The organism is Alteromonas stellipolaris (assembly GCF_001562115.1).
GTDB lineage: Bacteria > Pseudomonadota > Gammaproteobacteria > Enterobacterales > Alteromonadaceae > Alteromonas > Alteromonas stellipolaris.
The window spans coordinates 115,343-173,013 of record NZ_CP013927.1 but is presented as its reverse complement, the minus strand read 5'-3'; the positions used below and the strand labels follow the sequence as shown (position 1 = coordinate 173,013).

Below are 57,671 nucleotides of genomic sequence, written 5' to 3'. Positions count from 1 at the left end.
TCAGTGCTGGCCGTTTGCAACAATACCTGCTTAGCTTTTTCTCTAATTTGCCATTCATGTTGGATAAACTGATGGTGCTTGATAAAGCCTTTTTTCTTGAAGGCCCGATTCATTCTTGAGCCTACTTTGTGGTAATTACGAATGGGGGGCAGAGCAGGCAACCGGTAGTCGTTGAGGCGTTCGGTTAACTCATCCGCCGCTTTAACATTAAAAGTTGATGCTAAAATCTTTTGGGGGGCAACACCTTGCTTAATCAGATAGGCAATTCTCGCACTGGTCACTTGGGTTTTGCCGGAGCCTGGAGGCGCGATTAAACATATATGAGTATCTAGGGGGTATTGAATAAAATCTAATTGGTGTCGATTAAATTGCATATTTATCTGACATGAAACGTTTTGGGTATGAAACATCAATCATGGGATTACCGCATTAGATTTCTGGATATCGTGGTATTTAGTTGTCGGTGAATTTTGCCCCCCAACTTTATCCTTTAGTTATGAAACTAACTTAAGGAATTCTATTGGTTACGGTGAATGTTTATCACTTACGATATGATGAGCTCTATCGCTTGCATCTGTTGGTGTCGACGCCCGCTGAAAGAATAGGGTGTGAGAAAGAAAGTACGCTAATCGATGCGATTCAAAACGATACTAAATTGCATCAACACGCAAATCGTATACACGAGTATTTCCATTTGCTTATGGACGCGTCCTTATTACAGCAACCCCAGACATACAAAGAAGGCTGGCAGAACATTACCTCAGCGAGCCGACATCTGTTCGAGTCGGGCTGGTATGAAAAAGTAGCGACAAAACATAAAGCGACGCTGATTGATGCTTGGCATTCGACTATGAATATCAATGGTCACTGGTTTCTGAAAAACGATGTAACAGTCACTGGAAGTTGGCCTTTTAGACAAACCATGAATGGAGATGTCTTTGAAGTGAATAAACGCCAATGGATGCTGACCGCTAATGGCTTTATCGATATAAACTCAGCCGTGTTTTTAGGTGATGCGTGAACATAGAAACAGTAAAATCTTTCCAACAAAAAGGTGCAGTATCTCAAGTGACCGGCATTGGACTGCCTAACGGTGACTTGGTGTTAGTGATGATGGTAAATGGAATGGAAGTGACGCTGACTCATATGAATGAATTCGAAAAAGTCTTTCGTTCACCTAAGTATATTTTGTCGTACCTCAAGGAACACGGATTTAAGGAATGCGAGTTTAACTTAACGAACTGGGGCATAGATAAAATTTTCGATCCCCATAAGCAAGCGGTACTGTTAAAGAAAAAGGCGCTTAACCGCAAGGACAATCATGTTTAGGAAAATAGGAGCAATCCTAACCAAAAATCAATTTTATGAAGTGGTCAACGATGATGATAATTCAGGCCTGAAAGATGATGAAGTGATGGGGGAGATGTCCTTTTTTACTTTAATAAGTATCGTAGTGGCCTCTGTATTTGTGCTGGTGGTATTGGGTAAGCTGCTATTTGTAGATAGTTAGCGATGTAGAAGTGGGATACTGAGTAATAAACAAATTAGTGTAAGCCTAAATTTAAACTGTTGAACTACCGCAAAGTACGTATTGCGGTCGCTGAGTTATTGCAATCTAACAGCGACATGCAGACGATTCCTCTTCCTAAAGTGCTGACAAAAAACACGTTATCATTAGGTGAGAAATAACTATTGACAAAAAAATTTAAATCATTAGTGCGCTATTTTCATGGCAAAAAAATTAATTAAAAGCTTGATTAACACCGCTTTATCATTAATGTACTGTAAACGCATGTCTTAAGCGTAAAATCTATAACCTATTGAAATGATTGAAATAAGTGATTGCTTTTATTTTTTTTCTCATTAACTTTTAAAAGGGTCAGGCGACTGACGGAATTTTTTAAATTAAAGAGAAAAGGAAAATCTTATGATCAACACTCACGCTATTTTCACAAACAACCACGTTTTTGAGGCAATGTCTGATGACGTGGTGCATGCCCTCACTAACAGTAGCAGTTTTGCCGATAATTATGGTCGAGTAATTTTGGCAATTCAGTCATTAATAAACAAAACTGAATTTAAAGGTGTCACCTTCGGTGAATGGAGTATGAAAGCCTTATTCTTTATGGCTGACTCTGGGTTACGTCATGATAATTTTCGAAACAAGCTGGCAATTGAAGAGGCTATTGAGTTGGCAACCTGCGTCTATGACTGTACGATTGCTGCGCCAAAACCTTGGACACCTCTATCATCAACACAGGCCCACACTTAATGGGTCTTCACTGACTAGCCGTTTGGTGCGTTCAATAAACCAATTAGAATGAGATGTATTAGTCGCCACTTAACCTGACACTTTCAGAGGTAGAGCTAAATCAAATCTGAAAGTCTCATGCGTACGTAAAGCGGTCATTTCATACTTTTTCCCATAAGAATACTGGATGTGGTTTTTCATTGGGAACAAGTGTTACCATGAAACCTCAGTAATAAGCTGTTATGCAGAAAGGGATATCAAGTGATGGCATCAAATATCATTGTAAAAAGTTGCAGTTTTATTAGTGATGTATCCTGTTACGAAGTAGCCAAAGACTTTGCTGGACCTTCATTGGCATCTTTGTCAGTAATTGTTTCAATCATAATTGCCTTTAAACAATTATCAAAACAACATAGCAATACTATTAAAGCCCAAAGAGAAGAAACAAAAAGAAATACAAGAATTGAATTATTCAAGGAAGTTAGCCTTCTAATAGAACAGAGTTCGGCAGTCGTCAGAGAAGTTAATTCATACTGTAATATTAAAAAATTCAATCCTAATGATGTTGCTTTTTTGGACCTAGAGGAATACTTAGAATTATCCCAACAGGTCAATCAAGCATTGCTTCTGCTTGTAAGTAAAATAGAATCAAACGAAATTGTTCATTCCAAACTATTTAGAACATTTAGGTATTCTCTTCAATCTATCGTGCATGACGTAATGAAGCTACGAGATGATACAACCAGCACTACTTGCCTCGATAAAATGATGGACTACACATATGATGCATCGTGCTATTTAGGGGACTTTCAAGTATGCCTACAAAATTTAGCATACGGTGACATATTCAAAAGTAAAGTCGAAGCGAGAGAACCTATCGATAAAAGCTTAAAGGTTATTGAAGATGATCCGTTAAAATTAGATGCTTTGCTTAATTACTTCAAAAACGAAAGTAATTGGGGTGTAAGTAATGCAAAATACGAAAAAGAGGCATTGGAGCGTTTTTCTTCCTAAGCGCTCGAGTCGTTCCCCTCGGCCACTGGGCCGTTAAAACATGGGCAGCTCCTTACGTATTGCAGCCGTTGGCTTATTGCAATTGAAATGGCGGCTATAGCGAGTATCAGACATACTGGAAAATGTCTGATAGGCTGGATTGAGGTCGCTCCGCGAGCCAAGCGGATGTTTCATCAGCTCTGACGCCAGAAGGCGTTAATAAGGTTTTGTGATAAATGTTAGTTAGGAAGTTAATTAGTGAGAGATTTAGGTGACTTAGGTGAATTACATTTCAATGCTTGGTGTTCTGAAGTTGGTTTAATTGCTAACAAATCAACAAAGGATAAAATGGGCTGGGACTTTATAGTCGAATTCCCTTTTAGCAATGAAATAACTGGTCTTCAAGTTCACCAATCTGCCCCTAAGTGTAAAGTGCAAGTTAAGGCGACTGATGGGCAGGAGCGTAAGCTGTCTATTAGCCTATCAAATTTGCGTAAACTAGCCGTAGATCCACTTCCATGCTTTTATATATTCATTGAATATGACGATGCTAATTTGCCAGTTAGAGCTTTTCTTCGGCATGTGGACCCTGAGCTTATTGAAAAAGTACTTGAGTTAGTCACTACAACAGATCAAAAGAGCTATACAGTTCATTACGATGAAAGTCTTCTATTGGCCGAGTTGACGGGCGAATCACTTTCTAAAAAATTGAAATCATACATCGGAAACCTTAGCGACTACTTAAATTGCAAGAGGAACTGTCTAGAAAGCGCAGGTTATGATGAAGAACACCTGAAAATTAAGTTCGACCTTATTGGCAAAGAAAATTTGGAAGAGCTTATTGATGTACACCTTGGTCTCAGAGAAAAGGCTCGTATTTCAAATTTATCCGCTGTCGAAAAACGATTTGGAAAATTAAGTGAAAGGTCTGACTTGAGTTCAGATTCAGCTGTACTGTCATTGACTCGACTTGAGCCTACAGCTAAAGCGAGAATGATCTTTCGTAAAGGCAGTATTAGTAATGACTACAGGTTTGATGTTGAAGTCTACTTCCCTCAATTTCTGGAGGACTTTAATCACCCTCTGTTCAAATCAAGATACAAAGCTAGCTTTTTCAACATAACACTTAAACATGATAGTAAAAATATAAGCTTTAAGTTTGACTTCGGTTTAAAGCCATTCAAATTGCGTGATTTGAGGGAGAACCTAAAGTTTATCAGTGATGTCTCAAGTGGTGATACTTACAAAATATTACTCAAAGGTGACGGTGGACAAGAAGTACTTGGAAGCATCAATTTCGATGGTAAAAGTGTTGATTATTCCAGTGAGGTTGAAACATTAAATACATTGATGAGAATAACTCAGTTATTTGATGTTGGCGAAGAAGTATTCGTTAGCTACAAAGAAATGGAATACTTGAAATCATCAGCTTCAGATATGCTAGATTTTTATCAGGGGAATGCAGTACGTTTCCGCATAACATTTAATATTGTAGATGGTAAGATTGATTCTAATGACGAAATCGTACTTCTAGGAGCAATTGCCTATCGTATCGGTGATATCGTTCTTTATGTCTTATATTCTGCCGAGGGTACTATAGTTACTAGTAAGGACAGTGCTCGTGACTATGTAGTATGCGAACCAAATATAACTATTTTGGATAAGATAGTGTCTAACATGTCTTCGCCAATACTCGTTGAGGAATTATATGAAGAACTCTCTACTCTTGAAAAGAACTATGGCGACAGATCTGTCATAATTTTGCGTGATTAATCGAACTTTACAAAATATATATGGACGCTCCAGGTATGTATTCGCATTACCTATCTCTTCGTGGTGAATTTTCAACACAAATATCATTTTAAATTTTTTCTCTTACCGTTAGTCTCTTATGGTGAAAGCAATCTTAAAAATCGCTCATTTCTGACATATATTCATGCTCTTTATTAGCGTAGGTTTAGTCAAAGCTGACCTCTGCTGAACTCCGAATCTTATCACCTTTAAAACAACTACTCGGATTATTATCCGTGCCCCTGTCCAGCGCGGATTTGAGCAAAAACGGGTTAACATAAACTGTTCATATTAAACACTGAACCTGTTGGGTCGGAGCCATAGATTTCATTTTTTTAATTGATTTACAAAGATTCGAAGGACCGCTTTCTCAGTACCGCATCAAACATATAGTTTATCGCCAAAAATTCGCCCTTTTCATTTTTTTTATGCAATAATTCACCAATAAGAGGTTTTAGTCTTAAAAAATTCGCCATTGTGGGGGTGATATGGGCCAACTATATTTTATTTCTAGTGACGCTGAATCGAAAGCTTATTCAAAGAAGGTGGGAACGGGCAAATTAAAGCGTATAAGAGCTGGGATTTATACGGATGCGGCATATGCTGAGATAGACCAGTTGGTGTTATCCAATTGGGCAAAGGTCGTCCATTTTTTATATCCAGAAGCCGTAGCAACGCATATCACAGCAGAGAAGTTAATGCCGGTGAATGGGGTAGTGTATGTGACCGTAAGTTTAAAGGTACGTAAGACAATAAAAGTAGCTGACAGCTTAGTTATCCATCTCTTACCAGGTGATGTTGATGTCTTAACAGAACAGTTCCTACCTGAGTTATCACGCAGTGAAATGACGCGTTTATTGTTAGAAAATCTTCAAATCGCGCACAAGGACAAAGAGTTGGTGAAATCGCTCGGCAAAGTCTGGGTAGAAGAAAAGCTCTGCAGTATTTTAGACAGGCATGGCGAGGCTGAACTCAATTCAATTCGAGATAAGGCATCTGCACACGCAGAGGTCTTGGGTATGGAGCGGGAAGCTAAAATCCTAGATGGCTTGGTGGGCAGTATTTTAGCCACGAGGCCTGTTAGAAATCTCGAAAGTGTCCGTGCAATTGCACAAGTAAATAAAACACCATTTGATCCCCACCGCATTACCCTATTAGAGGGGTTAGCCGCATATTTAAAACAGTGTAACTTTGATAACCGCCCTTATGCGTATAACGCAGCTGGGTGGCGCAACTTGTCATTTTATGAAAGTTACTTTTCAAACTACATCGAAGGCACTGAGTTTGAAATAGATGAGGCGGAACGGATTGTATTTGAGAAGGCGCCAATTGATAACCGGCATCAAGATAGTCACGATGTATTGTCAGTGTTTAATGTTGTGAGCGACTACACTGACATGTCGACCGTGCCGGAAAATCCTGATGAGTTATTCAATCTACTCATCAACCGTCACGCCATTATCATGCATGAGAGGCCAGAAAAGGGCCCTGGTGTGATAAAGAAAGTGGCTAACAAAGCGGGAGATAGTGTATTTGTCCAACCCGAGCATGTTGAAGGTACCTTATCGCAAGCATTTCCTTTATATCAATCATTACCTCAAGGCCTTGCTAGAGCAATCTTTATTCAATTTTTGGTGGCTGAAGTACATCCTTTTGATGATGGCAATGGGCGCCTATCCCGTATCATGATGAATGCGGAGCTGGTGGTATGTGAATCACACAAATTGATTGTTCCAACCGTACATAGAGAAAGCTACCTAAATGGTTTAAGGCAAGCCACGAGAATGGGTAAATTTAGAACCTTGACAAAAGTTTTCGCAGATTTACACGCGTACACTGCCAGCATTGAGTGGAATGATTACGGGGAAGCTAAAGCAACCTTAAAAGCCCATATGGCCGATCAGTTACCGGACCAAGGTGTCGCAAGGTTCAATCGTGAGATTGTAAAACACAAAAATATATTGCCTGCCGGTTGATACGGTTTAGCGCTATCCACCCTCTGGTAGAGATGAAGTGCTTGATTTTTGTGCAGTTGAATATTATAAAAATAGCAGAACAATAACCTAGTTAACCTAACAGCGCTTTTGGGTATGTCAAAGAATCCAGTAAGGCGCATTTAAGTAACGCAGTGTGTGCACTGACGGTTGATGTAATCGGCTTAGGCCAATAGTAGCTAATTTTAAGCTTCCCTATGGATGTCATTTAGTTTTGATTTATGTAACTTCAGGTTGAATCAGCTTCTTCCTTTTGAACATGCAAACTAGTGCAGGGCGAAATTAATAAAGGAATATTTATGCGAGCTAGCTTGCTACTTTTTTCATGTATATGCCTATTGATTCAAGGCTGTGGCTCTACTCAACCAACTATCGCTGAAGTAGTCAGAAATTCCCCTCTATTAAATACGCATGAGCCCTCTGATTTTCTCAAACATTTTTCAGAACAACTTTCAGTCGAAGTCAAGGAGACCGAAAGCTTTTCATATATTCAGAGGAGGAGGATGAACCCTTATGGAGTTTATCGTAACGCCGCTGAGTATTGTAAAACGGTTTATGGTGGGGAATTTGTTCGCAATGGTGCTCTGCGAATTATGCCTCCAGAAGCCAAACCTCTTGAGTTGGTGGCGCTTACCACAAAGTACGGCATCACTGATTTTGAAACTTACGAGCTCTTCAGATTGGGGGCGGCATCTAAATCTAATTCTAGAAACCTATTGCCTCACGGTCGCGTTTTTTATGAAGAATTGTCCGAGGTTATAGGCTATCCATATGACAAGAGCGCACATGCAGGTGTTGTGACTGGTCGGGCACATGTAAGACCTTATTATTGGCGAGAGCACTGGGAACACGGAAGTCCTAGTGGTTCTTTTAATCATTCCTGCATGGTTATGAAGGAGCAAAAGTTTGTAATTACTGTGGCGGAAGAGATTTCGGAAAGGGGGAGGCATGAACAGTATTATTTGGCTGTTTCGAAACCGCAATTGATAGAGGATTTTTATTCAAGAGAAATAAAATACGCTGTCAGTTTAGGTAAGGTAAGGATGGAGGAAAGAATGAATGTCAAAATGAATGAATTTGAATACTTCGAGTATGAAGCTGATCTTAGTACAGCAGTGATTGGCAGGATCAAGTTTTGGGGGTATGAAAAGGATGAAAACCCAAATTATTTAGCCTACGAATTGAAAAATAACAGCTCTACGCCAACTCACCTTAATCCACTGGATTTAGCTGGTGGTCTGATGAAGGTAGACGGTAATCTTTATACTGGAGTCCTCAAAAAGGTCGATGGGCAACTACCATTCCGTACCACTGAGCCTTGCCTTTTATTAGATGGTCAGAAGACAATCTTACTTAATCCAGGTGCTGAGTGTAAATTTTTTGTCTCGAATATAGAGGTTCCAAGTGTGGATTTCCTTTCTGCATCATCTATCGCAATAGTGATATCAGACGAAACGTATCCCCTTAAAAAAATACTCTATAAAGATACCCTAAATATGGAATTAAGAGAGCGAAACCTTATCAGGGCGAAGGAATCGTATGAAAGAAATAAAGCGATAGTCACTTCTCCATCGTGGAAATCGTGAAAGGAAATCAAGCAAGGTGCCACCGATAGCAAGATAGCCTTATAGCTTCACTAACCTTACATAGACTGTCGAATGGTTAGGCGCGGCTTCATCTTCCTTTTCAATTTCCATATGCTCAATAAACCACCCTTGCTCTATCCAATTCACAAATTGTTCATCCAGCTTATTGGATTGGCTTTCTTGCGTGAAGTCCATATCAATCTTGTAATCTTGGTGGGTACTATACATGCGGTCTAACTCTCTAGCCAACGCTGTACGTTGTATAGAAAAATAGACAGAAGGGTAGTTGTTGTTTTCTTGAGATTGGCCCAATTCTAGTCGTTCTTCACTGTCAGCTTTTAGCTGAGATAATTTCTTGGTTTCTTGCTCAATGGAGGCTAACCGAGAAGCAATTATCTTGTTCACCGTATTTATCTTTTGCTCAAGAGTTTGAGCATAGATTACATTGGTTGTGCTGAGAATTATAGAAATAGAAACGCAGAGTTTTTTAAGCATAATAGTGCCCCAATCACATCAATGTGAGCATTCTACTGTAGCCTGTAACTGATTTGGCGGACAGAATGTGTCGATATCCGGAAACTAAGTGAAAAAGAAGTTCATGTTTCGCACAATACTTTTAATGAAGTTAAACGTGAGAAATATGATGAAGAAATTACTTATAACACTTGCTGTAGTATCAACCTTAAGCGCCTGCGCTACACAAAACCCAAATACAGTGATGATTGATGGCAAAGAGTTTCAAAAAGATCCAAATGGGGTCATTCACCTGTCCAAAAGCGAACTTAATGCTATTACCTCAGAAGGTGGAAGCACGTTTGTAGAAGGCGATGTACCTGATATTAAGTTAACCCAAACAGAATACGAGTTGGTTAAAACCAATCAAGATGCATTCTTCTCTTTAGTAGGGCAAGCCAACCCTGATGAGTCGGTGTCTATGTTAGTGAAACCTGGCTCTTTGAAAGCAAATTTAGAACGTTTGGTATCGGAAAACAATTGGAATGCTTTGTATTATGAAGGGCCAGATTTGTTCATCAGTACTCCGAGCATTTTAGAAGCCGGAAATGTACCTATGGCCACCATGTCGCTTATCGAAACGGATATTGCATATCCGTGCATTGATGAAGATGAGAAAGTTATTACTGTTATCAAAGCTGAATAAGGCCTAGCTACTGTAGAAGGACATTAGAATGCGAGTTATCAAACACCATACGATCGACCAGTCTCCAACCGAAGTGAGAACGTTATCTGAGGGGGAATCTCGCACTCTATTTGAAAAATCTAAATCACAACAAGAGTTATTGGCTTCATTGTACGGTCTGTGGATTGAATGTGACTGTCGCAGCCCCGTGACGATTAAGCGTTTGCAAGCCAGTGGTCATTATTACATTGCAAGGGTCGCTGGCCGCACAGAACATCATAATCACTGCCGTTTTTATTCTCTGCTAAATGATAAACCCGACAATGGCGAGCTAAGGGTAAAAGGAAGTTTGAATTCCTTTTCCTTTAGTATGCAGGTTCCCACACCTACCGACAAAGATGTAACCCAGTCATTGGAAAGGTCAAACAAAGTAGCGCGCTCAGATAAGTTGTACTGCCTAGTGGCCAGTTTAATTGAGTCGGCTCATGTCAATCAGATATCTCTTGCAAAGGCACCTAGCTATAAACGTGAAGTAATCCAAATCAGTGATGCGGCGAAGCTTTATACACTTGGTAATAGAGTACTTAAAGAATATTTGTTTTTTGGTTTTGGTAAATACAAGCAAGCGGTCGAGACATTAAAAAGTCGCGCCGATTCTTGGATAGGTAAACACAAAGCACAAGCGATTATTCTTGGCCATATTGATGGTGTATCACGAGAAAACGATAGATGGGTTTTACATGTTAAAGAAGGATGGGACAAAAAGTTAGGAAAAAAAACTATGCTCACCCGTCTTAACGGGATGTTTTCGCTGACCAAAGGGCCACTATTGTGCGCAGCCGTTATCACTGAACTAGGAAAAGATAAAGAAACGGGCAAACCATTTTATGGAATAACACGTTGTTTCATCTCTCCGGTAGTATCTCAAAATGGCTTCATGCTGGTGGATAGTGACCTAGAACGTGTGGCGGCTAAAGTCGCCATAGGGTGCATTCTGAAAAAGCAAAACAGCGAGACAACACTCATTAAGCCACTGACACCGAATTTTATCGAAGGTGTAGCGGTATTGCCCGACTTCCTAGTAAAGAATAATGGGGCAACTAATGTGATTGAAGTGATGGGTAAATGGGATGATGAGCTTTACCAAGAACGTAAAGCCAGAACGGTACCGCTCATGGAAAGTTTATATGGAAAAGTACAAACAGTTGGTAAATCTACGAGCAAAAATAAAGATGCGTTTTACAAAGAATGCCTGCAATTATTTAACCATTTCATTGAGTAAAATATGGGTTTTAATCTGAAGAACAAGGCGTTGCCATGGGTTATGGTAGCGGCCGGAATCATAGGCGTGAGCTATGGGGTATCTCAATTCAGTATCTATGCTGAGAAGTATACGGCAGATCAAATAACCGGTGCGTTTGATGCGCTTACCGCCAAATACAGTTTCTTAGATAATCACTTTGGCAACGTTCCGCATTTCTATAAAGCGTTAAACCAAGCGTTGATAAAAGAAAACTACTCGGTATTAGAGTTACTAGTATTAGATGAAAAAGTGGTTGTAGATGACTCTGTAGCTGACTACGCGGGGTTATCTTATCCACCTTTACCTTCTTATATACATGAGCATCACGCGCAGTATGGGGCGCACGTCGCTATCACAGTGGGTGGGTATCCGGTAGTCGCATATGCACAGAACGATGACGGGTATATGGTCATGACACTTGCCCAAGTCAGTAAGAATACGGTTGAAGCCTTAGAGCAAATCATCGATGGTATGACACTGCTCGATAATGAGGACAACAAAGGCCGCTTACACTACCGCCTTACCGCCGTTGGATTCGAAGTTTCACTTCTGTCAGATACTCCGCACCCGTTATAGCGTGTGTCATTGTAAGCGAAATTTCACCTGCAGCGCTTCGTTGGTTTAAGAAGCGCTTAGTTTCTCTTTCACTTCCCTCTTCACAGTAAATCTTGCCATATCCGGAAATCATTGGTTATCCGTTTATTGATTAGCTACTTTCTGGCTATCTCCAAGACGTATGAGTATCAGAGTATGAATAAAAAAGGGTTGTCTATCTTTCTAGGCACTACGTTGCTAGTAGGTGGTGTAGCGGGCTTTGTTTATCAAAATGAGGTAAGTGATTTCTTTGATTTGTTGTATACACCGAACGATCCCGCTGCTGTAGCCAATGACTTTTGGAAAGTCGCACTTTCTGAGAATAAGGCAAGAGCGAAGGGGTATGTATCAAACCCACAAGAGTACGAAGACTTTGTCGAAGGGTACAGTAAGTATGACAGGGCCAGTATTGAGCGTGTTGATGAACAGGCACAAACGTACTACGTCAAAACCCAGTTAAAAGTATATCGAGACGAAGTGTATTCGATCCCCCTGTTTACCGTGGTGACATCTATCAATGGGAAATACAAAGTAGACGTTGAGGCCACCAAGTTAAGTGTGGCTGACGCTGCTTTTGATAATGTTATTTCGTATTACGAAAATGCGATATCGGGGGGCGAAAAAGTCTTACATTTCACTCGTGATGATCAAGTTAACCCGCAATTTATAGCAGTTGCTAAGCAGCAACTTCGCCATTCCCTATGTAACTTAGCGGTCAATTCAACAGAGTTATTGTCAGGAACTAAAGACGCATTGTTTACCGAGTGTGAACCTAGTGCAGATACAAAATAATTGAATCCCGCCGCCGAGCTGATACAAAAAAGAGAAGGTATGCTTGTAACCATTAAAAATTTTTATGACACCTGTGAATGCACATCATTTAAAATGCTTAAGTCGACATTGGAAGAGAAATACTGTGGAAAGTCGATTTCTCTTCATTTTCGAGCGCCGTCCGGCTTACGAGCCGTGGAGTTTATTGACGTATTAGATGATGGGAACGTTATCGACTCCCACACTGGCCTCCCTATTGATCTGGCAACTCTGCCATCCACCCATATCCAAAACAAATTATGATAAACGGTATCGTTAACATACAATTTCATTTAGCAGGTTTGGTAATAGAGGCCTTAAGAAGGTATGAGCGCCATGCTCCGAACGAAGTCATGGCATGTATCAGAAGAGTTCGCGTTGTTTGATAAAGCTGAAAGTCTTATTTGCAGCTATATTCCATATTTCTCGCTCCTTTCTGAAAATCCCACTCAGCAATTACCGAGTCATGGAAATTAGCGCGGTCCACACTAGGTAATAAGTGAATATCAGCTTTATCTTCTAATGTGGCTAAGGTTTCTACCGTTGATAGGACATAGCCTTTAGCTTCAGCCCACTTTGCCCCGTGTTTTTGGTTATTATTAGGCAACACAAATACGATACTGGAAAAGGTACCGTCAGTATTTTCACGCATGACCACTTTATAATAATCGCTTGGCACAGAAACATTGGTTTTACCGTTATTACTGACCATTTTTGTGGTTTCTTCATCTATATCTCGTATGCCATCGTCGTCGGCATCAAATATTGCACCTGAGATAATGTAGATACTTTGATAAGTGTATGCCCATTGACGTATTAGCCCTTCCAATGAAAGCCAAACCCCGCGATTGAGGGCACAATGCTGTGGAGACATGTTAGAAAGCACGTAACTGTTAATTTGCTCTAAGAACTCATCTTTTAATGACGCGTCTGGGGTAAGGTGGCCTTGGTCATAGATGGGTTCTTTATAATCAGATAAGCGGGTGGCGTTCTTTTCGATGCGAGGATCTGACCGAAAACAATTCACCCTGTCTTTTCCTGAAGCGCCAGCTCGGTCGGTGGCGGTAAGATGGTAGGCTGACCATAGCGAGGTACGCAAATCATGATCATACATCATCACATAGCCACCATTAACGAGTAATTCTTCGGTTGGTGAAGGGACGAGTGAAGAAGGCACACCGAATGGCAAGTGTTCATTGATAATTTGCTCACGCAACGCTGTATCGCTTTCTATGGCCAATAAATATTGATTACCTTCAAGCTTTTCGGTTTTTGTGCAATTACGAGAGCCCGCGAATGACGCAGAGGAAAATAATACAAGAGTGAGTGCTAGCCCAACGGCCAAAGGTTTTGAAGTCATCATACTGCCTTATAATGGTAGACTTGGTTTCGAATTTGAGGTGTGTATAGCGTCTGTTACATTAATTCCTTTAACGATAATTGCAAAAATAGGCCGCACGTTATTTGACGCTGAAAAAGCGTAATTTGTAGGGTATTGCCATGCTCGCAAGCTACGAAATTCTTCTCAGAGTAAGGATGCCTAATTCAGGTTACCAGTATGCAAACACAACTGACCGTCGAGATGAAGTAACGTAACCCCCTTAGCAGATACTAAGCTTTAATGGTTAAGTTTAACCTCGGTACCACTAACTCATTCAGCTTAGCTTTGCTTACTGCCGGTTTACGGGTGTAGTTACCTAGCAATGTCACTTTAGGCAAAAGAGAAGTTCCACAAAGTAAGAAAGGAAGGCCGGCACTGTCGGTTTGCATCTTGTCATCCATGCGTCGCCACGTACATTCAGGTCTTAACTTTATCGGGCGTCGACTCACCAGTTTTTCCGCCGAACAGCGCTGAACATCATTCACTTCTTTATCGATTAAAGCATTCCATGTGTGCTTGTCGGTGAATGCCGGTACAGTATGGCGAGCTGCATTGATATCATTTAACCAGTCTTGCTTACTTTGTGTTTTTGTCCGTGAGCGGCGCGACCAGTTAAAGTAAAAAGCCTTATAGTCACCCTCAAAGAGATATACCTTTCGATAAGCCATCGACGTGATAAAGCCCACATTATCGTTACGGTGTAATTCCCTAAACTTCTCTTCTTCATCCCCAATCTTTTGAACTTCCGCTTTAAACGCTGCCTTTGCATGATTGAGCGCTTCGACTTTGGGTAATACCGTATCGAGGGAGCAGTGAAGGGGAATGAGTCCAGGGTACTTCTGAACAAAACGTCGACTGATATTGTTGTCCAATACATACATGTCTTCAATAGCTTGGAGCGCATAATTAACCGCATCTCGGCCATACAAGGGGGTGACTAAGATTTCATCGTAGTCTTCTTGAATGAGTGCTTCTTCCTGTTTTTTATCGATGCGAGGCAACACGAACATGATGGATTGGTCAATGATGGCATGTTCACGAATTACAGCCTGTAGCGGGGCAATGGCCTTTTTGATTTCTTCCAAATAATAGCGGTGCAATTTCATCGATAAAGCTCGACTGTATAAAAGTACAGTTATTATACAATAAGGTGGGCACAGCTACAAAAAAAATGATGGTCATAAATTCGCCTAATGTAATGATTATTAAAGGATTCGTAAATGCTGCACTGGTCGGATGGCTGTTCTTTATACTCTTGAAAAAAGAACGTTAGCTTCTTAATAAAAACAAGCTGAGCCATTAAACAGGTTCATTGCAAATTTTGGGTTTCGTAGGGGGTAAGTGATGGAACCAACACATTGTGGGGAAATGCTTCGAGAGATGCGGCTTGCATACGGGTTATCTCAAGAGGAAATGTCAAACTATATCGGGGTATCGATTGAAACTTATGGGAGAATTGAGCGGGGTAAATCCACGTTGACCATTGAAAAGTTTCAGCGCTATTCAGCTGTTTTTCGTCGCGAATTGCTTAAGCAAGGACTCATCCTGGAAGAAAAATTCACTATTGAAGACATTGTTGGCGCCATGACTTCCATGATCACCAAAATCTTTCAAAAAGCCAGTTAATCTATGGTGTGGTTGAGAGATACGTTTCTTTTTTCTTTTCTATTTACCTTCTATTACCTCGTCTCACTGTCGGCTAATGGTCCGTTCCCGACGGATGTGGCCACGTTATCGTCATTAATCAACGCCGCTACGTATGTGTTCGCAGGTGTGGCTTGCAAAGGCAGAGCGAACCGATATTTCATCATCAGTATTGGGTTCATCTCTATTCTTGTACATGGCAGCGCATTCTTACTGGACATGGTATTACCTGAATCGGGTTATATCAGGGTTACAGTAAATGTTTGGATGGGTTATGCCTTATATAAGCTCTTCAGCTATCGACATCTTTGCGCCATGAAGGTAAATGCGATATTTGGTACCACGTTGCCAGTGCGAGAAACGAACATGACACTCATGTACCACTATTACCTGAAATTGTGGGCTATTATAAAATTATTAATCGGCCTTTGTATCATTATCCCTTTCGCATTAAATGGCGTGCCTATTAATGAGATGTTTTCCCCCTATATTCAATCAGGGGAGTATATTGATTACGGGCGAGTTGCGGATAACATTGCATTAGTCACAGATGGTTTATTAATGGTTGGGCTTATCGTTCACACGTTAATTGACCGGTATGCACCCGATGTAGTGGGATTGGGGCCTACGCAGAAAAGTTACCCGCCGATGAAATAGCAGAAATTCTTTCACTGCTTTATTCTTTCTTACTGGGTGTGCGTTGCGCACCCTTTTTATATCCGCCTTTCTAGCATTAAATTCTAAGCATGACAGGGCGAATAACACCACCGATACTGCGTATCTCTTTTTTCACCGCAGGCTGCGTAGTCTGTTTAGGCTGGGAATGGGATGCAAACGGTACTACTAACGTGGTTACAGTGATTGAGATTAATAAGACAGTACTTTTACGCTTCATATTTCGGGTACCAATATGTGTCAAAATTTTATATGAGCAACTCATATGCCAGAAGAATTTATTGACGCTAAACTTACTATTGCACAAAAACCACACAAAACCTAATAGATATTTAGCGCTAAACCCACCTATATTACGGCACCATCCCCCTAGTCTTTCCTGCCAAACCTTTCCGAAGCTCCGCTTCGGGCGCGCGCGGCCACCCAAGAAGATTGTGGCGAGTTGAGTGGGGTGGACTTCTCAGGCGCATAGCGTAGTGTTTCACGGACATTTATACTTTGCTTTAGGTCAATAAAAGGCGATGTTTAGAAAGGTGGGTTTTGTTCGGATGGTAGAGAGGGGAGTCACTGAGCTTTCCTCCTGTCCGTAGTTGGATACACCCATGCCTTGTTGGGTTTTAGATTAAGGGTATGGTGCCGTAAAATAATACCCCTTATCCCTTTTAATTTCTTTATATCCGGAAAGTCATTGCTCGGGGTGTCAGATTTTCTTAAGTTTGTTTCCCTCGCGCGCCCGCGAGGGATTATTGGGAGGGTAAGGTTAGCCGGCGTTCTTTATTTGACGCCTACCACCACTTAGTTACGTTTAGTGGGGTCAAAAGTAAACTTGTTATGGTTAAAGCGATGCGACAACACACTAAAATTCAGCTTATCTGTCATCTTTTCCAGCCTTTGGTAGCCCAACTGATGCGGATTTTCATCAACATACTTAGCCACACATCCCTCAAGCGCAAAATCATCCCCTGGTTGGTTATAGCAATCCCTCACATACGCCGAAAAGAACTGCACTTCATCACTATCGTCCACCAGCGCCATATCCTCTAATTGCGCCTTGGTTTGATGAAAACGTACTTCATCTTCGATATGGCTTGCCATAAAGTACCCAAACGCCACAATAGGCACGCTAAAAAGCATTATCATCACCGCCTTTCTCAATGAGAATACACGGCGAGTGTGTTTTTTCATGGGCATAATATCCCTCACTCCGTCATAAAAATTACCATCAAGCGTATCACATCAATTTTAGGCCGCAAAAAAGCGCCGAATTATTTAATTTTAAGATAAATCATCGATTTAGGGGCATGCTTGCGGGTTTTCATTCTGCTTGAAGGTGTAAATTCGCGTAAAAATACCCCCTCGTTACTCTGTCAGCTCCCCTGAGCGAGAGGTGATGAACCGGTGACGACAATGAATGATACAACACCCCCTTTTATTATTTACGGTGAAAATGACGAGTCTAAGAAAACCTTTGAGCAGCGATGGCAATTTGAAGCCCCGACCACGGCGACTAATCGCCTCTTTATTGGCGGTCAAAGTCCAGTCATGGTGTGGGGCCAAACCCATAATGCAATAACCAGTGCGCTGAAAAGTACACGTTCAGTGATTGTCTTTGATTTCTCAGCCTGTCAGCAAGCGTTGATTGATACCGGTACCCTCGCCACGCTTTTACCCAATAAACGGGCATTTTATGCAAACAGCGGTACTCACTGCGCCGCAAATGTGAGACTCAACGGGATCACATCAAAACAGCAATTGATTTATTGGTCACCCGATAGTGGTGAGGTTTCCGAACAAACCGCGTGTTTTGAATACCTCGCAGAAACGTTGCTTAGGCAATTACCTACAACGTCAATCGCAGAGCAGGTGGTTCTTGTTATACATGGCTTGCCACACTTTGATAGCTCGCATAAACGGCTTAAAAAAGCGCTGGACACACTCATCTATAGCCATATTAATCTTTGCATGGCCAGTACTAGCGATTACCGTGCTTTAGAGCATGAGATTAACTACCATGGCTTTACCCAACTTATCTGCAAGCCGCCTAAGCAGGTTGCACAGTCTATTTGCTCACCAGATATTGCGGCCATCAGCCTTTTGAAAAGACCCGATGATGTGGCGTGGCGCCCATGCACGTTCCCCACACCTGACTTTAGGGTAGAGACGTGTATACGCCCCTTTAACACCATAACTTAACCTGCTAATGGCTAACCTACACGCAGCAACGCTAGCGGGCTTGGTATTACTTTCAGCTTCATTGGGTTAAGCCCACTAAAATAAGAGCACAAGACGGTGTCGCCATCATATATACCGGCCCCCCACCTGACGCATAAGTGCTTTAGCATTTTATCACCGGTATATCGCTCCAGCGGGTAGTAGCTCGTTTAGTAATATATTCACGTCGCATTTCGTGCTTTTTACTAAAACCCTTTGATGCCATTTGCATGGTGCTCTTCCCATAACGGGTATTAACCGCATCTAACACATGCATGAGATTGGGGTTGTCCACCACAGGGGGGTTCTAGGGATTTTCCCCTCTAAAGTAACATAAATCGCCACAACCCTCGCAGTTAATGGCTTGTGGAGCTGGGTTACCTTTCATTTTAGACTTCATTTTCAACAATAGGCCTAGTTATTTCCTGTAAATCAGGTAGTTTGCGGTTACTAGCGAACTGATAAGTGCCGCTCAGATTAATGTTCTGCCATGCAACGGGTGATACTTGTCGAGTTATTGCTGCTTTTTCCTCGTCACCAACTTCTTCAAAGTGCAGTAATAGATGACTTAGGATCATCGAGTTAAAGTAGATAATAGCATTTGCCGTCAAACGGGCACACTCGTTCCAGACGACTATTTCTGATTCGTTTTTTCCACGGAACTGGTCACGATTGACCGATGCAATAGCTCGCCTGAGGAAATGCCAGGCTTCGCCTCGGTTCAGTGCTCGTTGAACATATTGGCGCAGACTTGCATCATCAATATAATCAAGTAAATATTGGGCTTTGATGAGCCTATTATATTCCGTTAATGCTTGTAATATAGGGTGTCTAGATGGATAACCAGATAATTTGCGTACTAGCAATGCCTGTGTTGTGCGTTTTTCTTGAAGGGATAACACAATACGCTGAATATCCTGCCAGCCTTCTTCAATCACATTCATTTTTATCGGCTTTTTCAGCGCCAGATGCGTGTTTCCGTCGTCGCTTTCAGTTACGTTAAATAGGTCATTGATCACACTGGTGAACTGAGCATACCTAGGCGCAAAACTATAACCGCATAAATCCAATAAGGCATAATTAACATGATTAACACCATGGGTGTCGGTTGAGAGGACATCTGGCTTAAGATCACTAGTATTAGATTGTAGTAAGTCGTAAATATAATGGGACTCATGCTCATTAGATCCTATGATACGGGCATTTAACGCACTATGATTGGCAACTAACGTCATGGCCGTAATACCTTTGTTGGTGCCGAAGTATTTCGAGGAGTAGCGAGTTTTAAAAGTCTCAAGGTGAGTTTCAAATTTTTGCCCATCGGTACTGGCGTGCAGGACGTCTTCTTGGATGTGATAGTGGCGGAAAATAGGGAGTGCCGCTACTGCGTTATTGATGATATCACTAGCCTCTTGCAAGGTTTCAGGCCTAATATAATTAGCTTGTATAGTGCTTAGATGCTCATAACTGCGATCAGATATTTGTGCCATCCCATATACGCCGCGATGTGTCGCATTCGCAATTAGAATAGCCAATAAATCATCCTGATTGGCGCCTACTTGTTTTTGTATTGGCAGCACGTGTGCGAAGCATTGCATAAAGTTGGTTTCTTGTTCAACATAACGCAACACATCAGCAATACTGACGGGGATCATTTGTTTAAAGAAAGGGTTGTTGACAAGTGATTGGGAGCCTTTAACTGGCAGTCGCCATCGTGTGCCACTTCGGCTCTTCATGATCACATTGCGGTTATCACCATTATCAATGTGACGAGCAACATCTTCTAGGGATGTTGTTAAGCGTATTTGTTTTACTTGCAGTAGCTTCTGAATCGGCTGCTTTAGCTTTTCCAATGTTGATGATGCCAATAGATCAGGCTGTATTGACGATGCAATTAAGTCGTCTTCTAGCGCACGATATTTAGTGACGTTTGATAAGTAAATTCGACCATTAAGCCGAGAAGCCAGTTGACGGTAAAGCAACCATTCGTATCGCTGTGGATGAACAACATCCTTGTTAATTAACCATGGACGATGTTTTTGTTGGATAAGTGTACTATCCATTGTTTGCAATGTATTACCTGCTAATAGTTCTGTTTTTGTGGTTTTGAGCTGGGTCACTAATGCTTCTGAGCCTTTACCTGCTTGGCATTCAAGACATAGAAACACGGGCCTTAATAACTGCTCAATTAACCCGTTTTGATCATCATAATATTGCCATTGATATTCTTCTACCGTGCGTTTTTGCTTTTTTAAGTACAGGCATAGCGTTTCTATATCTTGGTTATTCATTACACTTAATGCTTGTTGCCTAACCGTTGCAAATGGTTGATTATCGTCGATACTGTCATCAACAAACAGATGCAGTAATTCTGCGGCTTTGGTGACATTGTCTGCAGCTGACCTCCATGAGTCAAACACTGCCTGTTGGGCAAACGCATGCGCAGCTTCTTGTTGTTTACGGATATGATGAATAAACCCATCAGCCAATCGCTCTAGGCTTTGCCGTATGCGTTGAGTCAGAAAACACAGCAACCATAGGTGTTGCTGTGGACGCTTAAAGCGTTTTAGTTTACTGCCATAATAATCCACCATTTCACCGAAGTGTTGTTGGTTTTTAGACGATAAGGCTAAGCCCTTAACAGCATTATCAATCTGTCTTGTATAAGGCTGTAACTGATGATACACCGTCAGTTCTTTTTTTAGCTCTGTCACCATAACGCTTTTTGCACCGGCTCGAAGCTGGCTTAAGGAGAGCCCATCTTTGTCATCGATAATAGTATTTAGAAATCCGTGTAGTTCAGATGAAACATGAATACGAAGCTTATTATTTAACGCCTTCTTGACCTGTTGGATAACACGACTGATAAGCTTTTGTAAGACAGTATATTTAGGGATGGCAATTCTATGCGTTGCTAGATATTCAGCGGCTGCATCGAATAGATAACGAGGCTCAAGCCAAGCTTTGCCGACCATAACAAGATGTTCGTACAGCGGCGCAAAGTGCAGACTTTCGTCCCATTTCTGATAGTTTAATAACCTCAGTATTCTTTGATATATACGGTCACGCTGCATCTTATTAATGCTGAAAGGCCTGATCCCTTTGCCTCCTTGAACTTGCGTTGAAATAAACTGCATATCGTCAAAGATGAGGTTAAAGCTAGGTGAAAGAATCACAGGCTTAGACTTAAAATACCCTAATAACGCAATGAAATAGCATCGGTGGTTCCTTAGGCGAATACTTTTCAACTCTGTTAACTCGATCTCGTTTGGCGTAAAATACAATCGTTGTTGTTCAAGTGATAATAGCGGCGGAGAATATAGATCAAGCTGCTCAGCTTTGGTAAGAATTGATAGTTCGTTTTTTATAGCCATAGGAATTAAATTAAGTTTAAGGGGTTGTTAACCTCATAATTTGCCATACTTTGGAGAAGTAACCCACACGGCAAGATCATTATAAATTGAACTTTTTTAATAACTCATGATCAGATCAAGGAATAATAGTTTCCTTGGTAAATGACAATGAGCACGACTTTTCTGGCACATTTTAATTCAATTACAGATCCTCGTATTGAACGTTGTAAAAAACATCAACTCATCGATATTCTTCTACTCGCTATCTGTGCAGTACTCTCTGGGGCCGAGGGATGGGAGGATATTGAGGACTTTGGTCACCTTAAGCTTGATTGGCTAAAAAAATACGGTACTTTCCCAGCAGGTATACCAAAGCATGACACCATCGCCCGTGTTATTTGTCGATTAAAATCAAATGAAATAGAAAAAGCCTTTCAGTCTTGGATTTCATCTCTGATAGAAACGACAGGCGCTGATATTATTGCCATTGATGGAAAGACTGCACGACGCTCATTTACCACACAAGACCGAAAAACGGCATTACATACCGTGAGTGCATGGAGTTGCCAGCACCAATTAGTGCTAGGGCAAACCGCTGTTGATAATAAAACCAATGAAATAACGGCAATACCTGAGTTACTCGCGATGTTAGATATTGAAAACAGCATCATTACGCTTGATGCAATGGGATGCCAGCAAAGCATCGCAAAACAAATCGTCAAACAAAAAGCTGATTATATTTTCGCACTCAAAGGTAATCACTCAGGCATGCAGGATGAATTAGAAGCTTGGTGGCATAAAAGTCAACGAGAAGGTTTTGATGAAAATAACATGGATGAGCACATTGAAATAAACGCTGGACATGGACGTATTGAAACAAGGACTTGCCAACAGTTATTGATAAACAAAGACTGGCTCGCTAAACCTTACAGATGGTCAGGCTTGCAGAGTGTTATTAAGGTTACATCGCAAGTTCATGATAAATCAACGGGTACAGATACGATAGAAACACGTTGGTATATCAGTTCATTAGCCCTAAATGCAGCGCAAGCGCTCAATGCAGTACGAAGTCATTGGCAGGTTGAAAGTATGCACTGGATGTTAGATATGACTTTCAGAGAAGATGAATCGAGAATACGGAAACAACAAGGCCCACTGGTATTTAATGTGATGCGGAAAATTGCCATGGCTTTACTTAAACGAGATGATACAAAATCAGCTAGCATCGCGAGGAAAAAGAAAATGGCAGGGTTAGACGATGATTATCGCTCAACCCTGTTGGAGTCTGGAATTAAAATGCGCTAGCCGTGAAGTAACCCACCTTTGTATGCCTTTAAATATGGTGAGTATGGCGATTTATGTTACTTTAGAGGGGAAAATCCCTAGAACCCCACCATAAACGCTACATTATTATAGATAAGTGTAATTATCTATAATAATAAAATCCCTTTGCTTACTTTGCAAGTATTGCGTTACATATAACGCTTAAAATAAATTGCTTTTGCAGGGTAGTTACCGCCGTGTTATAAAGCGTTATAAGTAACGCTTTAAGGGGTAGGGCAGTGAAAGAAGATAAGATTTGGCAAGATTACCTTTTTAAAAATCTAGATAAGTTTTTAAATGGTTTAACTGAAAATGATTTCATTGATGGCGAAAAGTTAAATTCATCTGATATTGAAATAGATAAATCAATTCCAAAAAATACGTATATCAGCTTACGTAAATATATTAATCAAGACGCCATTAAAAGCTTACAAAATAGATTCCGAGCGCATAAACATAGGCAGAAAACTGGAATTAAAAATATCCAGCTAAAAGAAAATTACTTAATTATGCTAGAGAAATTCAAAAATTTAGTTGGTGCGGAAACGTTAGAAGAAACCATAGATTTTTTACTGTCACCGGACTATCGCGACTATGAACATGATGTCAATCAAGCTAAAGCACAGTTAGCTGAAAATAGTTTCAGTGGCACTGAGGTGATGACTGAAAATTTTGCGAAGCGTCTTAAGAATTACGACAGGGAGCGCTTGTCGCTCATTATCGAAATGGCCTTCAATGAAGGGTGGCGATCAGCAAAACAATCGAAGAAGAGAACCGGTAATCCGCGCAAAGAAGCGCTCAGTCAGTCTGATTTGTATAATGACGTAGTGAAATTAATAACAAAAGGTAATGATGGTGATTATTGATAACACATGGAGCATTTTTGCACCCAATAACACATTAGCTTCACTTCGTGACCTAATGGATGAAATATGCCGACAAATATGCGAATACAGAGAATCTGTTCCCATCGTGCCAGAACTGTGCTTGCCAACCGCAGCAAAGGAAATATCACTAACGCCACTCATCATGCAAGCCGCCTATAATCTGCACCGGAATGAGAAGGCCGTTTTTTGGCCAGTATCCGAAATGACCGCTACAAGAAGTGATAAGGGGTCAAAGGGTCGCATTGATATAGGTTTATTCAGTAAGAGGCACGCAACTTTTATTGAGTGCAAGGCTGTAAGAAGCAGTGCCACCAACAGAAACAACAATAAAATAGAGAATGCGTTAGACATAGCAACGAAGCAACTACTCGATATAGATATGGAAGAACTGCTATTCAATTCCCCAACAGAAACGAAAAATAACATTCGTGCAAATAATAAGCTAATACCAATGGTCGCAGTAAATGTGACATGCAATAAGAATAGAGTTGAGAGTCGCGATCGACTATTTATGCAAAAAGTGGATTCAATTCGTGATAATTTCCCTAATTCAATGATAGTACAGGTCAAATATAGGCCGCATTACATCCGATGTAGTGGTGATATGAATTTAAATAATGAGAATAGGAAACTAATGTCAATTGGCCATGTTTTTATTTTGACTAACATGCAGATGAGATTTAATTAATTATTTATTCACGCATGATAAGTGTAATTATCATGCGTGAATTTTTACTTTATTGTAGAGAATAAAATTTCTATTGAATATTGAGACTATTTAATTCAATATTTTCCTTGGAATTTCGCTTCAGGATAAGTAGTAACCAGCCACCTATCCAGGTAACCATTCCTAACAGGAATATAGTCAATGTGAACAGAAAGGCTCGCCGGCCATCTTTCCTTGCGAGAAAAGCTCCTAGTACCGCTGGAATAATTGCTACAGCAAGTGTAAAAAGCCACACAAACCCCATGTCTATACTAATATAATCCATTTTATTTCCTTAGGTTCTGGTGCAAGTCAAAGTTATAGCCCCATTAACTACCTTCATTTACAGCTGTTGATTTAGCTAGCGAGACTCTATCCGACGAGTCGCAATAGCTGCATTCAGTGTACAAATCTTCTCCGTAAGCGCCAGTCACAAATAACAAGCTAAAAGATAACAGTTAGTATTTTTATCATTTTGATTTCCCTATTTTGATACAAGGCTCATTGGCCTGAATGTTTTTTACTCATAAATTGATTTGTTTTCAATCAAATTTACAGTGCGTTTACATAAACCTTATTCGCCGTTATTTTGAACTGAAACATATTTATGGGAGTTGCTTACTCCACGAGCCATAATTTTGCTACTGCTAAAAGGGGCGTTTTTCTCCGGTTGCAAGTTACACCCGCTTTTCATTATCAGTTGTTAGCAATATTTAGTGCGTTCTTTAATAGAGGGTGCGCCCGAGATACAATCGCCATCTCATCTTCGAATAAGAAGACTTAGTAGTTCACCGAAATGTAATGCCAGTGACGTCGAAAAATCGCCTTTAAAACAGCGGCATAAAAAAGTAAAAATGGTGAATTTGAATACTGAAAGGATGAATTTCTATAAAAGAAAATACCGCCTAATGGCGGTATTTTCTGTATGTTGCCGACTAATCTGAATAATTAACTTACTGCTTCTTTTAACGCCTTACCTGCTTTAAAGGTAACTGATTTGCTTGCGGCAATCGTGATTTCTTCACCCGTCTGTGGGTTTCTTCCTTTGCGTTCACTACGCTCAGTAAGAGAAAATGTACCGAAACCAACCAGTGCAACAGACTCGCCGGTCTTAGTAGTCTCACCAACTGCAGCGCAAAACGAGTCGAGCATTTTTGTCGCGTCACGAAGTGTTACGTCTGAATCTTTTGCTATTTTTGCTACTAAATCTTTCTTATTCATAGGTTCTGAGTTCCTTTATACATTGAGTGAAAGCTAATCACTTCTTATGCTATACCGAATCTTAAGCACATTTCAAAAGAGAACGTCACCATATCCGGAAATATAATGCCAATACTTATGCAAAACTATACTTTGGTCTAATGTGCGTTTGCTTCTGGCAAGCAAAATTGGTCAGTATTTGAAAGCTAGGTAGTAGAAGTGATGAACATAAATAATGAGTGCAAAGATTTAGTGAATCAGGCGTTGGGGCACTCGGCACTACCTATATTCATAGTAGATGTTAATAGTGTCGTTTCCTTTGCAAATACAGGTGCCATTGAACTGTTAAACGAGAACGTAGATACGGTAGTCGGCAGTAAAATTACCACATTATTCGGTCTTACCCCGAATGACTTGGCATCGAGTCATAATGAAATCTTTACTACTACTTTATTTAACCCACTCCCGCATATTGAAGCCTTAAGGCTCTCTATTTCATATGTGGCGACTGGTGACCAGAATCACTATGTAGTTTTCATGCGAGATATCACTCAAGAGCTTCAAACATTGAGTGAGCGCAACTTGTTATCAAATACCATTGATCAAATTGGGCAAGCTATATTGGTGTTGTCTACTGAGTTACAGATAATACAAACTAATACTCAGTTTCAGCATTTAGTGGGCTATTCAGAGGAAGAATTACTGGGTTCACACCCTACTGACTACCTTATCCATGAGCAAGACAATCCTATTTTATTCCATGATATTCGTCAGCATGTTGAACGCTGCAGAACCTTTGACCTAGAACTGACAGCACGAACAAAATTTGGTGAGCACATCACCTTAGATATTCAGTGTAGCCCCTACTATTCTTCCAATAGCGAAAAACCAGAATACATTATTGGCTGAACTACCGTTTAGGTCACTGATTTTCGATAACTTCACCTAAGCGCTTAATTTATATAAAGAAAATAGTTAAATTTACTATTTTTCAGCTAGCGTTACCGCTACAGTTATCGCCGAGTAGAATTACGAAGCCCTTGGGTCTACTATCATGAATTTTATAAGAGAACACTTCTGGATTTTGACCATAACTTTCTGTATCAAATAAAAATGCACTTACTCGCTCAATAGTATCATCAGCAAGTGTATTAATTTCTTCAGAATTTTTAGAGCTTAGATCGCGTAATTCATTGCTCATTACAAGAGCTGCGCCTTCCCATTTAGTTTGAGTGTGATGGTAATATAATCCGCGTGCTATATGTGACAACACGCTATCAAAACGTTTTAAGTCGATTGAATACGCGGCAGTATGTTCTACTTTTCCATCTGGATGTTTCAGCATTACACGTTGATAATTATCCAAAAAATTCGAATACGTGCCATGACGCCTTTCAATTGCCCGCATAATCTTCGTGTTCAACAGTTGTTCCTTTATGTCGTTGCCATGGAAGCAAGTAGATAGACAAAATACTCATCGTCTTTACTTTTATTATTATTGTGTTCCTCACAAGATGGTACCGTTATTAGTTCTTTGCGTAGACTGAATTCCCTGAGCAAATCTTTTTGTTTGGGAAATAAGGCTTTTGGGGGTATATGCTCTTTCGTTGTTGCCAAAGCGTCGCACATGTAACATGTATTGGTTCCCATTAGCTACTCGACTTTTCTATCTTTACCAGATGTAGCACGTTTTTTTCGCTCAACTTGGACATATACTGTATCGGTGGTGGCACTACTAGCATGGCCTAGGTCTTCTGACAGATCCTTGAGAGGTCTATCACGCTCAATTTCCATGCTTGCACCCGTATGGCGTAAATAGTGTGTTGTAGCTTCATTTAATTTTTGAGCCGGGTCTAGACCTTGTTCTCTTTTCATTTTTTCATATGCCGCATCAAATACTTGTTGAATGAGCCTACTTATCTGGCGACTTGTTAGCCCGCCACGACCTCTTATTTTCTCTACTAATATGGTTTGCTCACCCTTTGATGGCAGCGGCGATAGGCCGCGCCACTCACGATAGCGTTTTAAGTAACTTAAATAACCCTGCGGTACGGTAATATCGCGTATTTTCTTACCTTTACCGTATACTTTAAACCACCAATTATTATCTTCATCAGTCCAAAAATGACTCATTACGGGTGTCCAATCTTGCCTATCAGAAAGCTCAGAAAGCCTAAGAAACAGCGTTTTCATTGTAGATACAATAAACAAATTTCGTTCGAATAGTGCGTCTTTATCCGCTAACTCAACTGCGGTATCGATCAGATATTGCCACTGGTGCTCTGTTAGCCGACTGACAGTTTTTATTTGGCTATCTTTTATCATATGCTTGCAATCACGCTTGGCGAGAGGAATGGGATTACCGAAGCAAATTTCCTCATCAATCAGGTGTCGGTAAAAAGAGCTGAGTGCAACAAACGTAGATTCTAAGGTCTGCAGGGACGGTTTGTATTTTTTTGGGTCAAGGACTCGTTCTTTGTCATATTTTGGTGGGGTCAGCCTGAATGGTGTCCATTTGAGGTTTGAAGCAAAATAACCGTTGTTTAAACTAAATCTGTCATGTAGCTGAGTGCTGATCCATTTAATCGGCGGCGCAACACAAAAATCAATGTAACTCAAAATATCAGCTTTGCGTAAATCGTCGACAGGCTGTTTATCAACCATAAATACCCAGAGCAAAAACTTTTCGATGTCGTTTCGAAAACGCACGTAAGTATGCTCAGATTTGTTGCGGCCGATATACAGTAGGTAATCCTTTGCCCATTCCCAATGTTGCTTCATCCATGCAGGTTGATTATCTAGATAGGCAGACAGCTGCGGATAGTCATTAAGACTCAGCTCAATCAGTTCAGCATAGGTTGGAAACAAAGGTGTGGGTTTAGTCGTGGCCAAAACGTTTAGGTTTGTCGATTAACATAGTAACAATATAACTTACTCTTTACCCTATGTCTAATACTGAATAGTATTAGACATAGGGATACATATCAGGAGTACAACTACCCCCCTGGAAAATCAGTTTTAATTACACATTCTATTCCAGTACTTTTTAATCTTGATGTTCTTTATTAATGAGCATGATCTGAAATTATGAATCTGTTCGAAACTTGCTTAAATATAACTTCTCAGCTCCTACAATGAGCACTAAGCCAATTATCGCAGCCCAGATCACCAATATATCAGAGGATGCCTTTATCCAAATAAATGCCCCTAGCACCACAATATCCAATGCTATTGCACTTTGCACGATAACAGCACTTGCGTTAACTTCTTTACGCAAGTGCTTAAACACGCCCCAATGTATTGCTATATCCATGAGCAAATAAAAGATTGCGCCTAACGATGCAATCCGGCTCAAATCAAAGAAAATTGTTAGTAACATGGCGATCACCACAGTGTATACAACTGTGTGTTGTTGCACGCTGCCTGGCATGCCAAAGTGACTGTGCGGGACTAGTTTCATCTCAGTCAACATCGCTAACATGCGTGAAACGGCAAACACACTTGCAATCACACCTGATACCGTCGCAACAATAGCAAAGCCTACCGTGATCCACAGCCCGCTTCTTCCGAATGCTGGTTTCGACGCTTCGGCTAGCGCGTAGTCTTTTGCCACCACAATTTCATCTATCGATAAATTAGTTCCAACCGCTACTGCTACCAACATGTAGATTATAAAGCAGATAAATATTGAAATGATAATGGCTCGACCCACATTTTTCTTTGGATCAACAATCTCGCCTCCACTATTAGTAATAGTAGTGAAGCCTTTGAAGGCCAAAATAGCCAACGCCACGGAGCCTATAAAGTTACTAACGCTCGTATCAGCAGGCACAATAAAAGTGCTAGTAAAACCCGCATCAGCAACGTAAATACCCCCGCCCGCTAACACCAGCAACCCCAATGCTTTGGCTATTCCCATGATAAAAGACGTCGTCTGAATAATTTTGTTTCCAAGTACATTAATCAAGAACGCGGCAATTAGTAAAGCAACACCAAGAGCAGGTACCATCCATCTCTCTGGCTCGATGTCAAAAGGTTGCAGAGCATAGTTGCCAAAGGTTCGCGCAACTAAACTTTGATTAATAACCATAGAAAAGTACATCAATAAGGCACAACATGCGGTTATTGTGCCCTTCCCGTACGCTTTTTCTAAAAACATAGCAATACCGCCTGCCGAAGGGAAAGCGTTAGATAGCTTAACGTAGGAATACGCGCTCGCTGAAGATATGATGGCAGCAGCCAAAAAAGCAAAGGGGAACCACTCGCGAGCTAGCTCAGCTACTTGCCCGGTCAGTGCGAAAATGCCCGCGCCTATCATTACGCCAGTACCCATTGCTATTGCGCCGGCTAAGCTTAAACTGCCTTTGTCATAATTTGAATGTTCGTGTTCGGCCATTATTAACTTCCTTGATTATCATGTTGTACGGAGTACGAGACATCATTTGTCTGTAAAGCGACGCTACATATCTTGAAAACGATTCAAGCCTTGTGCCATTAATATTATTTCTTGATTTTCAAGCTTCAATAAGTTGCTTAGAAGCTCTATATGATGAGGAATAATGGCCTGCTCTTTTAAGTATGAGTATAGGGCTATTACCTGTTGATGCTGGTTAAGCACGTTCGCAACAATTTCAGATTCCGTTTTATTCTCAAAATCACCGTCACAATCGTCGTGCAGGAAAATTGGGTTTTTCTCCAAATATTCTATAAACAAGGTTTCCAATTCACTAAACTTAGCTTTATCGGAAAACGCTTTAACCAAAGCAGCAAGATGCTGTTCGTGAGCAAGCAAGTATTGCATTGCCATTTGTGTTCGCTCTGAGTGACTCGGCGCGCAATGTTTCAGACATGTCGCCAATTGTTCATGGAATTTTATAGTCCAGTGCAGTATGTCGCGCATACTTTCTATCTTCATAAATATCCTTTAGTTCTGAAAGCTAACTATTGATTCTGCCAGCCATATTAATTTAAACGATACAGATACAAACTTCATAACAGGCAGATTACCGTTGCATTACACCTTTGTCAGATAGCGGCTTTTATTGGGTGTTTCTCTTTTATTTAGCGGGATTTACGATAGTGTAAAAGTTAGATATAAGTCCGGTAGATATTAATGTGAGGTTGTAAATGAATAACACAAAACAAAATCAGCGGCGCACATTTCTAAGAAATGCCGTGTACACCGCTGGCGGTTTAGCATTAACTAGTCGAATGTCAGCGCCATGGGCCATGCCTCAGGGCTATACTAAACAAAGCATTGATGAACATAACTTGGCAATGAATTTTGGTAACAGCGTCGTTAGTGGCGAGGTCATCGATTTAACGATTGCAAAACAAGTTAAACATATTGCAGGCGGTACTTCACAGCCTATTACTATAAACGGAACATCACCGGGTCCACTACTACGTTTAAAAGAGGGTCAAAATGTCACCATTAATGTGGCTAATCAACTCAACGATAGCACGTCCATACATTGGCATGGCTTTATTTTACCTTACACGATGGACGGTGTGCCGGGAGTCGCATTTCCTGGGATAGCGCCAAACTCAACGTTTCGATACCAATTTGATGTTGAGCAAAATGGCACGTATTGGTATCACAGCCACTCAGGCTTGCAAGAGCAACTCGGCCATTTGGGGCCAGTCATTATAGATCCGAAAGATGGTGACATTGGTGCCGACAGAGAGCACGTGATTTTGCTAAGCGATTGGACATTCGAAAACCCGCATGATGTATTCAGACACTTAAAAGTAGGTGAAGGTTATTACAACTATCAACAAAGAACCATTGAGGACACCGTAAACGACATCAAAAAAAGAGGCTTCATAAATACGCTAAAAGAGAGAGCGATGTGGGCTGAGATGCGCATGAACCCGCGAGATATTTTAGACGTTACCGCCTCAACGTACACTTACCTTATGAACGGGCGTGACGCCTCAACAAACTGGACGGCTTTGTACAAACCCAACGAAAGCGTGCGGCTAAGATTAATTAACGGTTCCGCTATGACCTACTTCGATTTCAGGATCCCGGGATTAGAGATGGTTGTCGTTGCTGCAGACGGACAGCCAGTAAAACCGGTTACTGTCGAAGAAATTCGCATTGCGGTTGCTGAAACCTACGACGTAATTGTGAGACCCAAAGGAGCCACAACCTACACGCTTTATGCTGAAAGTATGGATAGAAGTGGTTATGTTCGCGGTACATTAGCGACTGATTTGGGCGTTCAAGCATCTGTTCCTGAACTTCGCCAAATGCCAGAGCGCGGAATGGCAGCGATGGGAATGGGAGATATGTCTTCTATGGATAGTATGCCGAATATGGATGAGAACGGCTCAACAAAATCCATGAGCAAGCATACAGACATGTCAAAAATGAATGGCATGGGCGATTCAGAAATGATGAATATGCCGCAAAGTAAAAAACCACTGCCCATAGACAGCATTGACATCAAACACGATGCATCGGGTCATGGCGTTGGGGCATCAATGATTGCAAGCAATCCGACTAGCCGTTTAGATGAGCCTGGCATTGGATTAGAAGACGTTCAGCATAAAGTTTTATTATATAGCGATTTAGTAGGTGCTGAACCATGGCCAGATGAGCGCGAACCAACTCAGACTATTGAGCTGCATTTAACCGGCAACATGGAGCGTTACATGTGGTCGTTCGATGGTCTTAAATTTAGCGAAGTGAAAGAGCCTGTGCACTTTAGATATGGTGAACGAATACGGCTTATTTTGGTGAATGACTCTATGATGAATCATCCTATCCATTTACACGGTATGTGGATGGAGCTGGAGAATGGCAATTATCCACCGCCAAGAAAACACACCATCAGCTTAAAGCCCAGTGAAAAAGTATCGCTACTCATTAGCGCAGATGCACCCGGAAATTGGGCATTCCATTGCCATCTGCTGTATCACATGGATGCAGGTATGTTCAGAATTGTGTCGGTATCTTAGGAGATGACTATGAAGAATGTAAATACCATTATTTTATCTCTTGTAGCTGCTAGCATGGGAACCCTACTTTCGAGTGCACATGCACAAGAAGCATCGCCATCTGATTGGCCTGAACCTGTCGTTGATTATTACACTGGTACGATACTGTTTGACCGCTTCGAATATACCCGCACCGATGAAGATGAAAATATTGGGGTATGGGATATGGTTGGTTGGTACGGGGGTGACACGTATCGCCTTTATTTCAAAAGTGAAGGTGAAAACAAACAAAATGATGGTGAGCCAACAGACATTGAACGAGCAGAGATACTCGCTAGTAAATTAATTGCGCCCTACTGGGAGTTGCAAGCAGGATTAGGAACTCGAGGAACATTATCAAGTGAATCTAATATGGAAAATTATGCGGTAATAAGCCTTTACGGCTTGGCACCCTACCAATTTGAAATGGATAACTCGTTAATGATAAATGAAGATGGCGACATCAGTTTTGCAATGGAAGCAGAATATGAAATAAGAGTCACACAAACCTCATATCTTCAGCCTCGTTTAGCAATTAGCGCATCACTGTCGGAATCTGAAAGGTTTGATCGCCAATCTGGCTTCAATTCAATTCGATTAGGGCTTCGCTACCGTTATGAGTTTTCACGTGAATTTGCCCCTTATGTGGGTATGTATTGGAGCAAATCGTTGGGCAACACCGCCGATGTTGCTGAGCTCGCCGGTGAACCGATAAGCGAAACTGGACTAGTTCTGGGTGCGCGGTTTTGGTTTTAAGAGGATAGAGAAGATAATAAAATGGAAGTTATACTTCAGCTTTTAATTGCTTTTGTAACTATCGGTTTAGCTACGGGCAGCCACTACTTTTTTCTGCAGCGACTTAGAGCGTGGATAAATAACACAAGACTATCGCCGTTTTTAACTCTACTAGGCGTTGTTTACGGTATAACTATTAGTCAGTTAACTGCGGCGCTGTGGTTTGCTATTAGCTTTAAAGTTTCCATTACGCTCGGGCTAGGTGGTTTTGATGGAGAAGCTGTTGCCACCTTTGTCGACATTTTTTATTTCTCGCTAATCAACCTCACCACACTGGGAATGGCTCCAATTGAGCCATTACGGCATCTATATCTTCTTGCAGGAATTGAAGCCATGACAGGTTTCTTGCTTGTAAGCTGTTCTGCATCATTAATTTTTAAAACAATGAATAAGTAATAAAATAGGACCTATTATGACTAAGTACACTAAATTTTTTGCAATGATTTTTACCTCAACTGCAGCAATGCTGCTCATGATGTATTTCAACACCTTTGAATTTGACCATGTTTTCTTTAGTGAAACACGTTTGTATATGGCGATATACATGGGCGCCATGATGGCAATTATCATGCTGTTATTTATGTTGAACATGTATGAAAGCAAGGCAAAAAACACACTAATATTATTGGGTAGTGCGGCAGTATTCGCTATCTCGCTATTCTTAGTTCGTTCTCAAACGACAGTTGCAGACTCCTCGTGGATGAAAGCCATGATACCGCACCACTCTATCGCCATATTGACCAGCGGCAGAGCAAACATCGAAGACCCTCGCGTTAAGAAATTGGCAAACGAGATCATCAGTGCACAAGAACGTGAAATTAAAGAAATGAAATGGCTGCTTGAGGATATTGAGAAAAATGGCATTGCGACATCAGCCGATGACGCCACTAAAAGAGCTGTCCCAGAATTTAGCGGACAATAATCGATAGTTAACTAGATTGATATAAGGACGATAAGATGAAAAAAACAGCAACGCTTTATCGAATGCACACCAGTGAGCATATTTGCCCTTATGGATTACGCTCAAAAGACCTTCTCGAAAGAAAAGGCTTTGAAGTAGAAGACCATAAGTTGACCTCGCGAGAAGAAACTGACGAGTTTAAGAAAAAACATAATGTTAAAACCACACCTCAAACTTTCATCGACGACAATAAAATTGGCGGTTATGACGATTTGAGAGATTATTTTGGCATGGAGCCGGCAGGTCAAACCGGCACTACCTATACGCCCGTACTAGCCATTTTTGCAGTTGCCTTTTTAATGAGCTTAGCCACTAGTTTTGCATACACCTCCGGCGTTAACTTAATAAACGTCGTTGAGTTGTTCGTTGCCTATAGTATGACCATATTGGCCATTCAAAAATTGCGCGACCTATACACCTTTTCAAATTCATTTATTACCTATGATTTGTTAGCCATGCGCAACATCAGATATGCCTATGTCTATCCGTTTGCGGAGGCGTTCGCTGGTATTGGCATGCTAGCGTCGATATCTGGATTTATTGTAGGACCTGTGTCCCTTTTCATTGGAACGGTGGGCGCAATATCAGTATTTAAAGCAGTGTATATCGACAAACGAGAGCTAAAGTGCGCGTGCGTTGGCGGCGATAGCGACGTGCCACTTGGGTTTGTTTCCCTCACGGAAAATCTGTTCATGATTGGAGCTGGTGCATGGATGTTGTACTCAGCTCTTTGAAAGTTCATATTAAGAACGTTAACGTACAGAGTAATTTTAAATACAACGATAAATTAAACATTACTTTACCTTTACCAATAAGGCTGCTTTTTATTATCGATATTGGTTCAGCCAATATATAGGAGTTACCCATGTATGGATTAAGTGTGCAATTGCAAATATTTTTAGATACTGCACTGACTACTGTTGTTTACAAACTAAATACGAATGGGAGATAAACATGTTATTTCGCCAATTTTTTGATTCTGAATCGAGCACTTATAGCTATCTCTTGGCTAGCGATAGTGGCCACGAAGCGTTGCTAATCGACCCGGTAATAGACAAGGTGGATATGTATCTGAAACTAGTCGAACAACTCGATGCTCGACTAGTGCGAGCCATCGATACTCATACCCATGCGGATCACATCACCGGTCTTAGGAAGTTGCGGGAAAAGACCGGTTGCATCACGGTAATGGGCGAACAGACAAAGGCCGACTGTGTATCTGAAACTATTCGGGAGGTGCCGTCGCTATACCGCGTGGTGTATTGGAAATGAAAATTTCCGACGAAGAAAGCGACCATCAACGGCCTATAGTCACCTATTGTGCCAGCGGTGGTTGTGCCTCGTTAGCCGCAGCCACATTACGACAAATGGGCTATATTGCAGCTTTTGCGTCGAAAGCTGGCTTTGACGATTTGCAGGCTGCCGGACTACCTTGTAATAAGCCCGACTAAATTTTCACATAAACATAGTTATGTGTCTGTGCGATAGCAACGCGTTGCACGCAGACGGGGCCCTTTTAGTGGTCTTACGGAATGTCAACAGGAGAGGACAGAACTATGATAAGCGATATAAATATGGGGATGATGGTGCGTATGGGATTGGTTTATCTATTGATTATTGGCGTTTTGATTTTGTCGATTGCCGCACCTTGGAAGTACTTGCGTTCGAAGGAAAAATAGAGTGATGGGTCAACTTTGGATTAGTCGCGCGGTCCGGAATCCGGAAGCGAATTTCTTGCTCATTTCCTTTCTCTTCAATTTCGTCTGGGAGATGTGGCAAATGCCTTTCTACGAGGGGCTGAAAACACTGGACTACATGAGCGTCGTTCGAACGTGCACTCAAGCGAGTATAGGCGATGGTGTGATAAGCGTGTTGGCTTACTGGAGCGCCGTCGTGATCGCTCGATCCAGAGATTGGATCCATCAGATGGCCGTTACTCCGGCGTTAACTTATCTGGCTACCGGGCTGGTCATCACGACTTTCATGGAGTGGCTGGCAACCGACGTATTGGACCGCTGGCAGTACGCGCCAAACATGCCGGAGCTACCTATACTAGGTACGGGGTTGCTGCCGATTTTGCAGTGGTTGATTCTGCCACCGCTGATCCTCTGGTTTGTTCGCCAGCTGTCGGTTGGGACATCGTAGAAACAGGTATTGCCAAGTAAACTTTTGAAGTCGCACTAAATGTAGGCTTGAGTGTCATTCTACGGCTCGTCGCTATTCAGCAAACGCACATTCCCTTAGGTGACGATATGTTTCGACTCGGGTCAAGTGGCGGCCCTGATTAAACAAATTTGAAACCGTTTCATGAGCCATCAAAAATCGTTGGGCTTGAGAAGTAGACTTAAATTTCCGCATAACACACGCTCCCTCATCTTGGTCGATTTGTGCGATTTCTTGCCGCTGTTATTTTCCGATTCGTTATTGCTGTGCAGTGTCCCTGGGATCAACTCCCGATGAGCAACAACATAGCTCCATAATTTGTCCTTCACATTCTTCCTTGGCTCCTCGCCATGGCGCTTCAATGATCGGCGAAAAAAGCGTTTGACAGCGGCGCTATCCCTTTTTGTCTGAAGGTAAACATCTAAAACTTCACCGTCTTGAACCACAGCCCGCCAAAGGTTTTTCTGGTCAACTCCAACCGGACTTCTTCTTTAAAGACATTTCATAGTTAATCGGCGACAGATTGCCATTAGCTGTATGCAACCGATCTTGGTCGGAAACAAGGGGGCAGAACAATTGAAAAGCGACTATTGATTAAAAGTCCACATCATTTCCTCGTCGAACCAGGAGCTAAAAATCAGCGTAAACTAATGTCAGCAATGTCACTTTCTGTCATTAATTAAAGAATGACTCGACCGTCTGCTTTTAGTGAAAGAGCCGTAGGCATATCCGTCAGAGTAAATTTACTGAGTCGCTTCGAATTTTGGGAGACGCTTATAGCGCTGTAAAAGTGGTGTAAAATAATGATGATTTATACAATTACTGCATAACACCACGCGCATGCCTTCGATATTATTGAATAAATGAAACGCTGAAGCAGTATTATTGAATACAACCGATGCTGTAATATTTTGAGGAAGTGTGGATAATGCCAATGCCTAGGGGTGACTAAATTGCTGGGTCATAAGCTTATAATAAGCTACGTTGAAACCACTATATCAATTCAGATATGGATGCTTTATGCAAACACACAATACCATCTAAACAGCTTACGACTAATAGGCATTTATCGTCCAAAATGACGTTTCCTGGTAAATAAGAATGATCATATTCTTCAGCCTCAATATGACTTACATTAAATAAGACATTGTCTAGTTTTACGACTACCCCAAAAAAACCAAAGCGACGAGACAATAATTTGATGCGACTGGCGGGTAAATTCCAATCTACCGCTCTTTCAAATATATCAATGCGCGGCCAGTAAGAATGATCGACTTGAGGCTTAGCTGAATCGTAATATTTATCAACATTAGTGAAAAACGTTTTAATTAGGTTTAGCGACTCGATGTGCATTTTAACCATCAAGGTCGTTATAGATTCGTCAGTCGATACTGGCACCTTCAATTGCATAATGATGTCGCCTGCGTCAACAACATCCGATATTTTATGAAGCGTGAGCCCCGATATTGTTGGGTGGTTCATTAAGTAAGGCAGAGGCGTTGGTCCTCTTCCTTTTGGCAGCAAAGTAGGATGAAGATTGATTGCATACTTAACGTCAGTAGATGGCAATGTGTGCAAATATTCTGCAACAATGAACATCTCGGCCCCTAGTAAAATAAGCTTGTTCAAGTCATCTAAAGTAGGTTTAACCTCAGCCAAGGGAATTTGATGATGAGAACATAAGCCTGTTATGGTTGAAGCACCATGTTCAGGTTGGTTCTTATAAACACGCAGTATTTGATGGCCTTCATCAAGTAAATATTTTAAGCATGACGAGAACAAGTTATTCCCAAAATACACAATTTTCATGATGCTTTCCGCCAATCAGAATAAACACGATGAAAGCTTTTATTAAACCTAGGTATAAAGCCGTATCGATATAAAATAAAACCTTTGCGCTCACTGGCTACTTGCATGCAACTTCCCTAATGACTGCGACAGAATAGCTTTGTGCTAACGAACAATGTTTTGCTTAAAAACTAAATATTGAAAACAACGTCATTTTTACTTACGGAACGCGAATGATATTTTGTGCTGTTAACAAAACTAGCCACAAAGGCTTATTTTTCTTGCGTACATCAAGTCTTATCAGATTTACTGTCTTGTAGTTTGCTTAAAACCTCTTCAAACTGCTGTTTGCCGCAGTTCTCGCCATCTTCTGTTTTTGGGTCTGTTTCTTTAGTCGTTTCAGTCTTTATGTCGATGCTTTTTGAAATGTTATTCGCAATTTCCAAAGTTAATTCCTTAAATTTAATAGTGAAGCTAGATTTACAATGAGAGCGTAAAGTAAGTGATTTGATTCCTGAGTTCATTGCATGTGGATTACATTTTAATTACATTGCCGTCATTATTAGCATGAGCGATTAGAGGGAATAATGAAATTTACTGACATTCTTGCCATAAGCCTGTTGCACTATTGATTGCCTTTTGACAAGCTGAATTACCCCAAAGCCGTGGATGATGGCTCGATGTTTTGAGCATGTCGAGCATTCCAATTGGATTGCTGTGCTACCAAATTTTTTACGGGATCTATGGGGCTATAACGCGACGGGTAATAATGCAAGTGTCAGTTTAGTGCACGCGTGGTATTTGAATTAAAAGAAATATAGCCAACAGACAAAGCGATAATGACAATACCTGTCCATTGCCAAAAAGTTAAGGTCTCATCAAAGTAATACCAACCCAGATACAGCCCAAATACCGGCGTTAAAAAACTGTACATATTAAGATGATACAAAGGTGCTTTGTCCATTAACCAAAACCAGATGAGAAATGGAAGCGCTGTGCCGGGTATCGCAAGCAAAGTGACAATACTGGGATACACTATCGATTCGACTATCGGGTCAATCACGCTTGTATTGGTCATGTATGACTGATAAAAACTAAAAATTCCTAATGGTATGGCACCAATCAACAGTTGAAAGCCCATGGCATAATAAATATCCACTTTATTTGCGATTAATTATGTTAGACAGGAGCGTTGCTCCTGCCTAACGCTGTGCTGACTAGTTCTTCTTATGTTTATGCATCGATTTAGACTTTTCCGCGGTATGCCCCATCATTTGAACCATCATCTCCTCCATCATCGACATACGGTTTTCCATCATGGCCATTTTATCTTTCGTCGACATGTCGCTGTGCATCTGCTCCATTCCTTTTTCGTCCTTTGATTTTTTAGAGTCCGCACCATGCATCATGGTCATCATGTTTTGCATCTTTTGTGCGTGCTCAGACAACATGGCATCTCGTTTATTTGGGTCGGTTTCTTTTTTGACGGCATCCAATACATTACGCATTTCATCTAAATGAATTTGCATTTTTTCCATCATCTGAGCATCCATCATTGGCATTGCGGCCTTATCAGAATGCTGATGTGCCTGAGTTACCGTGATGGGTGCGGCAACTAATATTCCTGCTAATAGCAATGAAGTAAGTGTTTTCATCATATTTTCCTCTATTTTTGCTCCTGAGAGCGGTTCATGTAAAAAATCATGTTTTGTCAATTTAGTTATATACTTCGTTCGTTGCGCAACGCACTATTTCGGTGTTAAAAAAGCGACCAAAGCGACAGTTAGAAGACGAGCGCCTGATGGGGTTAATTAAGCATTCTTGGCTAGAAAGTGGCTGTGTCTATGGGTATAGAAAAGTCACGAGTGACCTTAAAGATTTAGGTGAAGCTTGCAGCAAACATCGTGTAGCTAAACTGATGAAATTAGAAGGTATAAAGGCACAAGTCGGTTATAAAAAGCATAAAGGGCATTACAGTGGAAAGCCTGCTGTTGTTGCCGATAACGTGCTTGATAGGCAATTTACGGTAGCTAAACCGAACAGATACTGGGTCACTGACATTACCTACATCCGCACTCATGAAGGCTGGCTCTACCTTGCCGTCGTTTTAGACTTATACTCTCGCGCTGTGGTTGGTTGGTCGATGAGTTCTCGTATGGAATCAGAACTCGTTACTCAGGCACTGCTAGCAGCAGTATGGCGACGAAAACCCAAAAAGCAGGTGCTTATACATTCAGATCAAGGAAGTCAATTTACAGGCTATGAGTGGAGTGACTTCTTAACAGAGCATAATCTCAAGGCCAGCATGAGTCGTCGAGGAAACTGCCACGACAATGCCGTCGCAGAGAGCTTCTTCCAGCTACTCAAGAGAGAACGAATAAAGAGAAAAATTTATACAACACGTGAACATGCAAGAGCCGACATATTCGATTACATCGAAATGTTTTATAACTCTAGACGCAAGCATGGCGAAGCGAATAATATGCCTCCACTGGCTTATGAAAAGCTAGAAAAATTCAAACGAAAATCTGTCTAGTAAAGTCTGGTCGATTCAGCCTCCTAAAAGCCATAACTGAATTGAACAGCGAAGCGTTTGTCATCAGGACCATCGGCAACATCCGTATCCTCATAACCAACCTTGATGACCGAACGAGGATCCAACCAGTAATTAAATCCAAGCATCCATCGCTTTGCCTCGTCTACCTTGTTGGTCTGTGCATGCTCAATGACAATTTCACTACTACCAATCCCATTGATAATGGTGACCAATAAAAAATGTCCCTTGCAAGAACAACCCATTGCGAGAAAGTGAATTAACAACTTCCTCATGGTCTTGCTCAATAAACGCTTCCGTTTTTGTACGAATATACTCTCCTCTTACCATCAGATGCGTACTGATGAAATTAATGTCAACACCATTTGCTTTAATATCTAACTGGCTGTTTTCGTCATACGCACCTTGGTAATAGGAAGTGCCGATTTCAATTGAAGGGAGTAACGCAACGGCAAGCCGACCACCAAACGCCTTGTTACTATTGTTGTCTGAGCTTGTCGCTTCGAATTCCACTTCAGGAAAAGTTTCTGTGTGTTCATCCCCGTCTGTATCCGGATCTAATGAGTTAGCAGGTGAAGACAAACGAGCAAGGGCGATATTGTGGTCGTCATCAACTTCCTCTTCATCATGAGATGTTTCAGAACTAGGCCCATTTGTCATAAAGACATCCAGAAAAACCTTGGCTGAACCCACTTGATAGACTTGTTGTGCTGCAATACCAATATCGCTCAAAATCGGCAACATAGGATCCATTGCTTGACTAGAGCCGTGTGCACCATATATTCCAGGAGTCCATATGCTGCGATTTATCCAACTGGGATGCCAGTTGGCACTAAATTGGCCAAACGGTAATAGAAATTTCCCCGCTGTAATCGTTGTATTGTTGTATTGTTGTTCACAAAATAATGGATATCAGCATATTCAAGTTCGGTTTGGGTCTCACCATTTTCATTGATACTTACTTCAAGTTCCGCCTCTACATGCATCTTGTCATTTAGGTTAAACAAAAAGATTGGTACAAAGCGCGTTGAAAAACTGTCAGTACCCGCGACATCGGCAGTTTCATATTTTACATCTCCGTATCCAACAAAGACGAATCGATCATTGGATTGTGCCGCATGCGCTGGCGTTTGCCAGACGATAGCAGCCGAACAAAAAGTCACTAATTGTATTGTTTTAACCATCCGCATAGCATTTTCCCACTCTATTTTTTGCGATTAATTAACGTAATATTTTTTAATCACTTAGCTGCGTATTTAATATAGGTTGTATCCTATTGGTATGGGTTTCCCACTTCTTGATTTGGATCAATCTTTTCAAATAAGTAGATTACAAGATGATTACATTTTCGTAATAAAACCATTTACTTACTTAAATTTTTCCTCATTTCAAATATGAACCAGCACAAATATTTCTCTGGCTAGACTGGACATAAAAATCACAAATAGATTGAGTTCATTTGGCATAATTTAGGCGTCAATTTTTGACTATGAGCACGCGAACGCGAGTTGGTAAGGAAACTAAATTTTGTTTAATGCTTTGATTCCATGTATGGGCCGAACATTAAAATTGTGTGCTGCAGTGGTCGATTACTGTCGACCATTGTTGGATCATTTCGTTGAATTAAATTTGCGGCTATGGTCGTGCAACCACGAAGTATTTCGTATACTAGTGCTTGCCCAGCCAGAAAATCCTGCTCGACTGTCCCACTCTCAAGTCGATTTTTGACACCATCATTTACGGTGAACTAACGTTTTTTTCGACTACCCGGTGGCGAAGAATGACAACTCCACGGCTTGTGCTTTGCATTTTCCCTGATGTTTTCATCGACAAATTGATAATAACCTTCTTTAAAATTCGTCCACCAATCATGAGATATATCGCCGCCGTTTAGCTTCACTATGTTTTCAATACCGTCAAGTTCACAATGGGTTACGTCATAGCCTATATGTAAGGTCTGTTTATGACCTTCAAAAGAAACAGCGTCGACACCAAACGCGGCATCGATATCGCGAATAATAGCGCTGATTTTAGTGTCATCAATGTTCGTCAATTTAAGGTGGCGAAGCACTAGGTTCGCCTCTGATACACCGACTCTGTGTTCTAAGTCGCTCATAAGATGTTTTCTCCTTTTTCCATTGCACTTAAAATCTACTAGTTATATTTTGGCTTGCTTAATAAATGACTTCCATTGCTCTATGCGCGGAATAAACATTGGCACATGTGCTTTGTAAGCCAAATATTCTCCCCCAAATTCAGCAATCACTTTTTTCTCTTCGCGCAAAGACAGACGATAATAAATAAAAACAATTATTGGAAAGAGTGCCACTGAAAATAAAGTAGGCCAATGCACAACGCCTTCGCCAAATAGCGCAATACACAAGCCTGTATATTGGGGATGTCTTGCCAACGCGTACAAGCCATCTGTCACTAATTTTTTCTCTTGTCGCGCTTTATAAACTTGGCGCCAACCTTGAAAAAACAGGCCAATACCCAAGAATAATAAAATGTATCCCAAGACCATTGAGATCATCATGCCAGTCTCTCCCACACCTAAAAGAGACGACCACAAATTGGCACTAAGCTCAGTTCTATCCAGACCTCCAAAACGTGCCAAGAGGTAAATGGTCAATGGAAAACCATACATTTCGGCATACAAGGCAATGATAAAAGCTTGTACTACGCCCGCCCCTGCCCACTCGTGCCAAGATGAGGGTGCCATATACTTATATAGGTACCAAGACGCAACGACTATCATGATCAGCGCTAAAATCCATATACCTGAATGTGCTATCGGTTCGTTCATAAATCTATCTCCACTAGTAGATAGTCAAAACACGCATTGCTGCTATTTCGCTTTGCTACCAAAAAAATTATACAACGGCACCCAAATAAGGGTGATAAACCAGCCGTACATATAGCTCTCTACGAGCCCTAAAAAGAAACTTTGCCAGCTAAGCCATTCAACGCCTGGCAACAACTTTAACCAAACGTCATACATGGCGCTTTGTGGAAACAACAAGCCAAACGCGACGCAAAGGACAAAACTGATGCTGATAAACAGACTACTTGCATGACCAAAGGCCATTAATGATATTTTATGGGTCACGATATCGCTCCTGCATTGTTAAGTTTATCGATATACTTTTCGGGTTGTTGGTCAAACTCGTCAAGACAGTGCTTCGAGCAAAAGCGATAAAGCTCCCCCTCGTGCAGTTTCCCGTATCCTTGTTCTGGCTCCACAACTTTGTGGCAAACCGGATCTATGATGGGTTCCACTTTGTTCGAACTTGTATCTTTATGATAACCATGTGACATATGTGATCCACAACCCAAACGCATCATCAGGTAGAAGAAAACCGCAAATAACAAAAATGAAAATACGCCGTCCATTTATCACCTCCTAGTTAAGTTGAGCAATTGGGCTCAGTTCTTTTACTGTTTATAGAATTGAAGAATGCTTATATTCCTCGACTCATTCGAAAATCAACTCACCCACATACATTTTCATTTGGCAGTGAAAAGCGTGCTGTCCCGGCTCTGTGGGCGGTATCGATACAGTCACTTTTTTGTTTAAGGTCAAGCTTGCATTGATATCCAAATCTGGGATTTGTAAAGACTCAGAGCAAGGGGATGAATCTACCCTCGTAAATGTGAGCATTGCTTTTTGATTGGCTGGCAGCCTTATTTTCGAGGGTTGATAAACGCCATCTTTAACTAATATTTCAATCGCGCCATCTTGTATGGCGACACTGGCGGATTTATATATCCAAAACCACCACACAATAAGCGCGATAAGTGCTGCTCCTGCTAAATTTATCCACAACATAATTCAAACCTCCTAGTGATCTTTTGCTTTAAAAAAGCGCAGACGATTGGCATTAGTTACTACCGTTAATGACGAAAATGCCATAGCAGCGCCAGCTATTATGGGGCTTAATAACAAACCAAAGAATGGATATAAAATACCGGCCGCTATCGGCACACCTGCCACGTTGTAAATGAATGCGCCAAACAGATTTTGTTTGATGTTTGTTAAAGTCGCTTTGCTCACAGCAATAGCATCGGCTAAGCCATGCAATGAACCGCGCATAAGGGTGATATCAGCGCTCTCAATGGCGACATCAGTGCCAGTGCCGATGGCGAAACCAACATTGGCGTGTGCCAAAGCAGGCGCATCATTAATACCGTCGCCGGTCATGCCGACTATTTCGCCCTCTTTCTGCAATTGGGCGACTTTGTTCGCTTTATCCTCTGGCATGACTTCAGCGACAAATTCTGTGATCCCTACTTTGCTCGCAATGGCTTTTGCCGTTAAGCGGTTATCGCCAGTTAACATAACAATGCGGATCCCATTACTCTGAAGGCGTTTAATGGCCTCGATCGAGTCTGTTTTAATGGGGTCAGCGACCGCTATTACGGCAGCTATTTTATTGTTAATAGCAAAGTACATCGGGGTTTTAGCCTCTTCGGCAAGTGTTTGAGCTCTGTCTATGAACGCTCGAATGTCTATGCTGCGTTCTTTCATTAGCTTTTCGTTACCAAACAACAGCTGACTGTCATCAAGTACCGCTTCTACGCCTTTACCAGCAATTGAAGCAAAAGCACTAACTCTACGCGCTTCAATACCTTGTTCTTTAGCGCTTTCTAAAATGGCCATTGCCAGAGGATGCTCAGAGCCCGCTTCAATACTCGCAGCAAGCATTAATACATGCTGTCTAATTTGCCCCTCAGCTAATAATAGGTCGGTAACCTTTGGAGCACCTTCGGTGATGGTGCCCGTCTTATCAAGGATCATGGTGGTTATTTTTGACGCTGTTTGCAGCGCTTCACCGTTTCGGATCAACACGCCAGCTTCTGCAGCTTTACCCACCCCAACCATTACCGACATGGGTGTAGCCAATCCCAGCGCACAAGGGCAAGCGATGATCAGCACTGTGGTTGCCGACACAATCGCAAATGCGACTGCTGACGAGGGGCCAAAATTTAGCCATGCTAGTGCACTAAGCACCGCGATAATCATAATTACCGGGACAAAGTACGCTGAAATCACATCCGCTAAACGCCCTATTGGTGGTTTAGAATTCTGCGCTCTTTTAACCATATTGATGATTTGCGCAAGCGCAGTATCTTTGCCTACACGCGTCGCTTTAAATACAACTGAACCAGACTTGTTAATGGTGCCAGCCACCACTTTGTCTCCATCACTTTTCTCAACGGGCATAGGCTCACCCGTTAACATGGATTCATCAACCGCCGTATGCCCTTCAACTACTAAGCCATCAACGGATATTTTTTCACCTGGACGCACCCTAATTAAGTCATTGAGCAACACATCTTCTATCGGGATATCAATATCTTTGCCGTCTCTAACCACCCTTGCAGTTTTGGCTTGCAAACCAATTAGTCGTTTAATCGCTTCTGAGGTTTTCCCACGCGCTTTTACCTCTAGTGCTAAACCTAGATTAATTAAACCAATGATCATGGCGGTCGCTTCAAAATAGACATGACGCGCCATTTGCGGCAATAGTTCTGGAACGGCAACGACCACCATCGAATATACCCATGCGGTGCCCGTCCCAAGTGCAATGAGCGTATCCATATTGGCTGAATGATTTTTTAACGAATTCCACGCGCCAATATAGAAATGCTTGCCTGAGAAGTACATCACGCCAAGTGTTGCCAAACCAACCGCTAACCATCCAATTCGCTCACCTGTGGTATTGACCGTCATCTCGCCTATCATGAGGCCATATATCATCAGTGGTACACCGAGTAACAGCGCAATAGTCATGTCTCGCATGAGCTTTTTATAATACTGCCAATCGGCTTTTTCTTTTTCGTCTAGCGCTTCTTCTTCTGAACCACTGGTATCCACTTTTGCGTTATACCCAGCAATTTCAACTGCCGTAATTAGGCTCGCGTCCTTAACGTTGCCAGTAACAATTACACTGCGTTGTGCGAAGTTCATATCTGCACTTTTCACGCCCTTAACAGCGCGCAGTGCTTTTTCAATTTTAGTCACGCAGCTAGCACAACTAGCACCATCAATAATTAATTGGTGTTCTTCTGTTTCAGCGGCGTTAACACTGTTAAGCGCGTCAACCTTACCTTGCTGAATCTCGTCTTTATTAGGTGTGACTTCTCCGCTGGGGTCTTTTTTATTGCTGCAGCATGAGTGTTTAGCTTCACTCTCGGCATTGTTTGTTTTACTCATTAAACCCTCCATTTAAAACGGTTAAGTGTTTTTATTTATATAGATTACTGGTTCTGTTTTTCATTTTGCATAAGCCCGAAATCTTCAATCAAATGGCAGACAACATTATTACAGGGCGCTTTGTCCGGCATTTTTTCCCATGTCTTGACTGCGTCCTGCATTCGGTCTCGCAGCTTGGCCATTTCAATAAATCGTTGTTCCGTTTCCTGCAGCCTTTTTTCAATTAACACTCTAACCGTTGGGCAAGGTGTTTTACCTTCATCCGACTCGGAAAAGATTTTTGCTATATCACCAATGGAGAAGCCTAAATCGCGGGCGCTTAGAATGAATCGAAGACGACTTTGTTCAGACCTATCATAGAATTTATAACCATTCTTCAATGCCTTTGATGGACGAAGTAAGCCAATCCTCGTGTAATATCGGACGGTGTCTTTTTTTATGCGGAATGTGTCAGCTAATTCTGTCACTTGCATATCAGGCTCCTTTTGAACTTTGTTTACATCTCCAATTCAAGAAATAATGCTTGTCTTAGGTACTGTTGCTGCAGGATAAACCTGTGAGTTGCTCACAGGTCAATATTTATTTTTAACCTTATGGTGCTGACATCGACCAAACAACCACTAGCACTCAAATTTCTGAAAGGATTATTGAACCGGAGGCTTGAACCAATCATCAGAAACTTTGTTTTTACGTTTTACCAATAAACAAGATGCTAGAGGAGTTACGGTGGCACACCACTGATTCGACGGCCTGATCCGCTTGCTACAAAACCCAACCAACTATCAATGTCGACGTGATTGCAACCTCATTAAAAAGCATTTAGAGCACTCCGTTACTCGCGCAGATGAACTTTACGATTTAGGTTCAAACTCAACGATATCATTTGCAAGAACATTCCCACTTACGATAGTGGCGTCAGCAAAATGCTCATTTTTTATGCCTCCTAATCTTACTTTCCCCACATACTCTCTGGAGTAACCTGATTCACCTTCTGTGATCACGCTTTCATCATAAACAGCGCGATAGACGCTAAAGATCTTATCCACTTGCAGATTGTTAGTATTCGAAACGCAAACTACCAACTCGTTTCCGTTGGTTGATACAACCTGACCGCTCATGATGTAATCATGATAAATTTGACTTGCACAGCCTCCTAAAAAGAATAAAGAAACTGTTAATACCGTTAGTATTTTAGTGCTATTTTTCATGAACCTTTCCTCGCTAATGCTGATAAAAATTTCGTTAAGTGTACGTTGTAAAAATCTTATACATCGCGAAAGCAAGCATACTGAGGTGGCTGTCAACTTACATGATCTACATCAATGATTTACGGCAATTGCATTACCATTCAATTACATTTTTGTAATGAAAACATCGTGATAAATATCTAGCTAGCGTAACGAACCATGTTACCTACAATCAATTGGACCAATGTATATGCGTAATTTTCCATTTATCGTCGTGCTTCTTCAGCGTAATCGTTTCATTACCTATTCGGTCAATATTTTTATCTTTGTAGGTCCCTTTTACGCTGCTTCTTGATATCGATATTGCTACAACATCGAATTGAGTAACATGGTGTTCAATAGACTCAATTGTCATTGCTTTTAAATATTTCATATCAGATAGCATATGATGACTCGCATACTCCTGTGCGCTTCTTTCAACGCCCTTTCCTTCGAGTATCAATACGTCATCAGCAAGCAAACCACGGGCGGTTTGCGCATCACCGGTTTCGAGAGCTTTATGAAACGCTAACACAGTCTTGCCAGCTGACGTTTCAAGACCAGTGAACATCGTCGATTTTGTATCTTTATCCGCGTCATTTTCATGAGAAAATACTGACCCACTCAACAGAATAAGAGTGAAAATTGTAAGGAGCTTGGGTTGAATAATGTGTTTCATATATATGACCTTTAATAAATAAATTAATAAGTTAACAGTGGCACCCGATTACATCGGTGGCCCAACTGCTGTTGTGACAACGCTAGTAGTGATTAATACGAGCAGACCTACACACGCTTCAGCAAATATAGAATGTCTTAATTTTATGTGTCCATTTTCTTTTTGTACTATGTGAGGTACGAGAAAAAACTTATGCGCGAACGCAAAGACGAGCAGCATCAAAACGCCGGAAATTTTGAGCATGAAAAGTTGACCATAGGGGCTATAAAAAAGCGCATCGATGTTTGGCAATAGCTGCACCAACATTCCTGAACCGACAATCAGCAATATAGTCACTCCCCATGACGCAAAACGACCAAACCTGTCCATCAATACATAAAGTTCGTTTCTGTTAAAGGAGGTACATGCATTTATCAATGGCAAGAGGGAACCAAGCCATGCAAAGGCCACCACAACATGCAGGGTAATAAGGGCGATACTTCCAAACCCAAGCGTATTGGTATGTCCAGAAAGGGTAAATGAAGCGCTGAGCAGCAATATTACTATAAGAGCAAAGAGCCCAAATAAAACTAACTCGGTCTTACTATTCAGAGGATTAGTTAGCCTTAATATATAAATCATCATAGCTGCTGCTAAGACAAACGCTATTGCTCTAACAAGGGTCAATGTGCCAACTGAGCTAACCCAAAGCATATTAAGCATAATGGGTTCAGTCATTCCTTTTAAACCTGTTTCGGACATGTTTCCCACTTGCACGAAAAAGTCAAAAATGTTAGCGATCAATCCAACAGTAATAAATAAAACACCATACTGGCTAATGCTTGTTTGCCATTGTCTAACAACATAGTAGCGAGTTGGTAGAGCATCGAGGTGCGTAAATAAAAGCATCATTGAAAAACCACCAATGGCCGCCGCTATGCCTAAATACACCAGGAATTTATTCAATATGAGTAATGTTGTCCAAATTTCTGGTGTCATGATAGTTCCCTGTTAATGGTTGTTATGCTCTGAGTGATCCATCTTTTTGTATTTCATATCTTTCATCCCTTTCATTTTGTCCATTGCATGGACCATAAACGAAAAGTCTCCCTTCATTTTATGCCCATCATCACCCATGATTGTCCAAGATACTTTGTAGGTACTTGGCATTAACATAGGCAAATTGTAGGAAAAGGTGCCACTTGCCTCCATGCTTGGTTTGAACGCTGTTTCGATAGGCTCTCCTTTAGTATTAGCGATAGATAAGCTCACCAAACGAACAGGATTACCAAACGTCACTTCTATCACTTCAGGACTTTTCATCAACATGGCATTGTTAGCAGGCATAGATGATGTTAGTCCTGTATGCGCTAAAACAGACATGCTGGTCATTGCTGCGAATATTATTGCGATATATTTTTTCATTTTTTTCTCACTTAGTTATTGTTTAAATTTAAGGGTTAAAAGTTGTCATCTAATTTGTGTATTTGCCTCCTTTTCCACAGCAAATAAATAGCGGGCAATACCAGCAAGGTAAGTAACACAGCACTCATCATGCCTCCTACCATCGGTGCGGCAATGCGACTCATAACTTCTGCACCTGTGCCGGTTCCATACAATATAGGTAATAGGCCCAGAATAATGGCCATCGCTGTCATCATCACAGGTCTAACTCGAAGTCCAGCGCCATGCAACACTGCTTCTGTCAATTCAGCATCACTTGGTTTGGTGTTGTCCTCTCGGCAACGCTCAAGTAGCGCGTTGTACTCTTGGTTGAGATACACGAGCATAATGACGCCTATTTCAACCGCGACACCTGCTAGTGCAATGAACCCAACGCCGACTGCAACAGAGAAGTTAAATCCTTCGAGATACATCAACCAAATACTCCCCACCATGGCTAAGGGCAATGTACCCATAATAATGGCAACCTCAGTCACGTTTCTAAAATTCAAATACAGCAGAATAATAATGATAGCTAGCGTGAGTGGTACCACATAAGTCAGTTTCTCTTTGGCTCGCTGCATATATTCGTATTGACCTGACCACGTGATTGAGTAACCTGCTGGCAATACCAATTGATCGCTTACCGCTTTTTGGGCGGCCACTACATAGGTGCCAATGTCTACGCCATCAATATCGACAAATACCCAACCATTTAAGCGCGCGTTTTCACTTTTTATGCCTGGAGGCCCATCTTCAATGTACACATCGGCAACATCTGCCAGAGCGATGCGTTTACCCTGTGGCGTTATTATTGGCAATAGGGATAATGCTTGAGGTGACGAACGATATGACTGAGGGTAGCGGACGTTAACCGGGTATCGCTCTAGCCCTTCAACGCTTTGCGTCACATTCATGCCGCCTACAGCGCTTGCCACAACCGACTGAATATCAGCGATATTCAAGCCATATCGTGCCGCTCTTTCGCGCTGAATATCGACCTTCACATAACGACCGCCTGCAACGCGTTCGGAATAAACAGAAGCTGTCCCATCAACCTTCGTTAAGATTGTTTCAATTTGCTGCCCAATCCCTTGTATTTCTGTAAGTTCGGGACCGCCAATCTTTATTCCCACAGGGGTTTTGATACCAGTTGCTAGCATGTCAATACGGGTTTTGATTGGCATTACCCAGGCGTTCGTCAGACCCGGAAAGTCGATCAAACCATCAAGTTCTTTGATTAGGTCTTTGGTGGTAAGCCCTTCGCGCCATTCATCATGAGGCTTCAATTGAATGAAGGTTTCAATCATAGTCAGAGGTGCGGGATCAGTTGCCGTATCCGCTCTGCCCACTTTGCCAAACACCGTTTCCACCTCTGGAACGGTGTAGATCAACTTATTGGTTTGTTGTAACAATTCACGCGCTTTACCAATAGATATCCCCGCATACGTGGTTGGCATATACATCAAGTCACCTTCATCCAATGGTGGAATGAACTCACTACCAATTTTATTAATTGGCCAAAAGCCAATCACTAAGACCACTAATGCACCTAAAAGCGTTAGCTTAGGGAAACGAAGAACTGTTTTGAGTGAAGGCATATACAACCACGATAAACCCTTGTTCACTGGGTTTTTGTGCTCTGCGAGTACTTTGCCTCTTATAAAATACCCCATCAACACAGGCACAAGCGTAATCGCTAGTGCAGCCGATGCAGCCATCGCGTACGTTTTAGTAAAGGCCAGTGGTGCAAACATTCTCCCTTCTTGCGCTTCGAGGGTAAACACAGGCACAAAACTTACCGTTATAATAAGTAGACTAAAGAACAGTGCAGGCCCTACTTCTGTAGCCGAGTCCACTACAATCTGCCAACGGTTTTCTTTCGTAAGTGGCGTGCGCTCCATGTGTTTGTGCATATTCTCAATCATGACAATAGCACCGTCAATCATGGCCCCAATGGCAATCGCGATACCTCCTAGAGACATAATATTCGCGTTGATACCTTGAAAATACATCACAATAAATGCCGCTAAGATACCTACCGGTAAACTCACTATTGCCACGAGTGACGACCGCACATGAAATAGGAAAGCCACACATACAAGCGCCACTACCGCGAACTCTTCTAAGAGTTTAAAGCCTAGATTGTTAACAGCACGCTCTATTAAGGCTGAACGATCGTAGACAGTGACAACTTCAACACCATCAGGAAGCCCTTTTTTGAGTTCCTCGAGTTTTGCTTTAACGCCATCAATCGTTTTCTGTGCATTTTCGCCATAGCGCATGACAACAATACCACCCACGGTTTCGCCCTCGCCATTAAGCTCGGCTATACCGCGGCGCATTTGTGGGCCAATTTGTACATCGGCAATGTCCTTTATTAAAAGTGGTGTTCCATTGTCATTGACACCAAGTGGGATCAACTCTATGTCACTTTTGTTCTCGATATAACCTGTTGCTCGAACCATGTATTCAGCTTCGGCCATTTCAATAACTGATGCACCGACCTCTTGATTACCTCGCTTAATTGCCATTTGTATGTGCGATAAGGGTATGCCATACGCCCTTAGTTTTTCAGGATCAACGCGAACTTGATACTGCTTGACCATGCCGCCAATGGCGGATACTTCCGAAACACCGGATACTGTTTGTAACTCAAATTTTAAAAACCAATCCTGTAAACTGCGCAATTGACTAATATCGTGTTGGCCGGTTTTATCAATCAGAGCATACAAATACACCCAGCCTACACCGGTCGCGTCAGGCCCTAACTGCGGTCTTGCGTTATCAGGTAAATTAGGTGCAACTTGGGACAAATACTCGAGTACTCGGCTTCGTGCCCAATACAGATCGGTATCATCATCGAAGATAATGTAAACGTAAGAATCACCAAAAAATGAATAGCCGCGCACCGTTTTAGCCCCAGGAACCGATAACATTGCGGTGGTTAGTGGGTAGGTAACTTGATCTTCGACAACCTGTGGTGCTTGTCCAGGGTAACTTGTTTTTATGATGACCTGCACATCTGACAAATCAGGAAGTGCGTCCACAGGCGTATTTTTTACCGTAACAAGACCGCCACCGACGATAATTAATGCCAAAAGCAATACAAAAAATCGATTGGTAACAGACCATCTTATAATGGCTGCAATCATTAGTGTTGTCCTCCATGGCTAGAGTGATCGACTTCCATTTTCGTTGTATCCGGTTTGGCAGACTTATCCATATCATTCATATTATGCATGTCATGCATACCGTCCATATCATCCATGTTTTCCATCTGTATCATATTGCCATTTTCATCAACAATATGGATGGTAGTGACCAAGTAGTCACCAGTGTCTAACTTAGTAATTTGGAGGTGCAGTGACATCCCTGCAGATAACTGTGAAATATCAATGTCATCTGCGACATTGAAATCCATGGTCATGCTAGGCCAGCCCCAATCTTCAATCTCTGCATGATCGAGATTAACCATACGGTGTTCTATCATTACGCTGTTTATGGTTGCTGTTGTCCACACCATGGTAGGCGCAGCATCTGGCTCTTCCATTCGTTTGAAATCTGATGAAATACTGCTTTCTGAGTCCAACAAGAACTGCGCCGAGGTGACAATGCGATCATCGTTATTCAAGCCCGCTAAAATTTCCGTATATTCATTCACAATATTGCCTACTTCAACTTCAACTGATTTGAAACGACCCTCGCCTAATGCCAACACGACTCTATCTTGTGTGCCTGTGCGTATAACTGCTTCGGTAGGAACCAGTAAGTTTTCATCGTCTAAGTCAGAATGAATGGTCACTTGAGCAAACATGTTTGGTTTTAAGAAGTAGTCTGGATTTTCAAACCTTAGACGTGCTTTCAATGTTCTTGTTTTTTCGTCGAGCGTTGGGTAAACGTAGTCGACTTGCCCTTGCCATTCTTTGCCTGGTAAATACTCTAAGGTCATCGTTACGGCTAACCCTTCTTCAATCAGATTAGATTGACGTTCAAATATTTCAGCATCTACCCATACTTCGTCTAAGGCACCAATCGATAAAATAGTGATACCAGGTTTTACATAAAAACCTTGTCTAACATTGAGATTATCTACAAAACCAGTTTGTGGGGCAGTAAAGGTAATTGTGTGTTGCACTTTACCAGTATTATTCAATTTTTTAATAGCTGACGCCGGCATTTGTAGGGCTTCTAAACGCGATGATGCTGCCTCAATAAGATTCTTATTGTTGCGAGTGCGTGCGAGTAAATACTCTTCTTGCGCGTTGACTAATTCAGGAGAATAAAGCGCGTATAGTGGCTCACCTTTTTTAACATAATCACCGGCGGCTTTAACGTAAAGATTATCAATCCACCCCTCTACGCGAGGATGAATGTGAACGAGGGTGTCTTCGTTGTATTGCACATAGCCCACTGTTCTGATGGGCACATGTAAGGCCTTTTTCTCAACTTTAGCGGTTCTTACACCCAAATTATTTTCCACATTAGGATGTATTTTTATCGTTCCAGGACTATCAGCATTGTTACCACCGTCGTCATAAACGGGGATCAGGTCCATACCCATCGGAGACTTTCCAGGCGTATCTCTTCTATAGTTAGGATCCATTGGCGCGACCCAATACAAGGGTTTGTCCGCGTCAACGGTACTATCAGAAGGACTGTTGTGGCTTGTCGGCATCATGTAGGTATAAACAAGCGCAGTAATTACTGCACCTGCAAACAAGCCTATGGCAAGCGTGCTAGTGTTTTTCATTATTTCTCTCCGAAACGAGTATTGGCGATTGATGGCTCATCGCTAAAAAAGTAGTTTAATTGTGATTGGGACTTGAGTAAGTCTACGTCAATGTTGAGAGCATCTATTCTGGCGTTTAGATCAGCTATTCTCGCCCTAACAACTTCAGCAAAATCACCGTCATCGTTGGTATATGCGGTTAATGAAGCCTCTGCTTGGTCACTCATTTGTATTAATATATCGGTTTGGTACAAGGCTTCTCGTTGCTGCAGTCTTCGGTGAGCGGCATAGGCTGATTGTAGTTGCGATAGTAGTGACCTTAGGGCGAGCCTTTTTTCAGTTTTGATCGCCTCAGTTTGACTGATGGCCGCGGACACTTCTTGGTCTTGTTTATTGCCTGTAAACAGAGGAACATCAAAAGTTACTCCAACAGAGATAAAGTCAGGTCTGCTGCGCCCTAGCTGGTCGTCTTCGCGATAAGCATAACTTGCATTAACTCCCCATTGCGGTTTGTATTGCTGTTTGGCTAAGTCTATACCGGTATTACTTGCTTCAATCTTTTGCTCTATTGCCAGCACAGCGGGGTGATTATTCAGCAACTCTGCTAATATATGGATATTGCCGTTTTCTAACTCTTTCGTGGCATTCAAATATAAGCGCGGGATTGTTGGTGCTTTTGCAGGTAGGTCAACATGTTGCTGGTAACGCTGCGTATTTGTAAACCAAGTCTGGTCATCCAACAACCATTCTAATAGTTCTGCTGTTGCTTGTTCTTTTTGAGAATGCAGTTTGGTAAGTCTATCTTCAAGTCTGGTCAGTTCGAGCTGCGCTCTCACAATGTCCTGCTGGCGTACTTTGCCGACAGCGGACGAGTAACTGGCTTGTGCAATTTCGCCTAACTGTTCGAACAAGGCTCGGTCTTGCTCAATCAATGCAATAGTTTGCTGTGCGCGAAATATCTCTAACCACTTCATTGATACTGTCAGCGTTGTTTTAGCTATTCTATCTTGACGCATTATTGGATGCTGTTTGGCAAGCTCTTGCAGTTGCTTACGACGGATATCCAAACTATCTCCCCGTGAAAACATTTGCGACACGCCTGCTTTTAGCTGGGTCATAGGCTCTTGGTCAAAAGCAAACCCATCGGTAGGCAAGTTCGCTAAGCCAATCGACATAACTGGGTCAGGTAAACTAGATGCCGCAACGCTGTTTGCCATTATTGCTTCCTCACTATACTCGCTCCCCTTCAACCAAGGGTCTTGTTTGACGGCCGCCGTTATAGCTTCTTCTAGGGTTAAGATACTTGAGTCAGCAGCAACAGCATGGGCAGCAACTAATATAAACGTTGCTATTGACATCAAAGTTATGAAAGGTTTCATCAAAATTGCTCCTCGTAAGTCGCTATCTCTGCGTAAACTGTTGCGCTACCGTCGGCATGCAAAAGGAGGATTTGATAAGGCATAAAACGTTCTCCCATTTCCATTCCAGGCGAACCAACAGGCATAGCAGGCACTGATAAGCCAATACTATTCGTAGGCACTTTAGCTAGGTATTGTTTGATGTATTTCGAAGGTACATGTCCTTCAAACACGTAACCGTCTTTTGACTCTGCTGTGTGACAAGAGCGATAGTTAGGCGCAATGCCTTTGTCTTCTTTTAGATCGTTTAGATATGTTATGTTGTTAGCCGAAATGTCAAATCCGCTCTCTTCGGCATGAGTTATCCATTTTTGGCAGCAGTTGCATGTCCTGCTTTTAAATACAGTCAGCTCAATGGGGGTTGCCAGTGTTGAATCATTTGTGGCTATTTCAAGTGTGTCAATATCAGATGCGTCTGAGCATGCAGTCATTATCAAAACCGATGCAAATATGCTTGCCTTCATTAGTAACAATATAGAAAATTTCATAGTGAATTCCTCTTCAATGAATTGTGTTTAGTATGATTAAGCGAAAACACCGTAGTAGCTTACAAAAGGTTATTTTCACAAAGTTGTTATTAAAAAACGGGAGTAACTAAACAGTAAGGCGCTTCGGAGGGCGTTGCAGTTGCGCGGGAAAGATACTTGTAAATGCTGAAATAAAAGAAGCCCCTTTTATTTCAGTGAAATTTGGTTCCACTGATAGATCGTCATCGATAAGTACAGCAATGGTTAATAAAGCGGCGGGGCAACAACAGTCCTTAGCGCAACAATTCAAGTCGCGACTATCTATTTCGTCATTATCCATTTCGCTTTTAGTGTCAGATGAACTGTAAGTATCCAGTTCGCTCATACTAGGCATCACCATATCGTCTTGCGAGCAAGGCATATTA

64 protein-coding genes and 3 pseudogenes (2 of these 67 running past the window's edge) are annotated in these 57,671 nt (G+C 41.6%); 29 read left to right on the top strand and 38 right to left on the bottom strand.

The features are described 5' to 3' along the window. Positions 1–374, bottom strand: partial view of an ATP-dependent helicase gene (locus tag AVL57_RS20600; RefSeq protein ID WP_061093761.1) — the 5' portion only. Its footprint begins 1,669 nt before the window's first position; 374 of the gene's 2,043 nt are visible here — the first part of the coding sequence; it begins with the start codon at positions 372–374; its stop codon lies beyond the left edge, outside the window. 146 nt (positions 375–520) lie between these two features. Here AVL57_RS20600 and AVL57_RS20595 point away from each other — a divergent pair, with 146 nt between their 5' ends. From AVL57_RS20595 to AVL57_RS20560, 8 genes are all read left to right on the top strand, one after another. After that, positions 521–1,021 carry a hypothetical protein gene (locus AVL57_RS20595; RefSeq protein WP_061093760.1) on the top strand — a complete coding sequence of 167 codons (501 nt, stop codon included), beginning with the start codon at positions 521–523 and terminating at the stop codon, positions 1,019–1,021. After that, positions 1,018–1,329 carry a hypothetical protein gene (locus AVL57_RS20590; RefSeq protein ID WP_061093759.1) on the top strand — a complete coding sequence of 104 codons (312 nt, stop codon included), beginning with the start codon at positions 1,018–1,020 and terminating at the stop codon, positions 1,327–1,329. Before AVL57_RS20595 ends, AVL57_RS20590 begins: the two co-directional genes overlap by 4 nt. Continuing rightward, a complete protein-coding gene (locus AVL57_RS20585) occupies positions 1,322–1,510 on the top strand; it encodes a hypothetical protein (protein WP_061093758.1) in 189 nt (62 codons plus the stop codon). Before AVL57_RS20590 ends, AVL57_RS20585 begins: the two co-directional genes overlap by 8 nt. A 417-nt stretch (positions 1,511–1,927) precedes the next feature. Beyond that, complete coding sequence (locus AVL57_RS20580) at positions 1,928–2,272, top strand: hypothetical protein (protein WP_061093757.1); 345 nt, start codon at positions 1,928–1,930, stop codon at positions 2,270–2,272. Between the two features lie 240 nt (positions 2,273–2,512). Next, positions 2,513–3,265 (top strand): hypothetical protein, encoded by a 753-nt coding sequence (locus AVL57_RS20575; RefSeq protein ID WP_156454891.1) that lies wholly within the window; start codon positions 2,513–2,515, stop codon positions 3,263–3,265. 237 nt (positions 3,266–3,502) lie between these two features. Further along, positions 3,503–5,017, top strand: a complete 1,515-nt coding sequence (locus AVL57_RS20570; protein WP_061093755.1) for a DUF4365 domain-containing protein — start codon at positions 3,503–3,505, stop codon at positions 5,015–5,017. 506 nt (positions 5,018–5,523) lie between these two features. Continuing rightward, positions 5,524–7,011 (top strand): Fic family protein, encoded by a 1,488-nt coding sequence (locus AVL57_RS20565; protein WP_061093754.1) that lies wholly within the window; start codon positions 5,524–5,526, stop codon positions 7,009–7,011. Between the two features lie 287 nt (positions 7,012–7,298). Beyond that, a complete protein-coding gene (locus AVL57_RS20560) occupies positions 7,299–8,615 on the top strand; it encodes a hypothetical protein (protein ID WP_167542105.1) in 1,317 nt (438 codons plus the stop codon). Between the two features lie 39 nt (positions 8,616–8,654). Here the strand turns inward: AVL57_RS20560 and AVL57_RS20555 are convergent, their stop codons facing one another. Beyond that, positions 8,655–9,020, bottom strand: coding sequence for a hypothetical protein (locus tag AVL57_RS20555; protein WP_156454890.1), 366 nt, complete (start codon positions 9,018–9,020; stop codon positions 8,655–8,657). A gap of 235 nt (positions 9,021–9,255) precedes the next feature. On the opposite strand from AVL57_RS20555, the gene AVL57_RS20550 reads away from it, so the two are divergent. The 4 genes from AVL57_RS20550 (at position 9,256) to AVL57_RS20535 (ending at position 12,442) form a co-directional block, all read left to right on the top strand. After that, on the top strand, positions 9,256–9,774 hold the full coding sequence (locus AVL57_RS20550) for a putative periplasmic lipoprotein (protein WP_312038631.1): 519 nt from the start codon (positions 9,256–9,258) through the stop codon (positions 9,772–9,774). Between the two features lie 28 nt (positions 9,775–9,802). Next, the gene (locus tag AVL57_RS20545; RefSeq protein WP_061093751.1) at positions 9,803–11,035 is read left to right on the top strand and encodes a DUF8534 domain-containing protein; all 1,233 of its coding nucleotides are present in this window, start codon (positions 9,803–9,805) and stop codon (positions 11,033–11,035) included. Positions 11,036–11,038: 3 nt separating this feature from the next. After that, the gene (locus AVL57_RS20540) at positions 11,039–11,632 is read left to right on the top strand and encodes a hypothetical protein (RefSeq protein ID WP_156454889.1); all 594 of its coding nucleotides are present in this window, start codon (positions 11,039–11,041) and stop codon (positions 11,630–11,632) included. 174 nt (positions 11,633–11,806) lie between these two features. Further along, on the top strand, positions 11,807–12,442 hold the full coding sequence (locus tag AVL57_RS20535) for a hypothetical protein (RefSeq protein WP_061093749.1): 636 nt from the start codon (positions 11,807–11,809) through the stop codon (positions 12,440–12,442). Positions 12,443–12,860: 418 nt separating this feature from the next. On the opposite strand, the gene AVL57_RS20525 is transcribed toward AVL57_RS20535, so the two are convergent. Next, entirely contained in the window at positions 12,861–13,823 is a 963-nt protein-coding gene (locus AVL57_RS20525) for a DNA/RNA non-specific endonuclease (protein WP_082759619.1), read from the bottom strand. Between the two features lie 248 nt (positions 13,824–14,071). Continuing rightward, the gene (locus AVL57_RS20520; protein ID WP_061093746.1) at positions 14,072–14,947 is read right to left on the bottom strand and encodes a DNA replication terminus site-binding protein; all 876 of its coding nucleotides are present in this window, start codon (positions 14,945–14,947) and stop codon (positions 14,072–14,074) included. 238 nt (positions 14,948–15,185) lie between these two features. Between AVL57_RS20520 and AVL57_RS20515 the strand changes: the two genes are divergently transcribed. Continuing rightward, entirely contained in the window at positions 15,186–15,467 is a 282-nt protein-coding gene (locus AVL57_RS20515) for a helix-turn-helix domain-containing protein (RefSeq protein ID WP_061093745.1), read from the top strand. Positions 15,468–15,470: 3 nt separating this feature from the next. Then, positions 15,471–16,142: a hypothetical protein gene (locus AVL57_RS20510; RefSeq protein ID WP_061093744.1), complete on the top strand. Its 672-nt coding sequence runs from the start codon at positions 15,471–15,473 to the stop codon at positions 16,140–16,142. A gap of 76 nt (positions 16,143–16,218) precedes the next feature. Here the strand turns inward: AVL57_RS20510 and AVL57_RS21270 are convergent, their stop codons facing one another. Continuing rightward, positions 16,219–16,380 carry a hypothetical protein gene (locus AVL57_RS21270; RefSeq protein ID WP_156454888.1) on the bottom strand — a complete coding sequence of 54 codons (162 nt, stop codon included), beginning with the start codon at positions 16,378–16,380 and terminating at the stop codon, positions 16,219–16,221. A gap of 575 nt (positions 16,381–16,955) precedes the next feature. After that, positions 16,956–17,345 carry a hypothetical protein gene (locus AVL57_RS20505; protein ID WP_156454887.1) on the bottom strand — a complete coding sequence of 130 codons (390 nt, stop codon included), beginning with the start codon at positions 17,343–17,345 and terminating at the stop codon, positions 16,956–16,958. Between the two features lie 222 nt (positions 17,346–17,567). On the opposite strand from AVL57_RS20505, the gene AVL57_RS20500 reads away from it, so the two are divergent. After that, the gene (locus AVL57_RS20500) at positions 17,568–18,353 is read left to right on the top strand and encodes a hypothetical protein (RefSeq protein WP_061093742.1); all 786 of its coding nucleotides are present in this window, start codon (positions 17,568–17,570) and stop codon (positions 18,351–18,353) included. A 142-nt stretch (positions 18,354–18,495) separates the two neighbouring features. Here the strand turns inward: AVL57_RS20500 and AVL57_RS21140 are convergent, their stop codons facing one another. Next, positions 18,496–18,648: a DUF4113 domain-containing protein gene (locus tag AVL57_RS21140; RefSeq protein ID WP_082759616.1), complete on the bottom strand. Its 153-nt coding sequence runs from the start codon at positions 18,646–18,648 to the stop codon at positions 18,496–18,498. A gap of 112 nt (positions 18,649–18,760) precedes the next feature. Then, entirely contained in the window at positions 18,761–21,745 is a 2,985-nt protein-coding gene (locus AVL57_RS20495) for a Tn3-like element ISKox2 family transposase (protein WP_008126957.1), read from the bottom strand. Between the two features lie 147 nt (positions 21,746–21,892). On the opposite strand from AVL57_RS20495, the gene AVL57_RS20490 reads away from it, so the two are divergent. From AVL57_RS20490 to AVL57_RS20480, 3 genes are all read left to right on the top strand, one after another. Next, entirely contained in the window at positions 21,893–23,029 is a 1,137-nt protein-coding gene (locus AVL57_RS20490) for an ISAs1 family transposase (RefSeq protein ID WP_057792844.1), read from the top strand. Between the two features lie 257 nt (positions 23,030–23,286). After that, positions 23,287–23,913 carry a hypothetical protein gene (locus tag AVL57_RS20485; RefSeq protein WP_061093741.1) on the top strand — a complete coding sequence of 209 codons (627 nt, stop codon included), beginning with the start codon at positions 23,287–23,289 and terminating at the stop codon, positions 23,911–23,913. Then, positions 23,897–24,622, top strand: coding sequence for a hypothetical protein (locus AVL57_RS20480; protein ID WP_312038630.1), 726 nt, complete (start codon positions 23,897–23,899; stop codon positions 24,620–24,622). Before AVL57_RS20485 ends, AVL57_RS20480 begins: the two co-directional genes overlap by 17 nt. A gap of 70 nt (positions 24,623–24,692) precedes the next feature. Here AVL57_RS20480 and AVL57_RS20475 read toward each other — a convergent pair whose 3' ends face one another. Next, positions 24,693–24,926 (bottom strand): hypothetical protein, encoded by a 234-nt coding sequence (locus AVL57_RS20475; protein WP_061093739.1) that lies wholly within the window; start codon positions 24,924–24,926, stop codon positions 24,693–24,695. Positions 24,927–25,588: 662 nt separating this feature from the next. Next, a complete protein-coding gene (locus AVL57_RS20470) occupies positions 25,589–25,861 on the bottom strand; it encodes an HU family DNA-binding protein (RefSeq protein WP_061093738.1) in 273 nt (90 codons plus the stop codon). A gap of 201 nt (positions 25,862–26,062) precedes the next feature. Between AVL57_RS20470 and AVL57_RS20465 the strand changes: the two genes are divergently transcribed. After that, positions 26,063–26,749 carry a PAS domain-containing protein gene (locus AVL57_RS20465; RefSeq protein ID WP_061093737.1) on the top strand — a complete coding sequence of 229 codons (687 nt, stop codon included), beginning with the start codon at positions 26,063–26,065 and terminating at the stop codon, positions 26,747–26,749. Between the two features lie 82 nt (positions 26,750–26,831). On the opposite strand, the gene AVL57_RS20460 is transcribed toward AVL57_RS20465, so the two are convergent. From AVL57_RS20460 to AVL57_RS20440, 4 genes are all read right to left on the bottom strand, one after another. After that, positions 26,832–27,263, bottom strand: coding sequence for a hypothetical protein (locus AVL57_RS20460; protein ID WP_156454885.1), 432 nt, complete (start codon positions 27,261–27,263; stop codon positions 26,832–26,834). A 230-nt stretch (positions 27,264–27,493) separates the two neighbouring features. Further along, the gene (locus AVL57_RS20450; RefSeq protein WP_061093734.1) at positions 27,494–28,732 is read right to left on the bottom strand and encodes a tyrosine-type recombinase/integrase; all 1,239 of its coding nucleotides are present in this window, start codon (positions 28,730–28,732) and stop codon (positions 27,494–27,496) included. Positions 28,733–28,925: 193 nt separating this feature from the next. Then, the gene (locus AVL57_RS20445) at positions 28,926–30,236 is read right to left on the bottom strand and encodes an APC family permease (RefSeq protein ID WP_061093733.1); all 1,311 of its coding nucleotides are present in this window, start codon (positions 30,234–30,236) and stop codon (positions 28,926–28,928) included. A 63-nt stretch (positions 30,237–30,299) separates the two neighbouring features. After that, the gene (locus tag AVL57_RS20440) at positions 30,300–30,755 is read right to left on the bottom strand and encodes a hypothetical protein (protein WP_061093732.1); all 456 of its coding nucleotides are present in this window, start codon (positions 30,753–30,755) and stop codon (positions 30,300–30,302) included. A 212-nt stretch (positions 30,756–30,967) separates the two neighbouring features. Between AVL57_RS20440 and AVL57_RS20435 the strand changes: the two genes are divergently transcribed. The 9 genes and pseudogenes from AVL57_RS20435 (at position 30,968) to AVL57_RS20400 (ending at position 36,725) form a co-directional block, all read left to right on the top strand. Further along, entirely contained in the window at positions 30,968–32,806 is a 1,839-nt protein-coding gene (locus AVL57_RS20435; protein WP_061093731.1) for a copper resistance system multicopper oxidase, read from the top strand. Between the two features lie 9 nt (positions 32,807–32,815). Continuing rightward, the gene (locus tag AVL57_RS20430) at positions 32,816–33,580 is read left to right on the top strand and encodes a copper resistance protein B (protein ID WP_061093730.1); all 765 of its coding nucleotides are present in this window, start codon (positions 32,816–32,818) and stop codon (positions 33,578–33,580) included. 21 nt (positions 33,581–33,601) lie between these two features. Then, positions 33,602–34,015 (top strand): ion channel, encoded by a 414-nt coding sequence (locus AVL57_RS20425; RefSeq protein WP_061093729.1) that lies wholly within the window; start codon positions 33,602–33,604, stop codon positions 34,013–34,015. A gap of 16 nt (positions 34,016–34,031) precedes the next feature. Beyond that, a complete protein-coding gene (locus AVL57_RS20420) occupies positions 34,032–34,541 on the top strand; it encodes a DUF305 domain-containing protein (protein ID WP_061093728.1) in 510 nt (169 codons plus the stop codon). Positions 34,542–34,576: 35 nt separating this feature from the next. Continuing rightward, entirely contained in the window at positions 34,577–35,314 is a 738-nt protein-coding gene (locus AVL57_RS20415; protein WP_061093727.1) for a MauE/DoxX family redox-associated membrane protein, read from the top strand. 220 nt (positions 35,315–35,534) lie between these two features. After that, positions 35,535–35,801: pseudogene (locus tag AVL57_RS20410) on the top strand (MBL fold metallo-hydrolase); the annotation flags it as partial. A 47-nt stretch (positions 35,802–35,848) separates the two neighbouring features. Continuing rightward, positions 35,849–36,031, top strand: coding sequence for a rhodanese-like domain-containing protein (locus AVL57_RS20405; protein WP_312038629.1), 183 nt, complete (start codon positions 35,849–35,851; stop codon positions 36,029–36,031). 81 nt (positions 36,032–36,112) lie between these two features. Then, a complete protein-coding gene (locus tag AVL57_RS21265) occupies positions 36,113–36,259 on the top strand; it encodes a hypothetical protein (RefSeq protein ID WP_156454884.1) in 147 nt (48 codons plus the stop codon). A 4-nt stretch (positions 36,260–36,263) separates the two neighbouring features. Further along, entirely contained in the window at positions 36,264–36,725 is a 462-nt protein-coding gene (locus AVL57_RS20400) for a hypothetical protein (RefSeq protein ID WP_312038646.1), read from the top strand. A gap of 72 nt (positions 36,726–36,797) precedes the next feature. Here AVL57_RS20400 and AVL57_RS20395 read toward each other — a convergent pair. The 5 genes and pseudogenes from AVL57_RS20395 to AVL57_RS20380 all read right to left on the bottom strand — a co-directional run. Continuing rightward, a pseudogene (locus AVL57_RS20395) lies at positions 36,798–37,210 on the bottom strand (DDE-type integrase/transposase/recombinase); the annotation flags it as partial. A 526-nt stretch (positions 37,211–37,736) separates the two neighbouring features. Next, positions 37,737–38,552, bottom strand: a complete 816-nt coding sequence (locus tag AVL57_RS20390) for a formyltransferase family protein (protein WP_061093725.1) — start codon at positions 38,550–38,552, stop codon at positions 37,737–37,739. A gap of 269 nt (positions 38,553–38,821) precedes the next feature. Continuing rightward, complete coding sequence (locus tag AVL57_RS21260; RefSeq protein ID WP_156454883.1) at positions 38,822–38,977, bottom strand: hypothetical protein; 156 nt, start codon at positions 38,975–38,977, stop codon at positions 38,822–38,824. Positions 38,978–39,309: 332 nt separating this feature from the next. After that, on the bottom strand, positions 39,310–39,690 hold the full coding sequence (locus AVL57_RS20385) for an EamA family transporter (RefSeq protein WP_061093724.1): 381 nt from the start codon (positions 39,688–39,690) through the stop codon (positions 39,310–39,312). A 58-nt stretch (positions 39,691–39,748) separates the two neighbouring features. Beyond that, entirely contained in the window at positions 39,749–40,189 is a 441-nt protein-coding gene (locus AVL57_RS20380; RefSeq protein WP_312038628.1) for a hypothetical protein, read from the bottom strand. A 68-nt stretch (positions 40,190–40,257) separates the two neighbouring features. Here AVL57_RS20380 and AVL57_RS20375 point away from each other — a divergent pair. Beyond that, positions 40,258–41,067, top strand: a pseudogene (locus AVL57_RS20375) (IS3 family transposase); the annotation flags it as partial. 23 nt (positions 41,068–41,090) lie between these two features. On the opposite strand, the gene AVL57_RS20370 reads toward AVL57_RS20375, so the two are convergent. The 19 genes from AVL57_RS20370 to AVL57_RS20280 all read right to left on the bottom strand — a co-directional run. Beyond that, positions 41,091–41,300: a hypothetical protein gene (locus AVL57_RS20370; RefSeq protein ID WP_061093721.1), complete on the bottom strand. Its 210-nt coding sequence runs from the start codon at positions 41,298–41,300 to the stop codon at positions 41,091–41,093. Further along, positions 41,272–41,829, bottom strand: coding sequence for a hypothetical protein (locus tag AVL57_RS20365; RefSeq protein WP_156454882.1), 558 nt, complete (start codon positions 41,827–41,829; stop codon positions 41,272–41,274). The genes AVL57_RS20370 and AVL57_RS20365 overlap by 29 nt, the downstream gene beginning before the upstream one ends. Positions 41,830–41,891: 62 nt before the next feature. Next, a complete protein-coding gene (locus AVL57_RS20360; RefSeq protein WP_061093719.1) occupies positions 41,892–42,275 on the bottom strand; it encodes a hypothetical protein in 384 nt (127 codons plus the stop codon). Positions 42,276–42,832: 557 nt separating this feature from the next. Beyond that, positions 42,833–43,201, bottom strand: coding sequence for a hypothetical protein (locus tag AVL57_RS20355; RefSeq protein WP_061093718.1), 369 nt, complete (start codon positions 43,199–43,201; stop codon positions 42,833–42,835). Positions 43,202–43,243: 42 nt separating this feature from the next. Next, positions 43,244–43,891 carry a methyltransferase family protein gene (locus tag AVL57_RS20350; protein ID WP_061093717.1) on the bottom strand — a complete coding sequence of 216 codons (648 nt, stop codon included), beginning with the start codon at positions 43,889–43,891 and terminating at the stop codon, positions 43,244–43,246. Positions 43,892–43,933: 42 nt separating this feature from the next. Further along, positions 43,934–44,194, bottom strand: coding sequence for a DUF5676 family membrane protein (locus tag AVL57_RS20345; protein ID WP_208805580.1), 261 nt, complete (start codon positions 44,192–44,194; stop codon positions 43,934–43,936). Further along, on the bottom strand, positions 44,191–44,478 hold the full coding sequence (locus tag AVL57_RS20340; RefSeq protein WP_061093716.1) for a YHS domain-containing protein: 288 nt from the start codon (positions 44,476–44,478) through the stop codon (positions 44,191–44,193). Before AVL57_RS20340 ends, AVL57_RS20345 begins: the two co-directional genes overlap by 4 nt. Before the next feature lie 82 nt (positions 44,479–44,560). Then, on the bottom strand, positions 44,561–44,914 hold the full coding sequence (locus AVL57_RS20335) for a cupredoxin domain-containing protein (protein WP_082759611.1): 354 nt from the start codon (positions 44,912–44,914) through the stop codon (positions 44,561–44,563). Positions 44,915–44,926: 12 nt separating this feature from the next. After that, positions 44,927–47,302 (bottom strand): heavy metal translocating P-type ATPase, encoded by a 2,376-nt coding sequence (locus tag AVL57_RS20330; protein WP_082759608.1) that lies wholly within the window; start codon positions 47,300–47,302, stop codon positions 44,927–44,929. 44 nt (positions 47,303–47,346) lie between these two features. After that, positions 47,347–47,775 carry a MerR family transcriptional regulator gene (locus AVL57_RS20325; RefSeq protein ID WP_061093714.1) on the bottom strand — a complete coding sequence of 143 codons (429 nt, stop codon included), beginning with the start codon at positions 47,773–47,775 and terminating at the stop codon, positions 47,347–47,349. Positions 47,776–48,153: 378 nt separating this feature from the next. Beyond that, positions 48,154–48,510 carry a hypothetical protein gene (locus AVL57_RS20320; RefSeq protein WP_061093713.1) on the bottom strand — a complete coding sequence of 119 codons (357 nt, stop codon included), beginning with the start codon at positions 48,508–48,510 and terminating at the stop codon, positions 48,154–48,156. A gap of 211 nt (positions 48,511–48,721) precedes the next feature. Beyond that, positions 48,722–49,207 (bottom strand): YybH family protein, encoded by a 486-nt coding sequence (locus AVL57_RS20315; protein ID WP_208858309.1) that lies wholly within the window; start codon positions 49,205–49,207, stop codon positions 48,722–48,724. Positions 49,208–49,255: 48 nt separating this feature from the next. After that, positions 49,256–50,185, bottom strand: coding sequence for a CopD family protein (locus AVL57_RS20310; protein ID WP_061093712.1), 930 nt, complete (start codon positions 50,183–50,185; stop codon positions 49,256–49,258). A 12-nt stretch (positions 50,186–50,197) separates the two neighbouring features. After that, positions 50,198–50,569 carry a copper resistance CopC family protein gene (locus tag AVL57_RS20305; RefSeq protein ID WP_312038642.1) on the bottom strand — a complete coding sequence of 124 codons (372 nt, stop codon included), beginning with the start codon at positions 50,567–50,569 and terminating at the stop codon, positions 50,198–50,200. A gap of 77 nt (positions 50,570–50,646) precedes the next feature. After that, complete coding sequence (locus tag AVL57_RS20300; RefSeq protein WP_061093711.1) at positions 50,647–53,784, bottom strand: efflux RND transporter permease subunit; 3,138 nt, start codon at positions 53,782–53,784, stop codon at positions 50,647–50,649. Beyond that, positions 53,784–55,382: an efflux RND transporter periplasmic adaptor subunit gene (locus AVL57_RS20295; RefSeq protein ID WP_082759604.1), complete on the bottom strand. Its 1,599-nt coding sequence runs from the start codon at positions 55,380–55,382 to the stop codon at positions 53,784–53,786. Before AVL57_RS20295 ends, AVL57_RS20300 begins: the two co-directional genes overlap by 1 nt. Continuing rightward, a complete protein-coding gene (locus AVL57_RS20290; protein ID WP_061093710.1) occupies positions 55,382–56,740 on the bottom strand; it encodes a TolC family protein in 1,359 nt (452 codons plus the stop codon). The genes AVL57_RS20295 and AVL57_RS20290 overlap by 1 nt, the downstream gene beginning before the upstream one ends. After that, positions 56,740–57,267, bottom strand: coding sequence for a DUF411 domain-containing protein (locus tag AVL57_RS20285; RefSeq protein ID WP_061093709.1), 528 nt, complete (start codon positions 57,265–57,267; stop codon positions 56,740–56,742). Before AVL57_RS20285 ends, AVL57_RS20290 begins: the two co-directional genes overlap by 1 nt. A gap of 106 nt (positions 57,268–57,373) precedes the next feature. Continuing rightward, positions 57,374–57,671, bottom strand: partial view of a hypothetical protein gene (locus AVL57_RS20280; RefSeq protein WP_156454881.1) — the 3' portion only. 77 nt of this gene lie beyond the right edge of the window; the window shows 298 of its 375 coding nt (coding positions 78–375); its start codon lies beyond the right edge, outside the window — the gene reads right to left on this strand; the stop codon is at positions 57,374–57,376.

What these genes read in the sequence shown, in the direction of transcription:
- AVL57_RS20585 (WP_061093758.1), top strand. Translation starts at nt 1,322, where the DNA reads ATGTTTAGGAAAATAGGAGCAATCCTAACCAAAAATCAATTTTATGAA.
- AVL57_RS20580 (WP_061093757.1), top strand. Translation starts at nt 1,928, where the DNA reads ATGATCAACACTCACGCTATTTTCACAAACAACCACGTTTTTGAGGCA.
- AVL57_RS20565 (WP_061093754.1), top strand. Translation starts at nt 5,524, where the DNA reads ATGGGCCAACTATATTTTATTTCTAGTGACGCTGAATCGAAAGCTTAT.
- AVL57_RS20550 (WP_312038631.1), top strand. Translation starts at nt 9,256, where the DNA reads ATGATGAAGAAATTACTTATAACACTTGCTGTAGTATCAACCTTAAGC.
- AVL57_RS20545 (WP_061093751.1), top strand. Translation starts at nt 9,803, where the DNA reads ATGCGAGTTATCAAACACCATACGATCGACCAGTCTCCAACCGAAGTG.
- AVL57_RS20540 (WP_156454889.1), top strand. Translation starts at nt 11,039, where the DNA reads ATGGGTTTTAATCTGAAGAACAAGGCGTTGCCATGGGTTATGGTAGCG.
- AVL57_RS20535 (WP_061093749.1), top strand. Translation starts at nt 11,807, where the DNA reads ATGAATAAAAAAGGGTTGTCTATCTTTCTAGGCACTACGTTGCTAGTA.
- AVL57_RS20525 (WP_082759619.1), bottom strand. Translation starts at nt 13,823, where the DNA reads ATGATGACTTCAAAACCTTTGGCCGTTGGGCTAGCACTCACTCTTGTA.
- AVL57_RS20520 (WP_061093746.1), bottom strand. Translation starts at nt 14,947, where the DNA reads ATGAAATTGCACCGCTATTATTTGGAAGAAATCAAAAAGGCCATTGCC.
- AVL57_RS20515 (WP_061093745.1), top strand. Translation starts at nt 15,186, where the DNA reads ATGGAACCAACACATTGTGGGGAAATGCTTCGAGAGATGCGGCTTGCA.
- AVL57_RS20510 (WP_061093744.1), top strand. Translation starts at nt 15,471, where the DNA reads ATGGTGTGGTTGAGAGATACGTTTCTTTTTTCTTTTCTATTTACCTTC.
- AVL57_RS21270 (WP_156454888.1), bottom strand. Translation starts at nt 16,380, where the DNA reads ATGAAGCGTAAAAGTACTGTCTTATTAATCTCAATCACTGTAACCACG.
- AVL57_RS20505 (WP_156454887.1), bottom strand. Translation starts at nt 17,345, where the DNA reads ATGAAAAAACACACTCGCCGTGTATTCTCATTGAGAAAGGCGGTGATG.
- AVL57_RS20500 (WP_061093742.1), top strand. Translation starts at nt 17,568, where the DNA reads ATGAATGATACAACACCCCCTTTTATTATTTACGGTGAAAATGACGAG.
- AVL57_RS21140 (WP_082759616.1), bottom strand. Translation starts at nt 18,648, where the DNA reads ATGCATGTGTTAGATGCGGTTAATACCCGTTATGGGAAGAGCACCATG.
- AVL57_RS20495 (WP_008126957.1), bottom strand. Translation starts at nt 21,745, where the DNA reads ATGGCTATAAAAAACGAACTATCAATTCTTACCAAAGCTGAGCAGCTT.
- AVL57_RS20490 (WP_057792844.1), top strand. Translation starts at nt 21,893, where the DNA reads ATGAGCACGACTTTTCTGGCACATTTTAATTCAATTACAGATCCTCGT.
- AVL57_RS20480 (WP_312038630.1), top strand. Translation starts at nt 23,897, where the DNA reads ATGATGGTGATTATTGATAACACATGGAGCATTTTTGCACCCAATAAC.
- AVL57_RS20475 (WP_061093739.1), bottom strand. Translation starts at nt 24,926, where the DNA reads ATGGATTATATTAGTATAGACATGGGGTTTGTGTGGCTTTTTACACTT.
- AVL57_RS20470 (WP_061093738.1), bottom strand. Translation starts at nt 25,861, where the DNA reads ATGAATAAGAAAGATTTAGTAGCAAAAATAGCAAAAGATTCAGACGTA.
- AVL57_RS20465 (WP_061093737.1), top strand. Translation starts at nt 26,063, where the DNA reads ATGAACATAAATAATGAGTGCAAAGATTTAGTGAATCAGGCGTTGGGG.
- AVL57_RS20445 (WP_061093733.1), bottom strand. Translation starts at nt 30,236, where the DNA reads ATGGCCGAACACGAACATTCAAATTATGACAAAGGCAGTTTAAGCTTA.
- AVL57_RS20440 (WP_061093732.1), bottom strand. Translation starts at nt 30,755, where the DNA reads ATGAAGATAGAAAGTATGCGCGACATACTGCACTGGACTATAAAATTC.
- AVL57_RS20435 (WP_061093731.1), top strand. Translation starts at nt 30,968, where the DNA reads ATGAATAACACAAAACAAAATCAGCGGCGCACATTTCTAAGAAATGCC.
- AVL57_RS20430 (WP_061093730.1), top strand. Translation starts at nt 32,816, where the DNA reads ATGAAGAATGTAAATACCATTATTTTATCTCTTGTAGCTGCTAGCATG.
- AVL57_RS20425 (WP_061093729.1), top strand. Translation starts at nt 33,602, where the DNA reads ATGGAAGTTATACTTCAGCTTTTAATTGCTTTTGTAACTATCGGTTTA.
- AVL57_RS20420 (WP_061093728.1), top strand. Translation starts at nt 34,032, where the DNA reads ATGACTAAGTACACTAAATTTTTTGCAATGATTTTTACCTCAACTGCA.
- AVL57_RS20415 (WP_061093727.1), top strand. Translation starts at nt 34,577, where the DNA reads ATGAAAAAAACAGCAACGCTTTATCGAATGCACACCAGTGAGCATATT.
- AVL57_RS20405 (WP_312038629.1), top strand. Translation starts at nt 35,849, where the DNA reads ATGAAAATTTCCGACGAAGAAAGCGACCATCAACGGCCTATAGTCACC.
- AVL57_RS21265 (WP_156454884.1), top strand. Translation starts at nt 36,113, where the DNA reads ATGTCAACAGGAGAGGACAGAACTATGATAAGCGATATAAATATGGGG.
- AVL57_RS20400 (WP_312038646.1), top strand. Translation starts at nt 36,264, where the DNA reads ATGGGTCAACTTTGGATTAGTCGCGCGGTCCGGAATCCGGAAGCGAAT.
- AVL57_RS20390 (WP_061093725.1), bottom strand. Translation starts at nt 38,552, where the DNA reads ATGAAAATTGTGTATTTTGGGAATAACTTGTTCTCGTCATGCTTAAAA.
- AVL57_RS20380 (WP_312038628.1), bottom strand. Translation starts at nt 40,189, where the DNA reads ATGATGAAAACACTTACTTCATTGCTATTAGCAGGAATATTAGTTGCC.
- AVL57_RS20365 (WP_156454882.1), bottom strand. Translation starts at nt 41,829, where the DNA reads ATGTTGCCGATTTTGAGCGATATTGGTATTGCAGCACAACAAGTCTAT.
- AVL57_RS20360 (WP_061093719.1), bottom strand. Translation starts at nt 42,275, where the DNA reads ATGCGGATGGTTAAAACAATACAATTAGTGACTTTTTGTTCGGCTGCT.
- AVL57_RS20355 (WP_061093718.1), bottom strand. Translation starts at nt 43,201, where the DNA reads ATGAGCGACTTAGAACACAGAGTCGGTGTATCAGAGGCGAACCTAGTG.
- AVL57_RS20350 (WP_061093717.1), bottom strand. Translation starts at nt 43,891, where the DNA reads ATGAACGAACCGATAGCACATTCAGGTATATGGATTTTAGCGCTGATC.
- AVL57_RS20340 (WP_061093716.1), bottom strand. Translation starts at nt 44,478, where the DNA reads ATGGACGGCGTATTTTCATTTTTGTTATTTGCGGTTTTCTTCTACCTG.
- AVL57_RS20335 (WP_082759611.1), bottom strand. Translation starts at nt 44,914, where the DNA reads ATGTTGTGGATAAATTTAGCAGGAGCAGCACTTATCGCGCTTATTGTG.
- AVL57_RS20330 (WP_082759608.1), bottom strand. Translation starts at nt 47,302, where the DNA reads ATGAGTAAAACAAACAATGCCGAGAGTGAAGCTAAACACTCATGCTGC.
- AVL57_RS20325 (WP_061093714.1), bottom strand. Translation starts at nt 47,775, where the DNA reads ATGCAAGTGACAGAATTAGCTGACACATTCCGCATAAAAAAAGACACC.
- AVL57_RS20320 (WP_061093713.1), bottom strand. Translation starts at nt 48,510, where the DNA reads ATGAAAAATAGCACTAAAATACTAACGGTATTAACAGTTTCTTTATTC.
- AVL57_RS20315 (WP_208858309.1), bottom strand. Translation starts at nt 49,207, where the DNA reads ATGAAACACATTATTCAACCCAAGCTCCTTACAATTTTCACTCTTATT.
- AVL57_RS20310 (WP_061093712.1), bottom strand. Translation starts at nt 50,185, where the DNA reads ATGACACCAGAAATTTGGACAACATTACTCATATTGAATAAATTCCTG.
- AVL57_RS20305 (WP_312038642.1), bottom strand. Translation starts at nt 50,569, where the DNA reads ATGTCTGTTTTAGCGCATACAGGACTAACATCATCTATGCCTGCTAAC.
- AVL57_RS20300 (WP_061093711.1), bottom strand. Translation starts at nt 53,784, where the DNA reads ATGATTGCAGCCATTATAAGATGGTCTGTTACCAATCGATTTTTTGTA.
- AVL57_RS20295 (WP_082759604.1), bottom strand. Translation starts at nt 55,382, where the DNA reads ATGAAAAACACTAGCACGCTTGCCATAGGCTTGTTTGCAGGTGCAGTA.
- AVL57_RS20290 (WP_061093710.1), bottom strand. Translation starts at nt 56,740, where the DNA reads ATGAAACCTTTCATAACTTTGATGTCAATAGCAACGTTTATATTAGTT.
- AVL57_RS20285 (WP_061093709.1), bottom strand. Translation starts at nt 57,267, where the DNA reads ATGAAATTTTCTATATTGTTACTAATGAAGGCAAGCATATTTGCATCG.